The 57,671-nt window shown below is 58.0% G+C and carries 45 protein-coding genes, 1 tRNA gene and 1 pseudogene (2 of these 47 cut by a window edge); 15 read left to right on the forward strand and 32 right to left on the reverse strand.

All coding sequences use genetic code 11. The annotated features are described in order from the left end of the window. Positions 1-604: the 5' portion of a DNA polymerase III subunit gamma/tau gene (gene dnaX / locus AC1AWD_RS06100; protein ID WP_476564729.1), read on the reverse strand. Its footprint begins 2,084 nt before the window's first position; 604 of the gene's 2,688 nt are visible here — the first part of the coding sequence; the start codon lies at positions 602-604; its stop codon lies off the left edge, out of view. A 241-nt stretch (positions 605-845) separates the two neighbouring features. Here dnaX and AC1AWD_RS06105 point away from each other — a divergent pair, with 241 nt between their 5' ends. Further along, entirely contained in the window at positions 846-1,454 is a 609-nt protein-coding gene (locus tag AC1AWD_RS06105) for a TetR/AcrR family transcriptional regulator (protein WP_476564730.1), read from the forward strand. 296 nt (positions 1,455-1,750) lie between these two features. Here AC1AWD_RS06105 and AC1AWD_RS06110 read toward each other — a convergent pair whose 3' ends face one another. The 8 genes from AC1AWD_RS06110 to AC1AWD_RS06145 all read right to left on the reverse strand — a co-directional run bounded on the left by AC1AWD_RS06110 (position 1,751) and on the right by AC1AWD_RS06145 (position 7,751). Continuing rightward, positions 1,751-2,860, reverse strand: a complete 1,110-nt coding sequence (locus tag AC1AWD_RS06110; protein WP_476564732.1) for a diacylglycerol/lipid kinase family protein — start codon at positions 2,858-2,860, stop codon at positions 1,751-1,753. Between the two features lie 79 nt (positions 2,861-2,939). Beyond that, the gene (locus tag AC1AWD_RS06115) at positions 2,940-3,389 is read right to left on the reverse strand and encodes an Rv3654c family TadE-like protein (RefSeq protein ID WP_476564734.1); all 450 of its coding nucleotides are present in this window, start codon (positions 3,387-3,389) and stop codon (positions 2,940-2,942) included. Then, the gene (locus AC1AWD_RS06120; RefSeq protein WP_476564978.1) at positions 3,389-3,748 is read right to left on the reverse strand and encodes a TadE family type IV pilus minor pilin; all 360 of its coding nucleotides are present in this window, start codon (positions 3,746-3,748) and stop codon (positions 3,389-3,391) included. Before AC1AWD_RS06120 ends, AC1AWD_RS06115 begins: the two co-directional genes overlap by 1 nt. 6 nt (positions 3,749-3,754) lie before the next feature. Continuing rightward, positions 3,755-4,000: a DUF4244 domain-containing protein gene (locus AC1AWD_RS06125; protein ID WP_476564980.1), complete on the reverse strand. Its 246-nt coding sequence runs from the start codon at positions 3,998-4,000 to the stop codon at positions 3,755-3,757. Positions 4,001-4,204: 204 nt separating this feature from the next. Then, complete coding sequence (locus AC1AWD_RS06130; protein ID WP_476564736.1) at positions 4,205-4,843, reverse strand: hypothetical protein; 639 nt, start codon at positions 4,841-4,843, stop codon at positions 4,205-4,207. Further along, positions 4,836-5,597 (reverse strand): type II secretion system F family protein, encoded by a 762-nt coding sequence (locus AC1AWD_RS06135; RefSeq protein ID WP_476564738.1) that lies wholly within the window; start codon positions 5,595-5,597, stop codon positions 4,836-4,838. The genes AC1AWD_RS06130 and AC1AWD_RS06135 overlap by 8 nt, the downstream gene beginning before the upstream one ends. Next, on the reverse strand, positions 5,594-6,610 hold the full coding sequence (locus AC1AWD_RS06140; RefSeq protein WP_476564740.1) for a CpaF family protein: 1,017 nt from the start codon (positions 6,608-6,610) through the stop codon (positions 5,594-5,596). The genes AC1AWD_RS06135 and AC1AWD_RS06140 overlap by 4 nt, the downstream gene beginning before the upstream one ends. Positions 6,611-6,821: 211 nt before the next feature. Continuing rightward, positions 6,822-7,751: a P-loop NTPase gene (locus AC1AWD_RS06145; RefSeq protein ID WP_476564742.1), complete on the reverse strand. Its 930-nt coding sequence runs from the start codon at positions 7,749-7,751 to the stop codon at positions 6,822-6,824. Between the two features lie 572 nt (positions 7,752-8,323). Here AC1AWD_RS06145 and AC1AWD_RS06150 point away from each other — a divergent pair. From AC1AWD_RS06150 to upp, 4 genes are all read left to right on the forward strand, one after another. Beyond that, positions 8,324-10,561, forward strand: a complete 2,238-nt coding sequence (locus AC1AWD_RS06150) for an RNA degradosome polyphosphate kinase (RefSeq protein ID WP_476564744.1) — start codon at positions 8,324-8,326, stop codon at positions 10,559-10,561. Positions 10,562-10,686: 125 nt separating this feature from the next. Further along, positions 10,687-11,844: an NUDIX hydrolase gene (locus AC1AWD_RS06155; protein WP_476564746.1), complete on the forward strand. Its 1,158-nt coding sequence runs from the start codon at positions 10,687-10,689 to the stop codon at positions 11,842-11,844. Positions 11,845-11,848: 4 nt separating this feature from the next. Next, positions 11,849-12,592, forward strand: a complete 744-nt coding sequence (locus AC1AWD_RS06160; RefSeq protein WP_476564982.1) for a hypothetical protein — start codon at positions 11,849-11,851, stop codon at positions 12,590-12,592. A 194-nt stretch (positions 12,593-12,786) separates the two neighbouring features. Further along, on the forward strand, positions 12,787-13,428 hold the full coding sequence (upp, locus tag AC1AWD_RS06165) for a uracil phosphoribosyltransferase (RefSeq protein ID WP_476564748.1): 642 nt from the start codon (positions 12,787-12,789) through the stop codon (positions 13,426-13,428). 169 nt (positions 13,429-13,597) lie between these two features. On the opposite strand, the gene AC1AWD_RS06170 is transcribed toward upp, so the two are convergent. The 6 genes from AC1AWD_RS06170 to dnaB all read right to left on the reverse strand — a co-directional run bounded on the left by AC1AWD_RS06170 (position 13,598) and on the right by dnaB (position 21,057). Then, positions 13,598-14,647: a glycerophosphodiester phosphodiesterase family protein gene (locus AC1AWD_RS06170; protein WP_476564749.1), complete on the reverse strand. Its 1,050-nt coding sequence runs from the start codon at positions 14,645-14,647 to the stop codon at positions 13,598-13,600. A 297-nt stretch (positions 14,648-14,944) separates the two neighbouring features. Further along, positions 14,945-16,783 (reverse strand): ABC1 kinase family protein, encoded by a 1,839-nt coding sequence (locus tag AC1AWD_RS06175; protein WP_476564751.1) that lies wholly within the window; start codon positions 16,781-16,783, stop codon positions 14,945-14,947. Positions 16,784-16,917: 134 nt separating this feature from the next. Further along, positions 16,918-17,145: a phasin family protein gene (locus AC1AWD_RS06180; RefSeq protein WP_476564753.1), complete on the reverse strand. Its 228-nt coding sequence runs from the start codon at positions 17,143-17,145 to the stop codon at positions 16,918-16,920. A gap of 109 nt (positions 17,146-17,254) precedes the next feature. Then, positions 17,255-18,004 carry a type 1 glutamine amidotransferase gene (locus AC1AWD_RS06185; RefSeq protein WP_476564755.1) on the reverse strand — a complete coding sequence of 250 codons (750 nt, stop codon included), beginning with the start codon at positions 18,002-18,004 and terminating at the stop codon, positions 17,255-17,257. A 30-nt stretch (positions 18,005-18,034) separates the two neighbouring features. Then, a complete protein-coding gene (locus AC1AWD_RS06190; RefSeq protein ID WP_476564983.1) occupies positions 18,035-19,477 on the reverse strand; it encodes a DUF1727 domain-containing protein in 1,443 nt (480 codons plus the stop codon). A 155-nt stretch (positions 19,478-19,632) separates the two neighbouring features. After that, positions 19,633-21,057 (reverse strand): replicative DNA helicase, encoded by a 1,425-nt coding sequence (gene dnaB, locus AC1AWD_RS06195; RefSeq protein ID WP_476564757.1) that lies wholly within the window; start codon positions 21,055-21,057, stop codon positions 19,633-19,635. 157 nt (positions 21,058-21,214) lie between these two features. On the opposite strand from dnaB, the gene AC1AWD_RS06200 reads away from it, so the two are divergent. Both AC1AWD_RS06200 and AC1AWD_RS06205 read left to right on the forward strand, forming a co-directional pair. Next, positions 21,215-21,679 (forward strand): hypothetical protein, encoded by a 465-nt coding sequence (locus AC1AWD_RS06200; protein WP_476564758.1) that lies wholly within the window; start codon positions 21,215-21,217, stop codon positions 21,677-21,679. A gap of 222 nt (positions 21,680-21,901) precedes the next feature. Beyond that, positions 21,902-23,242 (forward strand): MATE family efflux transporter, encoded by a 1,341-nt coding sequence (locus tag AC1AWD_RS06205; protein WP_476564760.1) that lies wholly within the window; start codon positions 21,902-21,904, stop codon positions 23,240-23,242. Positions 23,243-23,305: 63 nt separating this feature from the next. Here AC1AWD_RS06205 and AC1AWD_RS06210 read toward each other — a convergent pair whose 3' ends face one another. The 4 genes from AC1AWD_RS06210 to ftsY all read right to left on the reverse strand — a co-directional run bounded on the left by AC1AWD_RS06210 (position 23,306) and on the right by ftsY (position 28,632). Then, entirely contained in the window at positions 23,306-25,180 is a 1,875-nt protein-coding gene (locus tag AC1AWD_RS06210) for a [protein-PII] uridylyltransferase family protein (protein WP_476564762.1), read from the reverse strand. Between the two features lie 213 nt (positions 25,181-25,393). Beyond that, a complete protein-coding gene (locus tag AC1AWD_RS06215; RefSeq protein ID WP_476564763.1) occupies positions 25,394-25,732 on the reverse strand; it encodes a P-II family nitrogen regulator in 339 nt (112 codons plus the stop codon). A gap of 1 nt (position 25,733) precedes the next feature. After that, complete coding sequence (locus AC1AWD_RS06220; RefSeq protein WP_476564765.1) at positions 25,734-27,029, reverse strand: ammonium transporter; 1,296 nt, start codon at positions 27,027-27,029, stop codon at positions 25,734-25,736. A gap of 295 nt (positions 27,030-27,324) precedes the next feature. Further along, positions 27,325-28,632: a signal recognition particle-docking protein FtsY gene (gene ftsY / locus AC1AWD_RS06225; protein WP_476564984.1), complete on the reverse strand. Its 1,308-nt coding sequence runs from the start codon at positions 28,630-28,632 to the stop codon at positions 27,325-27,327. 312 nt (positions 28,633-28,944) lie between these two features. Between ftsY and AC1AWD_RS06230 the strand changes: the two genes are divergently transcribed. Both AC1AWD_RS06230 and AC1AWD_RS06235 read left to right on the forward strand, forming a co-directional pair. Beyond that, on the forward strand, positions 28,945-29,736 hold the full coding sequence (locus AC1AWD_RS06230; protein ID WP_476564767.1) for a TetR/AcrR family transcriptional regulator: 792 nt from the start codon (positions 28,945-28,947) through the stop codon (positions 29,734-29,736). A gap of 113 nt (positions 29,737-29,849) precedes the next feature. Beyond that, the gene (locus tag AC1AWD_RS06235) at positions 29,850-30,881 is read left to right on the forward strand and encodes a glycosyltransferase family 2 protein (protein ID WP_476564769.1); all 1,032 of its coding nucleotides are present in this window, start codon (positions 29,850-29,852) and stop codon (positions 30,879-30,881) included. Between the two features lie 476 nt (positions 30,882-31,357). On the opposite strand, the gene AC1AWD_RS06240 is transcribed toward AC1AWD_RS06235, so the two are convergent. Next, complete coding sequence (locus AC1AWD_RS06240) at positions 31,358-32,995, reverse strand: C69 family dipeptidase (protein WP_476564771.1); 1,638 nt, start codon at positions 32,993-32,995, stop codon at positions 31,358-31,360. Positions 32,996-33,176: 181 nt separating this feature from the next. Here AC1AWD_RS06240 and AC1AWD_RS06245 point away from each other — a divergent pair. Continuing rightward, positions 33,177-33,252 (forward strand) — tRNA-Lys (locus AC1AWD_RS06245). 396 nt (positions 33,253-33,648) lie between these two features. Next, positions 33,649-33,885: a glutaredoxin family protein gene (locus AC1AWD_RS06250; protein ID WP_476564773.1), complete on the forward strand. Its 237-nt coding sequence runs from the start codon at positions 33,649-33,651 to the stop codon at positions 33,883-33,885. A 10-nt stretch (positions 33,886-33,895) separates the two neighbouring features. Here AC1AWD_RS06250 and AC1AWD_RS06255 read toward each other — a convergent pair whose 3' ends face one another. The 3 genes from AC1AWD_RS06255 to AC1AWD_RS06265 all read right to left on the reverse strand — a co-directional run bounded on the left by AC1AWD_RS06255 (position 33,896) and on the right by AC1AWD_RS06265 (position 36,411). Further along, on the reverse strand, positions 33,896-34,141 hold the full coding sequence (locus AC1AWD_RS06255) for a winged helix-turn-helix domain-containing protein (RefSeq protein ID WP_476564775.1): 246 nt from the start codon (positions 34,139-34,141) through the stop codon (positions 33,896-33,898). A 123-nt stretch (positions 34,142-34,264) separates the two neighbouring features. After that, the gene (locus AC1AWD_RS06260) at positions 34,265-34,693 is read right to left on the reverse strand and encodes a potassium-transporting ATPase subunit KdpA (protein WP_476564777.1); all 429 of its coding nucleotides are present in this window, start codon (positions 34,691-34,693) and stop codon (positions 34,265-34,267) included. Between the two features lie 533 nt (positions 34,694-35,226). After that, on the reverse strand, positions 35,227-36,411 hold the full coding sequence (locus tag AC1AWD_RS06265; protein ID WP_476564779.1) for a putative ABC transporter permease: 1,185 nt from the start codon (positions 36,409-36,411) through the stop codon (positions 35,227-35,229). A gap of 293 nt (positions 36,412-36,704) precedes the next feature. On the opposite strand from AC1AWD_RS06265, the gene AC1AWD_RS06270 reads away from it, so the two are divergent. Together AC1AWD_RS06270 and AC1AWD_RS06275 are read left to right on the forward strand one after the other, a co-directional pair. Next, complete coding sequence (locus AC1AWD_RS06270; RefSeq protein ID WP_476564781.1) at positions 36,705-39,428, forward strand: YhgE/Pip family protein; 2,724 nt, start codon at positions 36,705-36,707, stop codon at positions 39,426-39,428. After that, complete coding sequence (locus AC1AWD_RS06275; protein ID WP_476564783.1) at positions 39,425-41,593, forward strand: YhgE/Pip domain-containing protein; 2,169 nt, start codon at positions 39,425-39,427, stop codon at positions 41,591-41,593. The genes AC1AWD_RS06270 and AC1AWD_RS06275 overlap by 4 nt, the downstream gene beginning before the upstream one ends. Before the next feature lie 73 nt (positions 41,594-41,666). On the opposite strand, the gene AC1AWD_RS06280 is transcribed toward AC1AWD_RS06275, so the two are convergent. After that, positions 41,667-42,980: an ABC transporter substrate-binding protein gene (locus AC1AWD_RS06280; RefSeq protein WP_476564785.1), complete on the reverse strand. Its 1,314-nt coding sequence runs from the start codon at positions 42,978-42,980 to the stop codon at positions 41,667-41,669. A 180-nt stretch (positions 42,981-43,160) separates the two neighbouring features. On the opposite strand from AC1AWD_RS06280, the gene AC1AWD_RS06285 reads away from it, so the two are divergent. Then, entirely contained in the window at positions 43,161-44,204 is a 1,044-nt protein-coding gene (locus AC1AWD_RS06285; RefSeq protein ID WP_476564787.1) for a LacI family DNA-binding transcriptional regulator, read from the forward strand. A gap of 108 nt (positions 44,205-44,312) precedes the next feature. Here AC1AWD_RS06285 and AC1AWD_RS06290 read toward each other — a convergent pair. The 8 genes and pseudogenes from AC1AWD_RS06290 to AC1AWD_RS06325 form a co-directional block, all read right to left on the reverse strand. After that, positions 44,313-45,732 (reverse strand): annotated as a pseudogene (locus AC1AWD_RS06290) (MFS transporter). Positions 45,733-45,866: 134 nt separating this feature from the next. Beyond that, positions 45,867-47,714, reverse strand: coding sequence for an ABC transporter ATP-binding protein (locus AC1AWD_RS06295; protein WP_476564789.1), 1,848 nt, complete (start codon positions 47,712-47,714; stop codon positions 45,867-45,869). A gap of 24 nt (positions 47,715-47,738) precedes the next feature. Further along, positions 47,739-49,592 carry an ABC transporter ATP-binding protein gene (locus AC1AWD_RS06300; protein WP_476564791.1) on the reverse strand — a complete coding sequence of 618 codons (1,854 nt, stop codon included), beginning with the start codon at positions 49,590-49,592 and terminating at the stop codon, positions 47,739-47,741. Positions 49,593-49,709: 117 nt separating this feature from the next. Then, complete coding sequence (locus AC1AWD_RS06305; RefSeq protein ID WP_476564793.1) at positions 49,710-50,183, reverse strand: MarR family winged helix-turn-helix transcriptional regulator; 474 nt, start codon at positions 50,181-50,183, stop codon at positions 49,710-49,712. Between the two features lie 205 nt (positions 50,184-50,388). After that, complete coding sequence (locus tag AC1AWD_RS06310) at positions 50,389-51,504, reverse strand: glycoside hydrolase family 172 protein (RefSeq protein ID WP_476564986.1); 1,116 nt, start codon at positions 51,502-51,504, stop codon at positions 50,389-50,391. 172 nt (positions 51,505-51,676) lie between these two features. After that, the gene (locus tag AC1AWD_RS06315; protein ID WP_476564795.1) at positions 51,677-53,212 is read right to left on the reverse strand and encodes an amino acid permease; all 1,536 of its coding nucleotides are present in this window, start codon (positions 53,210-53,212) and stop codon (positions 51,677-51,679) included. A 283-nt stretch (positions 53,213-53,495) separates the two neighbouring features. Next, positions 53,496-56,345, reverse strand: a complete 2,850-nt coding sequence (locus AC1AWD_RS06320; RefSeq protein ID WP_476564988.1) for an FtsX-like permease family protein — start codon at positions 56,343-56,345, stop codon at positions 53,496-53,498. A 73-nt stretch (positions 56,346-56,418) separates the two neighbouring features. Next, a complete protein-coding gene (locus AC1AWD_RS06325) occupies positions 56,419-57,120 on the reverse strand; it encodes an ABC transporter ATP-binding protein (RefSeq protein WP_476564797.1) in 702 nt (233 codons plus the stop codon). 294 nt (positions 57,121-57,414) lie between these two features. Between AC1AWD_RS06325 and AC1AWD_RS06330 the strand changes: the two genes are divergently transcribed. Further along, a protein-coding gene (locus AC1AWD_RS06330) for an amino acid permease (RefSeq protein ID WP_476564799.1) crosses the window boundary here: on the forward strand, positions 57,415-57,671 show its beginning. The gene runs 1,207 nt beyond the window's last position; 257 of the gene's 1,464 nt are visible here — the first part of the coding sequence; the start codon lies at positions 57,415-57,417; its stop codon lies off the right edge, out of view.

The following is a 57,671-nucleotide window of genomic DNA, read 5'->3' on the forward strand; positions in this document are numbered from 1 at the left end:
CGGGCTCAGGGCGAATGCCTTCCTTTTCGCACACGCCTTCCAAATATGGGCCCATGATTTCCTGCGGAATCAGACGGAACGGGTAATGGTGGGTGCGCGAACGAATCGTACCGATCACCTTGTCGGGCTCGGTGGTCGCGAAAATGAACATCACATGTTCCGGCGGCTCTTCAACGATTTTAAGCAGCGCATTGAAACCCTGCTGGGTAACCATGTGGGCTTCGTCGAGAATAAAGATCTTGTAGTAATCGCGGGCCGGCGCAAAGCCTGCACGTTCGCGCAATTCACGGGCGTCATCCACACCGTTATGGCTTGCGGCATCGATTTCAACCACGTCGATGGAGCCGGGGCCGCCGACCGCGAGATCCTTGCAGCTTTCACATTCGCCACACGGATGCGAGGTGGGGCCTTTCACACAATTGATGCAGCGTGCGAGAATACGGGCCGAACTGGTTTTGCCGCAACCGCGCGGGCCGGAAAAGAGGTAGGCATGCGTAAGTTTGCCCTCGTCAAGGGCTCGCATCAGCGGAACCGTGACCTGGTCCTGGCCGATAACCCCGTCGAAGGTGTCGGGTCGATAGCGTCGATAGAGTGCAAGTGCCATACCCTCCAAAGTACCGCAAGGCGGCTACGCGCTCGGCCTGCCGGCGCGCACGATACGGCACGCCCGAAGAATGCCGAAGTGAAATCAAAAATGTTACAGAATTTGACATTTTGTCAATTATCGGCTACACTTAAGCTGCTTAAAAAGAACGAGACTCATCCTCATGACCTCGCATATTCCCAAACACGACATAACAATCGAACAACAGAGCAAGACAGACGACACACGATACGAGGAGGCCATGATGGACACCCACGACAAAGAGAACACGCCTCGACGCCGTCGCAGCGACGCTCGACGCGAACAGATTCTTCAGGCGACCCGAGAAGCATGCCTCGACACAGGCTTCTCAAACCTCACGATCAGCGACATCACCAAACGAGCCAATATGACCAGGTCGCTGTTCTACCACTATTTCAAGAGCAAGGACGACGTGGCCGATGCGCTGCTCGAGTCCGCAGTCAATTCCATTCTGGCCCGCCTGCAGCGCTGGAACGACGAACGGGAAGAGGGCGACATCAATCAGGCGCTCGAGGACCTGGTACAGGTGTTCCGCGACATCCTCGCAGACGAGGGCCCACTCAGCGCCCAGCTCATGCGAACAGGCAATGCCGAGCTATACCTTCGCTTCATCGATTCCACCGTCAGCCGCATCGCCGACTACATCTGCGAAACCGCGGTCAAGGACTTCGACCGCCTGCACGGAATGCCCATCAGCAATGTGCATGAATCGTTCTATATCCTGGTCGTCGGCATGATCTCGCTACTGCGCAAGCATCCTGAGACCAGCGACGAAGTCATCAAACAGGTGGCCGCGCAAACGCTGCACCTCAATGAATATGTGCAGTGACCAGTGACCGGAAAAACGCCGTAAGGCAATGCGGGGAAGATGCAAGTCCTCCCCGTTTTTGTTATTGGCTGTGCCGACTGCGACTGTTCGGCGACCATGCACGACCGGTCTTCTGATTGAGCAAAGCGACCGATCAGGCAATCAAGCACGCAATTCGTAATCTACGGTAGCCAATCATTTTCCACACTAAAAAATGAGGAATATGATCCACAATCCACTCTTAAAAAGCAAAGTTGTGGATTATATTCCGCAACTTTGAACCGCCAAGTGCCCTGCCGCACAGATGCAGCACTGGGTCAGCGCACGAATTCGCCGGTGAGGGGATCACGGCCATCGCGGCGGATGCGCATGGCGATGTGGTCGGATTCGCCGGCGCCATGGTCTAGAGCGACTGCTGGCGGCACCAGCACGCGCAGCGCACGGTCTTGGGCGGTGACCTTTACCGGCGGATGACCCACATATTCGCCATCGGCCATGAGAATCGGCAATTCCTCGCCGTCGGCGGCATGACTGATCTCAACTTCACGCACACGTTTCCAGCCGAACACTTTGCTGCCCAGCAGACCTCCCGTATATGCGCGGGATACCGCATCAACGATTTCGCCGATATTCGGCATGTGGTCGATCCAAATCAGATCCAGCAGGCCGTCATTGAATCGCGAATACGGAGAGACTTCCAAGCCGCCACCGATATGACGTGAATTCGCTACGGTCAGCATTGGTGAAATGATGTCTCTTTCTTCCACCGTACCGTCGGCCAGCGTGGCCTTGATGTGATACCCATACTTCTTCAGATGCAGCAGTTCGGCTACCACTCCGGCAAAATAGCGCAAGGAGCCTCCCGGCAGACGAGAATGGTTGGCGCGACGATTGACGCCGGCATCCAAACCACATGACAGCATGCCACCGTAGAAGCAGTCGATTTCGGTCGGTTCGGCGAGCTCATCACCTGTGGAATTGTCCACTGCCTGACCGCCAGGCAACGATACGATGCGTCCCATATCCACATCGATATGCGCATCTCGCACGATTGCGCCAACGATGCCGTCAACCGCAGTCTGCACACGATTAATCGGCAGTTTCACACCTCGGGCGAAATCATTACCGGACCCAACGGCGACAATGCCCAGCGGGGTTTTGCTGCAGCCGACCGCATTCGCGCCAAGCGCCACCATGGCATCGCCGCCGACCACAACAAGATAGTCGTACAAGCCACGCTGCGAGCGCGCATTGTGCAGGGAATCTTGAAAACTGTCACCGGTCAGGTCGATGACGCCGAAACCGTGCTTAACGCCCTCGCTGGAGAGCAGGTCGAATACCTGTTCCATGATTTTGGCGCCCTTGCCATTGTCAGAGGCCGGATTACCAATCATCGCCACGGTAGTATCTGCGTACAGTTCTCTCATATAGTTACGATAACCGCCTCCGTCCTCGGCACGCTAGCATCACACGTCCGTGTCGTACAAACCGCCGATGATTGTCAACTTATTCACATGGCACTGGTCCGGCGCGGGCGCTTCTCCGTATATTCGGAGCCAGCATGATTCCCGTTTCCGCAGTGACGGCGACCTGCACGTCTTCGCCATCCACGGTGCAGGATTCCAGGCTTATGCCGCTTGTGCCACCGGATTGCACTGAGCGACGAGCAACGTTGCATGATTCATCCGCTCCGGAACCGTCCATTAATGCGGTTGCCGCCGATATGGCCGCAAGGTCCGCCATCGACGACACCGCGCGATATCGAATCAGCAGACCGCCGGCAGTCGCCACGGTAATAATCAGAATGGCCGTCATGGCAATAAGCATTACGCCGACCACAGTGCCCGAACCGGAATCCGAGCCGCGCATGGCACGGCACACGACGTGTTTCACGTCGCATCTACGGCGCGAATTGCAAATATCACATGTATTGCGCTCATTATTCGCTTGTGACATCAGCGCACTCCTGTCGCTTTCCCGGTAACCATTTCCGGCAGGATGCCCAACGGATCAGGAATGACCGGGCAATGCACAATGACGTTCACCTGATCGCTTTGCTCGGCAACGGACACACAGGCTCCGTTCCCCGCAATCCGCTGAGCCAAAGCACCCGCATCGACGTCACCATTCACCACCAATTCTCGGGCGATTGTTGCCGCCGCATCCTGACAGCTCATTGATACGATGACGGCTCGGGCAAGATATAGCAAAAGTATGGCCATTACCATTACGGCGGGGAGCACCACCGCAAATTCCGCAGTGGCAGCTCCCTCATCCGTCATATTGGCCATGGCTCGTATCCGACGCATGACCATCATGAATCACCCTACGCTCAAGGCCTTTTCAACGATGTCCGTCAAAAGGGTTTTGATCGCATTGGATTTCAAAATACCAACGAGCAACGCGGCGAAACCGGTCGCCGCAACGAGCACGACTGCATATTCGGCTGTGGCTGCGCCTTCTTCCGGTTCCGACGTAAGCGTGCGCAACTTTGCGTCAAGCAGGATCGATTGACGTTTAGCTCGTTCGCACAGACTGCCCACGCCGATTTTGGCAGTACGCAGCATTCCGCTATGCCTGTCGACGATGACAGGTTCTCCGAAATTCATGGCATTCCTTTCATTGGTGGTTCCCGGCCGGGCGACCGGGTCGTTCCACTATGACAGGTTTTGCATTTTTAAGGTGGTGTTTTCGGTATATGTGGTCGAAGAGAAACGGTTATTCACACCCTCGGAGTGTCATCCACAACACTATGGATAACTTTCCCGGCGTTATCCCATAAACGATGCGATGGACGGAATCACACCAATACAGACGAATGCGGGCAGAAAACACAATCCCATCGGCATCAGCAATTTCACCGACAGCGCCGCGGCATTACGTTCGATTGTCGCACGCGAACGCTTATCCAACTGTTCAATCGTCGTGCGCAAACGCAACACTGGAGAGGTTCCATGATTCCACGAAGTTTCCAAAGCCGAACGGATCATCAGCAACGCTTCCATCGCGCTTTCCTCTTCCGGATAGGATGCCTCATCACTCTGCGCCATACACGATTGGTCACCGCAGCCAGCCGACGAATCATATGCAGTCATCGCGCACGCCCAGGCCTCATGCCATCCGCTACCGTGATGCAGCGACTCGCCAACAGCTGCCATGCCGCGTCCCAATACCGCACCGACGATATTGCCGACGGAAATCAGCGCATGAGGAATCGACGCCCCCTGCGAAATCGACACTGCAAGCATTTCCAAAATCAACGTCAATGATGCGATACCAGAGCCCAATTCATCACGGCCGGCAAACAGCCAACCGGAAAAACGCTTCTCCCCATCGCATCGCAACGACAACACGACAATAACGCCGATTGCCGCGCATAATGATCCGAATATGCTCCAAAAATCAGCCATCGCCGCCCCTTTCGTCGCGTATGGGATCCCCCTCATACACAGCATGCGACGTACGCCGTCTTGCATGCTTTTCACCGCGAGAGCTGTCGCCTGGCAGCATTTCCGAATCCATATTTCGTATCAATACGCGGACCCACAGCAGTCCCAGCCCATACCAAGCTCCGCCAATAATCAGACACAGCCATCCGCGTACGCCGGACAGCAGGAAGGCCACTGGCCGCGCGCCCAGAATCTCACCTAACACTAAGGTGATCAACGGCAGCACCGTCAGCATATTCACCGTCGCCTTGGGCATGGCGAACGCCGTTTTGCGCAGGTCTTCCAATAATTCCGCGCGCCTGAGCGACGCTGAAACCGCTTCCAAACAGCGCGCCGCCTCGCAGCCCAAGGACGCACTCAATTGACAGGCCGCTTCAAGCTCCATGGCCACATGCCTGATTTTGGCTTCGCTATCCGAGCGTTCGGCCTGGCTTGCCAATACTTCATACAATCGTTCCGCGGTCAATCTCGCAACGGCGAATCGCATGCCATGCTGCCGACCGAATGCGTCCAGCAATGTGCCACCGCTACGAACATATGCAATGGCCGACGCAATGGCCATGGCCAAGCCGATGCGCGATGCGGATGAACGTCGTTTTGCCACTGCGAGCGCTTCCAACCGACTCAACGCCGTATCGCCGGATTCCCAAACGGCCCATAATCCATAGCCGCAACAAACAGAGGCGAACAGTGCGATTATCGTACAATCATTCATGCGCGCCCCTTGCTTTTGCCGCCGACCTGCGACCATCGTTGCGCGAAAGCGCTCCAATGAGGCCCCGCAACCGCACAACGCCCATCCCAGGCGAGCAACGTATCGCCGCGCAATCCTTCCGGGCTCGCAACCAGCCGCCCAATCTGCGTTATGCGTCGAACACCTCGCAAACGTTCCACGTGAAACACTACGTCGAATGATCCTTCCGCCAGCATGGATAACGCCTGCGGGGCAAGCCCCGCCAGCAATCCAAGGGAAATCAATCGCGACGGCACACGTGGAACATCATCAGCATGCAATGTAGTCATACCGCCATGATGGCCGGAATTGAATGCACGCAACAAGTCAGCGATCTCTTCGCCTCGGCATTCACCCAGCACGACTCGATCAGGCCTCATGCGCAACGTCGCCTTCACGAGTTCGGGCAAGCCGATTGCGCCCGCACCTTCCACGTTGGCTTCACGCGTCACCAATGACACATGATTGGGATTGCTTAAACCACCAAGTTCGCGCACTTCCTCCACTGTGATAATGCGCTCCGCATCATTGCACTGCCCAAGCAACGCTTTCAGCAATGTGGTTTTACCGGCGCCCGTTCCACCTGTGATCAGGATCGTCGCGCGATTATGAATCAAACCGCGGAACAACGGCAGCCATACGGCGGGGAACAATCCGCCCATAGCCAACGTATCAAGCCTGGGCGCGACGCGGTCGGGGAAACGTATGGTAATCGCCGCCCCCTGCGGCACCAATGGTTCAATCACGGCATGCACACGCACACCTTGCGCATTGGATGCATCGCAAATCGGACAAGCATCATCCAGACGCCGTCCCAATTGCGAACACAATCGCACGGCGTATTCGCGCACAACGCGAGGACTGGAGAAAGGAGTATCCAACGGGTATTCACTCATGCCATCGCCTTGATCGACCCACACGCGGCCGTCACAGGTAACAGCCACATCGGTAACAGAAGGATCCTCACTCAATGCAGTGAGAGGGCCCAGCTCCATTGCTCTCCTTTCGCGATATTCGATATCTGCCGGCAGGAACACGCCGACCGGCACGCGCATGACAGTCGGCTATGACGGCCATCGCGCATATGTGCCAACCGGCACAAGGAAATCAGTGACGCACGTTATTTGCGCGGCTACCTCATCGCCGGCAAATCATTAACATCGCATACGCTGAAGCCAGCGCATTTTCACGTGTCTCTTTAATCGTCTATTCATGGTCCAATCCCAACGCTTGCTCAATCTGATCAGCCAATGCGAACACCGCCTTTCGATTGCGCCTGCCGATGTTCTGGATACCCAAACCATCAAGCAAATTGGCACATAATTTCGCGTCTTCACGAAAAACAGGAGACACATTGGTTCCGATATAACTCGATGCTTCATCCACGCTGACTCCACCGCTGCTTTTTGCGCCACCCCTCGGCTTCATCGCCGCATATTTTACGTTCGGGCATTGTGCATCCTTCAACATGGCCGCATGCGTTTTCGCCCGTGCCAAACCGAGTACGGACAGCTCTATCACGCTGATTTGCAACGCTTCGCTCAATGCTTGAACATGTTCTATTTCACGCCCCCTGCCAGCATCAACCACGACAACGTCGCCTATCAGGGACAATGCGCGCACCGCAGCCTGCAACTCCCAGCGATCCGGAATACGCCCGTTCCACGGATCGCACGATAACACTGCAATCTCTTCCCAATGCGGCAGCTCCTCATATAGGGCGCTGCCTTCGATGTGCCCCAGCGGCGCATCGATATCACTGAATCTCAGGCCAGGATTACCTTCAAGACCAAGCAGCACGTCCAAACCACCGGCAGCGAAATCGGCGTCGACCAGTGCCACTTTATAGTCGTGGCGCCGCAAAGCAAACGCCAGCATTGCGGATAATGTACTCAATCCGATGCCTCCGCTGGGCGCACTCAGCACCACAACGTTATGGCAGGTTGTTGCGGTTCCCATGTCAACGCTCACGCTTGTGGAAACCGGACCAAACCGACCGCCGCTACGCCGCATGGCCGACTGCGTCGCCGGGCGACGATGCTCGCCAACGGATTGGTTGCGCCGCCCATAATCCACCACCGCTTTCGGATAACTGCGCGGCGGTGAAGATTCCGCTGAATATGATTGCGTGTTCATAAACAGATTGAAACGTGAATCCGGCGTGCTGCGCAATCTCAATCAAGGTCTGTGGACGAAGAGACGAAGTTATTCACATCGCCGGAGTGTCGTCCACAAGCCTGTGGATAACCGAAAGGCATCAGAACAAACGAAAAGGCCCGCCGAAGCGGGCCTTTTCAACAAGAACACCAAGAGCAGAATCTCTGCACAACATCATCGTCGTAACGGTAAGTCTTTCCAATGCCCGTTCAACGTAACAGTCCTCATGACCATACACTCTTTGTGGGCTCTGCTCTGTTAAGTTGTCCTTGTACTTGTAAATATATTCGCAGCTCCCCCGATATGCAAGCCAAATCGACATTTTTCTATAAGCATTTTTAGACATTCCCATCATTGTTCATTTACAGCGCCATATCGTCAACAAAACGAACATCCTCGAAAAATCAGCGTCACTTTTCTGTTTGCATCTGCTCAATCGCACAGCCTGCACACATCCTTCTGCGGCGTGTCGTAGCGAAACATGAACAGCACTTGAATTTTTGAAACGACTACTGTGCTTTCCCCGCCCTTTGCACGTAAAGTATTGGAGTATGGCACAGATTTTTGACGCATCCTCAAAGGCTATTCTGCGCAGCCAGATAGCCGAGCATATCGCCGAAACCGACAAGTCGGATAAACGCGAGCAGATCGCCGGCGAAGAACCGCTGCCCAACGACCGCTTCTTCGACCGCGAACTGAGCTGGCTCAAGTTCAACAAGCGCGTTTTCGAGCTTGCGCAGGACGAAGATCTTCCGATCATCGAACGCGCCAGCTTCGAAGCGATTTTCGCGAACAACCTCGACGAGTTCTTCATGGTCCGCGTGGCAGGCCTGAAACGTCGCATCGACACCGGCATCGCCGTCACCGCAGCCTCCGGCCTGAGCCCGCGCCAGCAGCTGCGCGCAATCAGCGAACAGGCCCATCGTCTGCAGGACGAACACGCCCACTATCTGATCGAGCACATCCTCCCCGACCTGGCGAAGGAAAACATCGTGCTGCTCGGCTGGGACCGGCTGACCACCGCGGAGCAGGAGCGTCTGTCACGCTACTACCGCCAGCAGGTCTTCCCCGTCCTGACGCCGCTCGCCGTGGATCCCGCTCACCCGTTCCCATACATTTCCGGCGGTTCCATCAACCTCGCCGTGCTGGTGGAAAACCCGAACTCGGGCAAATCGCACTTCGCCCGTGTGAAGATCCCCGACAACCTCAACCGACTGGTGCCGGTCAGCGATTTGACCGAGGACGATGCCGAGAACGTACGATATGGCTTCATCACCATGGAGAACCTGATCATCGCGCATCTGGAATCCCTGTTCCCGGGCATGATCATCAAGGAAGCCCGGTCCTTCCGCGTCACTCGCAACGAGGACATCGACGTCGAAGAGGATGATGCAGAGAATCTGCTCAACGCCATGGAACGAGAGCTGTTGCGCCGTCGCTTCGGACCGCCGATTCGTTTGGAGATCTCCGACGAAACCAGCCCGTTCCTCTCCCAGCTGCTCGCTGACCAGCTGCGCGTCACCCCGGACGAGGTGTACCGTCTGCCAGCCCCGCTGGATGCCACCGTATTGTTCGAACTCGGCGCCATTGACCGCCCGGACCTGAAATACCGTCCGTTCGTGCCAACGACGAATCGTCAGATCGCCGAAGTCGAATCGAGCCGTGCGCAGGACATTTTCGCCGCCATTCGCGAGCGCGATATTCTGCTGCATCACCCGTATGATTCCTTCTCGACCTCCGTGCAGGCTTTCCTGGCTCAGGCTGCAGCCGATCCGAAGGTGTTGGCAATCAAGCAGACGCTGTATCGTACCAGCTCGAATTCCCCGATCATCGACGCGCTGATCGACGCCGCACATGCCGGTAAGCAGGTGCTGGCTCTGGTCGAGATCAAGGCGCGTTTCGACGAGGATGCCAATATCGCTTGGGCTCGTAAGCTCGAACGCGCCGGCGTGCACGTGGTGTATGGCATCGTCGGTCTGAAGACGCACTGCAAGCTGTCGCTGGTGGTCCGTCAGGAAGCCGACGGCCTGCGCCGTTACTGCCATGTGGGCACAGGCAACTACAATCCGAAGACCGCACGCAGCTACACCGATCTTGGTCTGCTGACCTGTGATCCGGTGGTCGGCCAGGATCTGACCCGTCTGTTCAACCAGTTGAGCGGCTACGCTCCGAAGTCGAGCTTCCACCGTCTGTTGGTTGCCCCGCGTACTGTGCGCACCGGCATCATTCAGCGCATCCGCCGTGAAGAGGATGCCGCCCGTGCCGGCAAGGAAGCGTGGATTAAAATCAAGGTCAATTCCATTGTTGATGAGAAAACGATTGACGCGCTGTACCGTGCAAGCCAGGCCGGCGTGAAGATCGACATCGTCGAACGTGGCATCTGCGCGCTGAAGCCGGGCATTCCAGGATTGAGCGAGAACATTCGCGTGCGCAGCATTCTTGGCCGTTTCCTCGAGCACAGCCGTATCTACGCGTTCGCGAATTCCGCGGGCCCGCAGATCGGCGAGGGCCCGGCAAGCGGGCCGGAAGTGTGGATCGGTTCGGCCGATCTGATGCACCGCAACCTTGACCGTCGAGTCGAAGCATTGGTGCGCGTCACCGCTCCGGAGCAGGTGGATGAGCTGATTCGCTATGTCGACCTGCAGATGGCCGATTCCACTGCTTCATGGCATATGGAGCCGGACGGCACGTACATTCGTCATTCGAAGGATGAAGAGGGACGCCCGTTGGTTGACAGCCAGGAGTATCTGATCAAGAAGCACACTCGCCGTCCGCGAGGCAATAATTAATACGGCGCATAACGCCGTATTACGGTAATGGTGATGGCCGGTTTTCCCTTGAGGAAAGCCGGCCATCACCATTGTTAGCCACAAACTACGTTGCGAAGCGACCGGCGCTACGCTGCGGGCATACAATGAAAGGCATGGCAAACGAAGTGAGAAAAATCGTAGAAACTGCCGGCGGCATCCTCTATCGCAAGCGCGACGCTTCGCTTCCAGGCAACGCCATCACCGCCAACAATGACGCCGCCGACCCCGATCCCGCTTCCCTGCCGATCACGCCGACCGATCCCAGCGAAAAGCAGCGTCGCAAACTACTCGACTCCATCGAAGTATGTATCGTCCATCGTCCGAAATATGACGACTGGAGCTGGCCAAAAGGAAAACTCGATCTCAACGAAACGCATCGCCACGCAGCAGTGCGTGAAATCAGCGAAGAAACCGGCCTTCCCGTCGCGCTCGGCCCGTATTTGGGCGACGCCGAATATCTGCTGGCCGACGAAGACAAAGCACATCGCCGACGCGCTTCCGCAGATACCACCGCCCCGGTCAAACATGTGCGTTTCTGGATGGCGCATCAAATCAGCGCCACCGACACCGAACATCTGCTTGACGCATTCGGCCCCGTACAGCGCGCCGACATCGGCGAAATCGACGATATCATTTGGGTTTCCATAGCGCAGGCGCGTAAAAAACTTACGCATTCCACCGATAAAGACATACTCGCCCTATTCGTCGACCGCATCGAAGAAGGCGCCGCCGACGTGCAAACCGTACTGCTGGTGCGCCACGCGAAAGCCGAGGCGCGCAAAACATGGAAAGGCTCCGACGCGGCACGCCCCATCACACCGCGCGGCGCTGCGGCGGCATACGCGCTGAATCGCGAATTGGCCTGTTTCAATCCGACGCGACTATCCACTTCGCCGTGGATGCGCTGCCAGCAGACGTTGCAGGTACTGTCATGGCAGACGAATCGTCCGATGATCCACATTGACGAGCTCACCGAAGACGCGTTCGCTGACGATCCCGACGCCGCATGGAACGCGTTCTACGGCGAGATCACACGCTCTCTTGCGGCCCGCCGTACTACGGCAATCTGTATGCATCGGCCTGTCATCGGCGGCATGTTCGAACATTTGCGTAACATGTGCGCATCTCACGCACTGGCAAAGCATCTGATTGCGAAATCGCCGTACATGCCGACGGGAACGGCCGTGGCCATGTTTATTATTAATACGCCAAAAGGCCCTCGCATTATTGACATTCAAAGGATTGGTTCACTTGTCTACTAGCGCCATGCATTACGGCACCGGATCCATCGTCGCCTCGCGTTCCGCCGGATTCACGCATACCGGCACGCCCCGCCCGTCGCGCCCGGGGCAGCTTGATGCAGGCTTGATGGACGGCCTTATGGGCGGCGCCGATCCGCAGGAAATCAATGAAATCAGCCATGCGACGGCTGCGGCGTTACTGTCGCGAGTGCATCATAGCGACGACCTCGAGCTGGTGGAGCGAGTCCTGACGCTGGTCGAACGTGAAGGCGTGGATGTGATTGCGGAATTGTGGAGTCACGCCGAACCTGATTCGCTGCCGGGCATTCTGTGGCGCCTGTATATGCTGCGCTCTTGGATGCGTCAGCGCCGTGATTCGATCGCCCGCCTGTGGCGCATCGGCGAGCCTGTTGCGACGTCGGCTTCCGCGATTGCAGGCATCGATCACATGCCGGCGGAAGATGACATCGCCGCTACCGCCGATTCGATTCTTGCAGGCGCTTTTACTGGCGATTTTGCGGTTGCGCTGGATCGCGCCGCCGCTTTTACCGATGTCGTCGCGCTGGGATTGCGTATTGAAACGCGCCGTATGACACAGCACGCGGAAGCGTTGGAAAGCAACGCCGATACGGATGATAATGCCGCTTTACAGGCCGCTTCGATTCGCGGCAAGGCCGCACGATTGCTGCACACTGCAGGCAATCTGATTGGCACGGCGAAGGATTTCCGCCACGGCGCCCACTTGTGGCGACGCGGCAAGTTGGATTAATTTTTACGGCGTGTACAGCACAGGAAATTTCGTACAATAATTACTCGCGTCGGGCCATGCATAGCCCCGGGCTCCATTTTTTGCCGCTGCGAGCGGCCTTTGCGCCGACAGGCGCTTTCATGGTTCGGCGCTTCCCTTTCAACCTTGCTCTGCACTATCGTGTTCTTCCATATTTTGAGATACGCTTGATAGCTATGGAAGTACATGTTTTGAACCACCCGCTGGTGGAACACAAGCTCACCGTTCTTCGCGACAAGAACACTCCCTCCTCCACGTTCCGTGAACTGGTCTCCGAACTGGTCATGCTGGAAGCCTATGAGGCGACCCGCGAACTCGAAGTCGTTGACAAGCCGATTGAAACCCCGGTCGCCCCGATGGTCGGCAAGTCCATCGCCAAGCCGCGTCCGCTGATCGTGCCGGTACTGCGCGCAGGCCTGGGCATGCTTGATGGCATGACCAAGATGATCCCCTCCGCCGAAGTCGGTTTCCTTGGCATGAAGCGCGACGAAGAGCATCCGACTCAGCAGATCACATACGCGAACCGCCTGCCCGACGACCTGACCGGCCGCCAGTGCTTCCTGATCGATCCGATGCTGGCCACCGGCGGCACACTGGTCGCAGCCACCCATTATCTGGCCGAACGCGGCGCCAAGGACGTCACCGCAGTCTGCATTCTCGCCGCTCCGGAAGGCATCGAATTCGTCGAGAAGAACATCGACCCGTCCATCGAATTCAAGGTCGTGGTGTGCGCCGTCGACGAAAAGCTCAACGACAAGTGCTACATCGTGCCAGGCTTGGGCGATGCAGGCGACCGTCTGTACGGCGTAATCGACTGATTTTTTCAGCACAAAAAATCGTCTCTGCAAGCGAAAACGGTGTTGCAACAGGAAAATCACCTATTGCAACACCGTTTTCGCAATATCGGCGCATACTACGTCGACGCACGCAATCAGCACGTCATCATGCTGTCATCCGGAACAATCATCACCTCAAATCAGCGCAATATCAACGCATATCAGGTACGAACGCCTCAAAAATATGATGGTCAAACCAAGTGCTGCAACGCGCCAACTCATCGCGACTGCGCACCGTCCATGACACCGGCACAGCACCCATGAAACGAGTCAAGCGGACCTGCGGACTGTTGCCGCCATGCCAATCATAAGCGACGAAATCCGGACGCGACATCCAATTGAACACCAGTACATCAGCCAAACGTTCCGGAATGCGCGCTTCCTCGCTCGTCCAACCTCCGGCGAGCTGGCCACGGCACACCTCCGGTCGATGGTCCTTATACCAACGCATCGCCATCGGACAGAACGACTCGACCACATACGAGCCGTCATACGCCTGCAACAGCGCATCGCCCTTTTCCATCAGCTCTTCGCAACGCTCATCCCACACCGCATTATCGTCGAACTTGTATTCAACAATCAACGGAACACGGCCCGCCACAACCTTCAGCACGTCGGCGAACAACGGAACATGCTGATAGTAGCCGGTCGGCGCCTTATCCGGCGTCACCACCAACGCCGGCTTCTCCAACGCGCCCGGCAGCGGCTCGGCGGCGGCGACACCCGGCACACAACCAGGAAACAGCGGAATGCGCGTCAACTCGTCATACGTCAGATCAGCGACGTGACGCTGATCCCCAGCGACGCGCATCAGATCGCTGTCATGCACGACGACGACTTCGCCGTCCATCGTCATCTGCAGGTCCAATTCAATGCCATATCCAGCCTCGCACGCGGCGGCGAACGCAGCCAACGAGTTCTCCGGCGCAATCGGGCCGGCGATATTCGGATTGCCATAGCCCGCCTTCATCGCCATACGACGCGCATAAGCCACGTATTCGCCGCTTTCAGCCGCGTATTCATGCGTCAGGCCGGAACCGGCATCGTGCAGGCCGCGATGCGCATACCACACGTCGGGAATGGCGGGAACGAAATTGCGGCGCTTATCACTGAACGTACGCGGAGCGATGGCCCAAGCCGCAGCGCCAGCGGCAAGAACTGCGCCGGCAACGAATTTCTTCAGGAACGAATTGGATGACATGGCATTCCTCCTTGGGGTCCCTTACGAGATTAGACCATGCACATGGCAACCGGCCGGATTTGTAGCGCGGGTGGCGTTTCCGGAGCTGACAGCGGTCACACATGCTGAACTTCACGTATGCCATCAGCACATGTGACCGAAAACACGCCTTAAAAACGGTCACATGTGCAGAAGGGAAGCGTCCACATCAGCAGATGTGACCGGAACCAGACCGATTTTCGGTCACATTTGCTGGGATGCGGCGACGGGGCCGGCACGGCCGGCAGGAAGGGTGGTCCGCAAGCGGGAACGGGCAGACTACCGCTTCTTCTTGCGGCCTTTGAAGTAGATGTCGAACACAATCCAGACCGATAGGATGAACGCGACAAGATACCCCAGGAATCCGACGATCGGAATGCCGAACACCACCGGCTTCATGCCTGCGTAATACACAATCGACGAGCCGACAAACAGACCGACCACAATCAACGCCATCGTCAGACGGTTGACCATGTCGCTCAGCAGCCTCATCGGCTCTTCTCCCCCGACCAGCTCCATGTTGACACGCAGTTGCCCACGCGTAAGCATGCGCGTGGCGACTTTCAGCTCATTTGCGGTGGCCAGCAGACTGTGCACGGCCTCGCGGCTTTCCAACGTCAACGTTTTTGCTTCATCCTTCGCGATCTGCGATGGCGTCTTCGACGTGGCGACGTGGTTGGAAATAATCTGAATCATATTCACATTGGGAATGAATTCATCCAGCAATCCTTCCAAGGTAACCAGTGCGCGACCAACAGTCGTCACCGTGCTTGGCACTTCAATGCCGTGACGCTGCGCCATTTGCGTCAACGCCGTCAAAAATGCGGCGATATCAAGCTCCGCAATATCGACTGTGCCAAATTCCTTGACGATAACATCCAGATCGGCAAGCAACGACGGGTAATCTTCCGGATTGGCCTCCGCACCGGCGAATCGCAGCAGGCCATCCGCCAGCCCCGGCGAATCCTGTTTGGCGACGGCAAACAGCATTTCGCGCAGCACAGTGCGGGTTTTCGCGTTCAATCGGCCGGTCATGCCAAGATCGAGCAATACAATGCGACCGTCGACGATCATAATGTTGCCCGGATGCGGATCGGCGTGGAAAAAGCCCTCGTCCAACACCTGCGTCGCATAATTGTCGACCAGTTTCGTGCCGATTTCCTGCAAATCGTAGCCCGCCGCAACCAGCTTGCCCGGATTGGACACGGAAATGCCGTCCACATAATCCATAACGACCACATGCTGCGTGCACAGATCCATGTACGGCGTCGGGCAATCCATATAACGGAAACGCTTGCAGTATCGTTTGAATTCGCTCAAATTGCGCGCTTCGATAAGAAAATCCGTTTCCGATTCGAAGGTTTCCCACAGTTCTTCGACGACGCCTTGCAAATCGACGACCTGCATGCTGCTCATCACTTGGGAGGCGGCTTTTGCAATCGATCTCATAATGGACACATCTTGCGCCATGGTTTCGCGCACGCCCGGACGCTGCACTTTAACGGCGACATCCTCGCCTGTTTTCAACGTTGCGCGATGCACTTGCGCCAGCGACGCCGAGCCGAGTGGAGTGGCGTCGATATGGTCGAAAATTTCGTCGAGCGGTCGGCTATATTCGTGTTCCAACGTTTCCAGCACGATGTCGTATGGCATGGGGTCGGCATCAGCGCGCAGTTTTGATAGCTCGTCGCAGAATGGTTGGGGCAGAATTTCGGAGCGCATGGACAGAATTTGACCGACTTTGACGAAGGTCGGGCCGAGCGCTTCCAGCATCAGTCGCATTTTGACAGGCGTCAGGCCGTGGACGATATCAAATTTATTGACGATGCGCGTAATTTGTGCGAGACGCTTTATTTTGCCGATTCGCGTCAGATGATAGCGCTGCGAAAACGAGTGTCGATGCGTGCCGAAAAGGCCGATAATTTCCTCATCGTCGCCGATATTCAGGCGTGCAGAATCATCGTCTGCTGTGTGCGACGCAGACGATTGCGATGCCGGGGTTGGCGTGGACGCTTCGAGCGCCATTTCAGGCGCGTCCTTTTCGGGCGTATCTTTTTCAGGCGTATCCGCTGCTGGCGGTTTGGTTGAAGCGCGATCCGGCTGGTCGGAATTAGTCATATGACGTCGAAATCATTTCTTGTGATTGCTGCGCCGCCATGTATGAGCGCAGCATACGATAACGTGTGGGCCGGCGCATATTCGGCCGGCCCCACACACGAATAACAGTCAACACATGATTGTGCGATTGATGGTTATTCCTCCGTCTGTTCGGCTGCGGCCTTCGCCTCGGATTCCTCCTTGACTTCCTGCGCCTTACGCTTGAGCTCGGTATTCAACGCCTTACCCTGTTCAACGGTCAGCTCGCCCTTCTTGACGAGATCGTCGACGATCTCCTGCCCCTTTTCAACGGTGGTCGCGAGCGCGCCCACTCCGGCGAGGAACACCTTGCGCAAGCCCTCTCCAAAATCGAAATCAGCCATGATACGCCTCCTTAGCGTCGGTGGACGTTTCCAGATTACCCCACCACGCCAGGCTTTACGCGTATTTGCTCTGACGGTATTGCCTGAAGGAAAAACGTTGCGCGCGCTTTTAGCGCGGACGGGCTGCGGCTACACGACGGGCGTGGGCTGCGATGTCGTCGATGCGGGCGAGTTCGGTGCGCTGCTCGTCGGTTTGCTGCGGCGTGAAAGTGCCATAGCGGCGTTCAATGGCAGTGCGGATGAGGAAGTCGGATATGGCGGGGTTTTTCGGCAAGAGGGACCCGTGCATGTAGGTGCCGATGACATTGCCGACGCGGGCGCCTTCGGTATGGTCGCTACCGTTGTTGCCGGTGCCGTCGTTTTCGACGTGGCCGAGCGGCTGGACGCCTTCGCGTAGGAATGTTTGGCCGGAATGGTTTTCATAGCCGATGATGTCGCCGAAATCGGCGGAATGCTCGACGAGATTGCCGATCATGCGCCTGTCGCGTCCGACGGTGTAGGCGCCGATGACGCCGATGCCGTCGAGACGATCGCCGTCAACGGTTTCGAAGTATTCGCCGAACAATTGGTAGAGTCCGCAGATCATCAGCATGGGTACGCCGTCGGCGGCGAGTTCATGCAGCAGATCGGCGCGTTGGAAGAAGTCGCTGATGATTTTCTTCTGACCGGTGTCCTGCCCGCCGCCGCCCAGGATCATGTCGACGTGGTCGGGCCATGCGTCGCCTTGATTGTAGGCGTGGATTCGAGGTTCGTAGCCGTACAATGCCAAGCGTCGGGCGACGGTGAGCACGTTGCCGGAGTCGCCGTAGATGTTCATGTCCTTCGGGTAGAGGGACATGATGTCGATGATGTTGCCCATATTCGCGCTCCTTGCTGCTTGTCCGCTCATTCACTTGCCTACGCCGGCGTCGGCGACGTCGGTGATGCCGCCCAGAATCGAGCGGACTTTCAGCATGGCCGTATACGTGCAGTAGATGTGTTTCGGCGTACCGGGGTTCGCGTTGACGAACGTGGTGACGGCCTGTTCCAGATCCGTGTTCGTTTCGCCGATCGCGACCTGATCGTATCCCAAACGCAATGCCATATCCCAAGCGCGTACGCCGGATACCATGTCGACACCGGTTCCGCGCAGGCTGGAGAAGTCCACATCCCACAGCCAGCTCATATCGCGACCGTCCGCATATTCGTCGTTAATGCAGATCATCGTGTCGTGGCCTTGCGGCGGGAATGATGCCAATGACAGACGGAATCCCATCGGATTTTTGACCAGCAGCAGTTCCACCGGGGAGCCGTGCACGTCGATGACTTCGCCGCGGCCGAAGGCGGGCGTCGCCTGTGCGACGGCGTCAATCAAAGCGGCTGCACCAGCGTCGGCAAAACGTTGCAGACGCCGCCTCGTATCAGCCGCGACGCCGGCAGCGCCGATTTCGCGATCATCGTCGGCCGCAATCATATTGCGTACGTCATCGCGTACAGCGTGCACAATCGCAAGCGCGGCAGCGGCATTGAACAGATTGTAGATGCCTTCCAATTGGACGGTCGTATTGTAGGCAGCGCCATCCATCTGGAACTGCGCGGCATGGTCGGCGACGCTGAGCAGCGTCACGTCGGCGACAGGCATCGCGTCAGGCTGCGCAGTATTGGCGGGATCGACAGCGGCAACGACGGCATCAATATCATCATCATCCGCATCTGCACTATCATCTACGGCATGGCCGGCAGCTGCATCCAAATCAACCGTCGTCTGCATCTCATCGTCTGACGGGAAGAACGATTTCAAAGACGCGTCAAGCCCGAAATATGCGACGCGCTGCGCCGACTGCGCAAGCGCGGCAAGGCTGGCAATACGCGGATCCTCACGATTCAGCATCACCGTGCCTGTCGTCGCTTCGGCCACGTGACCCAGCAGGCGGGCCGTATTGTCGATTTCTCCGAAACGGTCCAGCTGGTCGCGCATCACATTCAGCAGCAAGCAGTATCGCGGCTTCACCTGCCGCACGAAATGCACGGCGTACGCCTCATCCAATTCCAATACGGCGATATCCGCGTTCAAGTGTCCGCGCAAATCCACTTCCGTCAGCAGCGCGGACACCACGCCGCGTGTGAAATTCGAGCCGGTCGGATTCGTGAACACCTTCAAACCAAGCCGTTCCAACATGGTCGCCACCATGCGTGTCGTCGTGGTTTTGCCATTTGTGCCGGACACCAGAATCACGCCCAACGGCAGGCGGCCTAATGTGCGGGCGAGGAATCCGGGATCGATGCTTTCCACGATTTTGCCAGGGAACGCGCTGCCGCCATGACGCGTGACACGGGCAGCGATGCGCACCATTTTGCCGATCGCGGGCGTGGCGAAAGCGTTCCATGGCGTGACTGCGACTGCAGGCTGAACGACGCCTGCTCGCGCCGTGTTTCCGACGCCCGACGTATTCGGCTGCTGCGACGACGCGCCCATCGGCGTATTCGTGGACGAATTGCGCTGCATCATCACACTCCCTGCTGATAATCCTGCTGCATATCCTTGAATTTCGACGTGCCGCCAAGGAATGCCAAATGGAAGGTCTCGGTCGGACCGTTACGATGCTTCGCCATAATGATGTCAGCCTCGCCCGGACGGTCTTCCTTATCGTAAAAATCAGGCCTGTGCACCAGGAACACCACGTCGGCGTCCTGTTCGATGGAACCGGATTCACGCAAGTCGGAAAGCTGCGGCTTCTTGTCGTTACGCATTTCCGGGCCACGATTCAGCTGCGACAATGCCACAACCGGCACTTCCAATTCCTTGGCCAGCAGCTTCAGCGCACGCGAAAACTCGGAAACCTCCTGCTGGCGGCTTTCAATTTGCTTGCCGGACGACATCAGCTGCAGGTAGTCGATAACGACCAGCTTCAAATCATTGGTCTGCTTCAGGCGACGGCATTTCGCGCGGATTTCCATCAGGCTCATATTCGGACTGTCGTCGATGAACAACGGAGCTTCACGCATTTTCGTCCAGAACGTGTTGAGGATATTCCACCGTTCCGGCGTAATATCGTCAGCACGGCGCAATGCGACCAACGGAATGTTTGTTTCGGCGGAAATAATACGCTGAGCCAATTCCACCTTGCTCATTTCCAAGCTGAAAATAATCGTGGTCAAACCGTGATGCAGAGCCGCCGCACGCGCGAAATCGACACCCAACGTGGATTTGCCCATTGCTGGGCGGCCTGCGACGACGATCATCTGGCCGGGCTGCAGACCTTGCGTAACGTCGTCGATATCACGGAAACCGGTCGGCACGCCACGTTCCATTTCGCCGCTTTGCAGCTTGTCGAGCTGTTCGAGCGTATCCTGCACGACAGGGCCGATCGCGGCGTAATCCTGCCGTACTTTGCCCACCGACATTTCATAGACTTCGGACTGCGCCAGGTTGACGACGTCTTCAGCCTGTGAGCCTTCCGCTGTGTAGCCAAGCTGGGCGATTTTCGTGCCGGTTGCGATCACATTGCGCAGGATTGCACGCTGATGCACGATTTCGGCGTAATAGGTGGCGTTTGCGGCGGTCGGCACGGACGCGACGAGGCTGTGCAGATAGTCGCTGCCGCCCGCTTTTTCCAGGTCGCCGGCTTTGAGCAATTCGTTGGCGAGGATGACGGCGTCAACCGGCAGGGATGCGGAAAACAGTCGGATGATGGCTTCGTAGACGATTTGATGCTTCGGCTGGTAGAAGTCGGTGGCGTCAATCATTTGGCTGACTTCGCCGATGGCGTCCTTGCTCATGATCATGCCGCCGAGCACTGCCATTTCGGCGTCGTCATCATGCGGCGGAACACGGTCGAACAGCGCATCCTTCACCGGCGTGCCGGTATTGCCGGAAACATACGACGTACCGCCGGTAAAGCCTGATTCATCCCAAGTATTGTCCTCTGCCATAGCAACGAGTATATCGAGGATGACGATTCAAGCGAAGATGATGTTGCGCACGGGAGCCGACGCCTTATTCAAAAAAGGATTCTTATTTATGGGATGTAGCTAGAGCGTACGCACAAAAGTTATACACAAAGTTATACACACACCGAAAATGCTTTACTTGACGCTCATTCAATCGTCGCCAAATGTTATTTACTCGATGCACATTGTGGATAACTCTATCCCCAAATCCCCGACTTATGCACAGTGTGGGGATATCTATGTGGAAAACTCTCTCAGTAATCCACAATCTGGGGATAGCGATGTGGATAGCATGGGGATAATCCCCCAAGTAATCCACCGTCAACCCTTTCTGCCACGCCTCACAAAACCAGTGCCGTTCATGTTTGCCGACCGCCGCGAGTTTCCTTTGCTATTTCGCAAGACAGGGAGTAAATCTGCTCACGAAGTTCCTCAAGAGCAGATTCGTGTGGCTGAATCTTCTTATCGGAAAACAAAGCCACTTGATATCCCCTCAGTTGCGGAAGCGGCCATCTCTGCCACCCCCAATTCCGCAATACCTTTTAGCACATTGCCGACGCTTTCGCTCGGATTCAATTTATCAGCGCAACATCAGCAAGTCTGACCGTTTTCAGACTCCAAAACGGTCACATTTGCTGATGTGAATGCATACCTTCAACAAACTTGACCGTTTCAGGCTTACTTTTCGGTCACATCTGCTGACGAATTTCGTTCTCATCAGCAAGTCTGACCGTTTCAGGCCGACATTTCGGTCACATCTGCTGATGGGATGCGTTCTGGTCAGCAGATGTGACCGTACAAATCCAGTCGCATATAGTGGTGAAGCATGGGACGGCGTTCAGCAGCGACAGCAACAGATACCTCGAAGATATTCACACTGGCATTGCCGACATTCGGGCAGCTTATCGCCGAACCGACATTCATACTGATCGATACGGCCATCGTCGGACATGTCGGAGATGACGCGCTGGCCGGCCTCTCCATCGGCTCGACCATCATCCTGACCACCGTCGGCCTATGCGTATTCCTCGCCTACAACACCACCTCACAAGTGGCGAAGCTGCTCGGCGCAGGACGCCGATGCGAAGGCCTTGAAGCGGGAATCGACGGACTGTGGCTGGCCGCAATCATTGGCAGCGTCATATCAGTCGCAATGTTCCTCTGCTCGACCCCGCTGTGTATGGCCATGGGCGCACGTGGCGACGTACTCGACGCCGCAACGCAATACGTGCGCGCCGTCATCTTCGGACTTCCCGGCATGCTGCTGGTCTATGCGGCGAACGGCATTTTCCGTGGGCTACAAAAAGCGCGCATCACCCTAATCGCAGCCGTTACAGGAGCAATCGCTAACATCATCCTCGATCTGCTCTTCGTCGTCGGCTTCAAGTGGGGCATCGCCGGCTCCGGCATCGCAACGCTCATCGCTCAGTGGCTGATGGCGGCAATGCTGATCACGCCCGCAATGCTGTGGTGCCGTGCAGACGGCGCCGACTGGCGACCGCGGTTCAAAGGCATCCTCGACAGCGCGGGCGGCGGCTCGATCCTGTTCATCCGAACGTTGGCGTTGCGCGCCTGCATGGTCGGCACCGTCATTCTGGCCACGCATATGGGCACGCATGTGCTGGCAGCATATCAGGCGGTGAATTCAAGCTGGAATTTCGTGATCAATATATTGGACGCGATCGGCATTGCAGGCCAAACGCTGGTTGCCGCCGAAATCGGAGCAGGCAAGCGCGATGAAGCCATGAGGATGACACGCACCGCCGGGCGGGCGGGTCTGATGGGCGGCATCATTATTGGCGTTGCGCTGATTGTCGTCGGATTTGCTGCGGCGCCGCTATTTTCACCGAACCCTGAAGTGCAGCAGCTAATCGGCATCGGCATGATGATTTTGGGTGTTTTTCTGCCGCTGGGCGGTTGGATGTGGGCTTTGGACGGCATTCTGATCGGCGCCGGCGATTACCGCTATCTTGCCGTCGGATGCGTGACGACGGCGGCATTGTATCTGCCGATTCTATCCGGCATCGGCTGGATTGATGAGACGATGACGATGCCGGATACGCTGCGCACGGCGGCGTTGTGGGCGGTGTTGAATCTGCTGTTCATCGGCGTACGCGCGATATTCAACGGATTACGTGTGCGTACGGATAAGTGGATTCGCATGTGACGTCCGCCTGTGGCGGAGGCGTAATTATGCGCTGCCTCCACACGACCGAATCACACGCCGTAATCACACATCCTGCACAACCGTCATATTGCGGCGGGCCGCGTCAGCCATCATGCCAACCAATCGTTCACGCCATGCGCTCCAGCCGTATCGTTTGGTAATGGTCTCCCCCGCGGTCGCGCCAAGCGACGAGCCATCAGCGCGCGTCAGGTCATACAGCATGTCCAGCAGAATCGGATCGTTCTCCAAACGCATCGCTACTTCCAAGCCAACTGCGGGATCGTCCGGATCGCAGCTTGTCGCATAATCCGACAATGTCAAATGCTCGCGCACCAACAGTGCCACCCACTGCACGACATCCGCATCAAATCCCATACGCGCCACCACAGCCTTCGCATGGCGCGCGCCTTCCGCCGCATGGTCGGCGACGGCCGGACGCTTACCGATGTCATGCAGCAGGCCGGCCAGCAGCAATGCCGTACAACGATGCGCATCGTAATGGCGGGCGCGCTCCCCCAATCGCGACGTCACTTCGACGCTATGCCGGTCGACCGTGTAACGATGCGCGGCGGAGGCGCTGGGGCGGTTGCGGATCGCAGCCCATTCCGGCATCCATTTTTCCGGGATTCCTACGGAATCCAATGCCTCCCACACGTGAATCAGCTCGGGGCCACAGGCCAGCAGGCGTATGAATTGTTCGCGCATGGTTTCATTCCAAACGTAGGCACTGGTCGCGTAATGCGACAGATTGCGCAGCGTGCCGGTATTGATAGGCAGTTTCAATTCCGTCGCGGCGACTGCGGCGCGCAAGGCCAGCGAACAGTCTTCCTGCGGATTCGCATTCGGCGCGAGCACGATTTCACCGTCATGGCGGGCGATTCCGGGTGCGACGACGTCGAATGATGGCGCTTCTCGGCGCAGCGGCCGACCCGAGGCCGCCGACGGCGCGGCAGCCGGCGAAATAATGCGCGTCGCCAACTGGAAGAAGGCGAAACGTGGGCGCACATGTATCAACGAACGACTGGCGCGCGAGGCGGTGTCGTCCAACGCGAAGGCGACGCATCGTCCGAGCTTGGCGATTCGTGTTTGCAGGTCGTCAATGGCGCGGGCTTCCCGTTCGTCTTGGGGCAGCGTCGGATCGGCAAGGCCGAGCATTGCGGCGACGCGCGGCTGATATACGGACAGCAGCAGATTCGTGTCTTTGCCAGCGACCACATGCAGGCAGTCGCGTACGTCGAGCATGGCTTCGACGGCGTCATCGTAAAGGCCATGCGGGCGATCAGCCAACCAGGATGCAGCGATGGCGGCCACCAGCGTCGCGTCACGCAAGCCTCCGCGCGCTTCCTTGATGTCGGGCTGATTCAGGTAGGGCAGTCGACCGAAGCGGTCCAGCCGCGTTTCAGCGGATTGCGTCAGTTCCGACAGGCGCCGCCTCGCGGCTTTGCGCCAACGTTCCAGAATGGAGGTGGAAGTGGATTCGATGAGATCGGCATCACCGGCAATCGGACACACGTCAAGCCAACCCACCGCCGCAGGCAGGTCGCCGTCGGTGACGGATTCGCATTGGGCACGCGTACGCACCGAATGGTCGAGACCGATGCCGCTGTCCCAAATCGGATACCACAAGCGGTTCGCCAATTCGTTCAAACACTGCTCGTTCAAGGTGCGGCCGTCGTGAATCAACACCAAATCCAGATCGGAGGAAGGGCCGAATTGGCCGCGCGCCAGCGACCCGACGGCGGCCAGGCCGACGCCCTGTTCAGGCACATCGAATGATACCTGTTCGCAGGCCTGCCTCCACAAATCACGCAACGTCTGCATGGCCAGTTCGACGCGCGCCGCGCGCTTTTCCGCGCCATTGCGGTAGATACCGTCGCTATCGGGCGCGCTGACTGCGAGGAGCCGTTGTTTCAACTCGCCTATGGTGCAATCCGTCATTGCCGTTCTTTCAGAATGTGATTGACGCGATTGCGACGATCGCCGCAATCGCAGTGATCGCTGCGTGCGATACGCGTGCCTCATATGACCCGCAGCGCACGATGCGCATGTTTCACGTGAAACGGGCGGTTCCCGCGTCTTCAATTGTTCAGACGCGGGAACCGCCATTGCTCCGCCTATGCATTCAAGACGGCCCTATATCGGATAGGCCTATCAGATGGCGGCGGAACCGGTTTCGCCTGTACGGACGCGGGTGACGGAATCCAGCGGGGTGACCCACACCTTGCCGTCACCGATGGTGCCGGAGGCGGCGGCCTTGACGATGACGCCGACCAACGTTTCGGCATCGGCGTCGTCGGACAGCACTTCCACGCGGATCTTCGGAATCAGGTCGACGGTATATTCGGCGCCGCGATAGACCTCAGTGTGGCCACGCTGACGGCCATAGCCGTTCGCCTCCGATACGGTCAGGCCGTGCACGCCCGCAGCGGCAAGGGCTTCCTTGACTGCGTCAAGCTTATGGGGCTGAATGATTGCGGTGATCAGCTTCATTTCACTTCATCTCCTTAAGCACAGAGCTGGCGGTACCAGCGAAATCGTATGCGCGTTCGCCCTGATCGGCCAAGTCGATGCCGCCAATCTCCTGGGCTTCGGTGACACGCCAGCCGATCGTCTTCTCAAGAACGAAGGCGATGACGCCGGTGACGACGGCGGACCAGATGATCGCGACCAGCGCGACGATGACCTGCACGGCCAGCTGACGCCAGTCGCCGCCAGCCAGCAGGCCTGTGCCGGCGCCGAAGAAGCCGATCAGGATGGTGCCAATCACACCGCCGACGCCGTGCACGCCGACCACGTCAAGCGAGTCGTCATAGCCGAACTTGAACTTCAAGCCGCAGGCCAGGCAGGTGACGACACCAGCAATGGCGCCGATGACGATGGCCCACAGCGGGGACACCACATCAGCGGAAGGAGTGATGGCGACCAAGCCGGCGACCATACCGGAGGCTGCGCCGATTGCGGTGTAGTGACCGGAGCGGATCTTTTCAGTGAAACCCCAGGACAGCATTGCGGCCGCAGCGGAAAGCGAGGTGGACACCCAGGCGTAGCCGGCAGTACCGTTGGCGGCGAATGCGGAACCGGCGTTGAAGCCGAACCAGCCGAACCACAGCAGGAAGGCGCCAAGCATGACGAACGGGACGTTGTGCGGACGGATCGGCTGGGTGCCGAAACCCTTACGCCTGCCGATAATCAGCACGATAACCAGCGCGGCGACCGCGGCGTTGATGTGCACGACGGTACCGCCCGCGAAATCGTGAACGGATGCGCCAAGAGCCTGAGAGATCGCGCCGTCAGGAGACAGCAGGCCGCCGTTCCACACCATGTGGGCGAGCGGGGCGTAGCACAGCGTAATCCACAGAGCCACGAAAATCATCCACGTGCTGTACTTCACGCGTTCGGCGATAGCGCCGCAAATCAGACCTACTGTGATCATGGCGAATGCGGCCTGGAATGCAACGTCAAGGCTGACCGGATAGTTATTGGCATTCAGTTCGGTTGCGGTGAAGGTGCCACCGTCGGAAACCATCGTGTCCTTCAGCAGGAATCCGGTAATCGGATCGCCGAAAATACCTCCGATGGATTCCCCGCCATAAGCAATGGACCAACCCCACAGCGCCCAAACAATCATCGTGACCGCAAGTGCGCCGGCTTCAAGCATCAACATATTCAATACGGCCTTGGCGCGAACCATACCGCCATAGAAGAACGCCACACCAGGCGTCATCAAGAACACCAAAGCAGCGGATGTCAGGATCCATGCGGCGTTTCCGGAATCAAGCGCTCCCATGTCCACCTTCCTCTCATTGTCGTACATCAATACCCGACCGTGTTGCAGCGGAAATATTCACGCGGCAACTGTGCGGGATGGCTGCTATACAACGCCTCAATAATTTTCTTCACGTTACAAGCGGTTACGTCAATGTAAAACCGGATGAACATGTAATCCGCAGGCAACATAACGGACATGAATCCTGCGAAAATCATCTGCACTACTGCAACGGTAAAGGCCTGCACACAATCGCATGGATCCTATGCAGGCCCGAACATTAATACAACGATTCACCAATCAGGCGAAACGTGCATCAGGCGAGGATACCGTCAACAAAACCTTCCGGATCGAACGGCGCCAAATCATCCGGGCCCTCACCCAAGCCAACCAGCTTGACAGGAACGCCCAGCTCCTTCTGCACCGAAATCACAATGCCGCCCTTGGCGGAACCGTCCAGCTTCGTCAGTACAACACCGGTGATGCCAATCGCCTCAGCGAAGACCTTCGCCTGCGTCATACCGTTCTGGCCGGTTGTGGCGTCCAACACCAACAGCACTTCGCCGACCGGCAGATTCTTCTCGGCCACACGACGGATCTTGCCCAGCTCATCCATCAGATTGGACTTGTTCTGCAAACGGCCGGCCGTATCGATAATCAGCACGTCAACATCGTCATCCTTGGCCTTGGCGGTCGCCTCGAATGCGACGGACGCCGGATCTGCGCCATCCTTGTCAGAGCGTACAACGTCGACACCGACCTTGGCACCCCACGTCTGCAGCTGATCGGCAGCCGCGGCACGGAAAGTGTCGGCGGCACCCAGCAGCACGCTCTTATGATCGGCGACGAACAGGCGGGCCAACTTGCCGGCCGTCGTGGTCTTGCCAGTGCCGTTGACGCCAACCATAATAATGACACTCGGCTTGGCAGCGCCTTCCTTGGAGGCGTTCAAACGGCGGTCCATATCAGTACCGACAAGGTCAAGCAGCTTCGCACGCAGAGCTTCGCGGACTTCGTTGGCGTCGGCCTTGCCAGTGATACGGGCGTCCTTACGCAGCCCGTCGACCAGCTGTTCAGCGGCTTCCGCACCGACATCGGCGAGCAGCAGCGTATCTTCAACATCCTCCCAGTCAGCCTCGGACAGATTGTCTTTGGTCAAAATACTGAACAGAGCCTTGCCGAACGGGTTAGAAGAATTCGCCAGCTTGGCCTTCAGACGCTGGATGCGGGAAAGGGCGGGTTCCGGAGCTTCGACCGTCGGAGCGGCTGGAGCTGCAGGTATTGCCGGGGCGGGAACCGGCTCGGGTTCCGGCTCGGTCTCAGGTTCAGAAACTGAAGCCGGTTCAGGAGCGGGCTCGGACTCGGATTCGACTGCGAGCTCCGGTTCAGATTCAGGTGCTGGTTCAGACTCGTTTTCCAGTACTGTCACAATCTCATCGGCCGGGGCCTGCCCCGACACAGATTCAGACTCGACCCCGGATTCCTGAGCAGGTTCTTCTGCCGCCTCCACAGCAGGAACCTGCTCAGGCCCAGTTTCGGACTCTTCTTCAGATTCCTCTTCAGACTTTGAGGCAGCAGACGCGTTAACACTTTCAATCGACGTCTCGGCAACAGCAGACGTCATTGGCGTCGACTTAGCCTGTGTCAACTCAGCCCGCGCTGAGTTCGCAGCCAGCGCCGACTCAGCAATCGCAGCATCATTCTTCTTATTTTTTGAAGCACGGACAGCCAACGCGATCGCCACAATCGCCACAATCACGACAACGGCCACAATGCCAATAATCAAATTCGGATCCATAATTTTAAAGACTATGGTTTTCAAAGGACAGACGGTGCGATCAATCCTGCAATTCCGCCACAACTCCCCCACTATAAAACGACGGCGCCGCTCATCCGGAGGGCATGAAACACTGAATATATGGCCAACACCTCCAGAATGACTTCATATCAACGCCGCGAACAACTCATCCACGTCGGCCGATCCCTGTTCGCCACCAAAGGCTTTGAAGCCGTCAGCGTCGAAGAAATCGCCGCAACCGCCAAAGTCTCCAAGCCAATCGTCTACGAACATTTCGGCGGCAAAGAAGGCCTGTATGCAGTCATCGTCGATCGCGAAATGCAGGCGCTTACCGGCGTGCTCACCGAAGCATTGTCCGATCCGCAAGCGCATCCGCGTCAAATCGTGGAACGCACCGCACTCGCACTGCTCACTTATATTGAAGAGAACGCCGAAGGATTCCAAGTCCTCGTACGCGACTCCCCCAGCACCGACCCGTCCGGATCATTCAGTTCACTGCTCGGCGACGTCAGCATTCGCGTTGAGGAAATCCTCGCCGAATCCTTCAAACGCCAGCACCTGCCATCAAAAGGCGTACCGTATTACGCGCAAATGCTGGTCGGCATGACCGTATTCACCGGCCAATATTGGGCCGATCAACGCAAAATCAGCAAAGAACAGCTCGCCGCGCATATCGTCAATCTCGCGTGGCACGGGCTTTCAAGGCTTGAATCCAAACCGGCATTGCGTTTCGAAAGCGCGAAAGCAAAACGTGAAGCCGCTCGCAATGACGCCGCCGACAACAGTGACAACAATCACATCGACAACGACGGCAATGGCAATGCCTCAGACGAACACCTCGCCAACGGCAGCGAAAACAGCGCCAAAGTAAACGAGCAGAAAGGCGGTCTCTCAGCACCCCTAAGGGATAAGTCAGGGCGCAAATCATGATTTCAGGCGAACGAATCATGTCACCGCTCTCGATTGCGTGCCGCCAAAGTGCTACGTTTGGTATCAGAAAGAACGAGACAGCAAGGGCCAAAGGCCGCTAACCAAGGAAGATTATGGCGCAAAACAAAACGCTCACCTTCGTGGTGCCCGCATACAACATGGAAACATACCTAGAGCGCTGCGTCACATCGCTGGTTTCCGCGCGCAGAATCGACGATATTGAAGTGCTGATCGTCGACGACGGCTCCTCTGACAGCACACTCGCTTTGGCTCAGTCTTTCGAACGGCGATGGCCGGGCGTCGTCAAGGCCATTCATCAAGAAAACAAGGGCCACGGCGGCGCGGTAAACACCGGTGTCGCAACGGCTTCCGGCATGTACGTCAAAGTCGTTGACGCCGACGACTGGGTCGGACCGGCCGCATTGGAGCAGGTGCTTGCCACGCTGCGTCCGCAAATGAATGAGGACGAGCCGCTGGATCTACTTGTCACCGATTACGTATACGACAAAGTCGGCAAGCGCCGCAAGCATATCGTCAATTTCAAGAATGTAATCAAGCCGGATTGCGTGCTCGGCTGGGATGATTTGGGACATTTCAGCGTGGCACAATACATGATCATGCATGCGCTGACCTTCCGCACTGAAGTGGTGCGCGTTTCCGGCATGCAACTGCCCGAGCACACATTCTATGTTGATTTCATTTACTCGTATCACCCGTTCCCATGGGTGAAGACTATTAAATATTTGAACGTGCCGTTCTACCACTATTTCATCGGTCGCGATGGGCAAAGCGTGCAGACCGACGTGATGATTCGCCGCGTAGATCAGCTGCGACTCGTGAACCGCCGCATGGTGGAAGCCACGCCGGAACACGGCACCGTGCCAGACGGACTCTACCGTTATATGATCCACTTCCTGGCCATTGAAAGCTCCGTGACATCAGTGTTCCTGATTCTTTCGGGCAAGCCCGAAAATTACAAGATCAAGGATCAGCTGTGGCGCGACATTGCCGCTTATTCGCCGGCCATCGGGCGCGATGTACGCCGCAAGCTGATTTCGCGCGCGCTGAATCTGCGCGGTTCGGCTGGGCGCGCCATCATCCGCTGGGGCTACCGCGTCGCCGAACACGTAGTGGGATTCAACTAAAGCCTGACGTCTTAAGCATTTCAGGCGTGTTCGGAGTATTCCGGAAGCGTTCCACAAGTTCGACGACGCCGCATCGTACGGACATGGGTGCATTCCGAAGTGCTGCGTAAGCATTCCGGAATGCGCCGTTCCCGCAAGCGCCGTTTCCGGGCTCATTTGGAATCATATTCCCGACGTGGTTTGAATTCGGTGGGTGCTTTTTCTCTTCAGTGGGTGCTCAAAAACGCTATTTTGGCCGAATAAACCCTCAAATACGTCAGTTTGGGCACCCACTGAAGAGAAAAAGCACCCACCGAAAATAAAGTCGGCACGGTTAGAACCACATGCTTGACACATTCGGCAATTGGCGCCAACCATGCACCCTTTGTTCATCCGCTGTCCAATAGCCCGACCAGAGACCTGCGCCATTCGGTTTGCGACTTCGGCCCATGCCCCGATGCCGCACTTCGACACAGCACTGCGGCACAACCTTCAGCTCACACCCAACGATCGGACATGGCAAAGGAGTTGTGCATGAGATTACTGGTGGTGTACAGCACATCCCCGAGCAGCTTCGTAGTGCGCTTGCGCAGAAATTCGCCCATTTCCTGATTAGCGGTTTCGAGGACCGCGCAGACCGCAGCGGCATCTGCGGCGACGAGCTCAGCGACGGACTCTTCGGCAGAAACCTCAGGGGCCTCCGCCTCTCCATCCGTGTGCGCGGCCGAACGATCACGATGATCCGCATCATTTACCGCGCCATGATCCAGTTCTTCGTCCGTACGCGCAACCAAACGGTGGCCGTACACGCGCACTTCCTCCGCATACTGTTCGATGATGTTCGTCGTCTCATACCAGTGCGAGTCAGCGAGTGCGGCAATCAAACGGTTCGTCCAATACAGCGAATCCGTGGAGACTTCCGGCGTAGTGTCGCGCAGATAGGGCGGCGTATCGGTAACGTTCGCGTAGAACGGAGCGACCGAGGTGAACGGGCCGGAACCGAATGATACCCACATGATGGCGCTATGGCTGGCCGGCATGTACGGGCGAATCTGCATGGCGATCATGTGGCCGGTGCGGTTGATGCCGATCGGACGGTAACGGTGGCGGCTTTCCGGCGTTCCGAGCGTGCCGTACGGGTCGTACGGGGTGCCTTCGAAATGCGAGGCCATTAGGAAGTCGACGTCTTCGATGGTGATTTTGTTTTCCGGGCGGCGACACCACGGAATATCGTCGGAGGTCGGCGTGTAACGAGCGTCCGGCGAATCCCAGTCTTCGCTGGGGTTCAGATAGCGCTGCATATACCATGCGCGAGGCGTGTTGTAGATATGGTCTTTGGTCGTGCTGGTGCCGAAGATGATACGCGGATTGATGATGGACGTATCGAAGTCGCCGCCTTCGGCTGCCGGCATGGTACGGTCCAGATGATGTTTGTCGATAAATTCGCGTAGATCGGCGCTGCACATGTATTCGTGCTGTTCACCGAACGCGTCGGCAAAATCGAAACGGTCGATGCCGAGCTGATTCGGAATGGTTGCATAGCAGTCGTCCGGCACACGGCGGGCCATCCAATGGTGGCCGCCAAGCGTTTCGACATACCAGATTTCGTCGGAGTCGGAGAAGATGACGCCGTTCGCCTCATACGTGCCGTATTCTTCCAGCAGTTCGCCGAATCGGACAACGCCTTCGCGTGCGGTGACGACGTACGGCAGCACGAGGGTGATGATGTCTTCCTCACCGATGCCGCCAGCCTGTCCTTCTGTGTACTCTGCGCTTCCCGGCTCGCCTTGCGCCGGCTTGTATTCAACGAAGGGGTCCGCGGCAAGCACGCGCTCGTTGACTGCGATGGTTTCGGTGGCGCTCATGGCGACGTTGTGCTCGTTGACGCCCGCTTCGGCGAGAACGCCGCGGTTGTCGAGCACATTCGGCGCGATGGTGTAGCGGTAGGGATCGTCGGGGAGTTCGATTTCGACGTGGCTCAAAACGCTGCGATAGTGACGCGGCTGGTCTTCCGGCTTGACGGTGATAAATCGCTTCGGATCATAACGGCCGGAACCGGAATCATCGTCACGGGCGATGATGGTGGAGCCGTCATAACTGGCTGATTTTCCTACAAGAATTGTGGTGCATGACATGATGCCCCACTGTAGAACAAGGATTGTTCGGGTTCAATACGACGAGGCGATTCGGCGGGCAAACGATACGATACTGGCACTCCACGGAGTCGATTCAGCTTGTCTTCGGCGACACGCCGTTCATCACTTGGTCTTTCGGCTTGCCAATCATTTGCTTTCGGTTGTATAGTATGCATTTGTTGCCCCTCTAGCTCAACGGTTAGAGCAGCGTCCTTTTAAGTCGTGGGTTGTGGGTTCGAATCCCACGGGGGGCACCAATAATAAAGGGTCGAGGCCTCTGGGATTCCGCAATTCCAGAGGCCTCTATTCTTTTCCAAAGCAGGATCGAAACATATGGACAGACACAATCAGACGCAGCGGCCACGCAACAACGATGTTTGGCACGCAACGATCTGCTACGGTTCTTCTGCACATAACACGCCAAAATGTGATCTACATCACAAAATACACATACAACAAGATGATACAATAGTCGAACATGCGTTCGAATCACCTGTATTTTCAGGCGTGTTGAACACTATATCTAGTGAATTCGCCCACAACACACCACTATAGGCAGTGGGTACACTAGAGGAAGCGTCCGGCTTCGCCGGCGCACGCCACTGGCGGTTTGACAACGGCATATTGACTACGCGCTTTAAGGAGGATGCCCGATGACGGTCACGGTCTTCACAAATCCCAACAACCCGCAGTGCGAAGCCACCGAACAGGAGCTCACCCGCCTAGGCGTGCGATACGTCGCCATCGATCTGACCCAGAACCCGTCCACGTTCGAGCAGATCAGGGACGCTGGCTTCACACAGATTCCGGTCGTCATCTCCCCGAACTCGTCGTGGAGCGGACACCGACCGGACAAGATCCGCCAGCTGGCGCAGAATCTCGCGGCCTGAACGGCCTTGCCTATTTGCCGGCCGACGGCAAATCCAAACGGCATCCCATCCCCTGCTCGGTCTTCAGGTACTTTGGACGCGACGGATCGTCCTCTATCTTCTTGCGCAGCTGCGATATGTACAGGCGAAGATAACCGGAATCGTTCACATGCTCAGATTCCCAGATGCCGGTCAACAGATCCTTCCTGGTCACCAACCTGCCGGCATTACACACCAGTATTTCCAGGATCTTCCATTCCGTCGACGTCGGACGCACACGCGCCTTGCGCGGAGATGGACTCCACGCGGTCCTGCAGGGCGTCGTGCACCTCAACGCTCATTGTGCTGCCCTCATGCTCAATCCAGGCCTCCACCGCTGCGGAGGCCCCTGCGAATACGGTCACCGTTGGGCAAATCCAAGCCGGACATGCGCGTTTCTGCGGTGAATTTCGCTGTTTCGACCAGTGCGGTCCGATGCGAATACGCCCTGCCAGTTCGTGTTGGTGACGAAGGAGGCCGCCGTGTTGAACGCCAATGAAGCAGGCACATCGTCGAATCCCAACGAGTACGGCAGCCGGGACTGCACGCGCTGCAACAGGTACAGCACCAGCAGGCTCATCAGGGAGAACCCGAGCACGCCTCGGAAATACGCCTTCCACGACTGTCCCTTTGCGGAGTCCACGCCGATGATGCGGTACATCCACCGTTCGGCCTTCGTGTCCTTGTCGGATGCGCACACATCGTACATGTAGTCTCCCAGCGGCCTGTAGATGGCGGCCAGGATCAGGGCGATCAGCACGAACGCCAAAATCGCATAGCAAAATACCATTTCGAATCCTTACGATTCCAGTCTCAGAACCGCTCCGGCCGACAGAGCGCAAATCCCATGTATACGGCCCCGGCGATGCCCAATAAAACGCCGATCACATAAAAAACGGTCATCATAGCCGATCCACCGCTTTGGCGATCAGATCGAAGACGACGAACAGCACCACGACACCTACGACGTAGGCGACATCAGCCCACCAAGGCATGTTGCTCTTCTCCAAACATCAGATGCATGGCCCCGCTCCGGCTGCGGTTGCGCCGTCACGCATGCAACGCGTGCAAGTCACGCAAGGCTTGCCTCTTAACAGGCGGCGGCTTTGCGTAGTCTACGCAGGACCGATTCCAATAAGCATCTTGATGATATGGCGCGGAGCCGTGGCGGGTCGGCGGTTTAACGAAACACATACGTCCGCAGACGAATTCCTAACGGTTTCCTAACATTCGCCTCCACTGCCAGCCTCTCAAACCGTTAAAACCATGGGGGTTTTTAACGGTTTTGGGCGGGGAGAAAGGTGGAATGCGGCAAAACGAAAGCTATATACGTCCGGCTTTGCCTGGGTCCAGAGACATCGTCTGGAAACGGTTCGCCATGTAGTCGTCGCCGAAATGCGCACTGAAGAATTGCACGGCCGGCGAATCCGTATCAATGCCGGCCATACGCGCATACCAAGCGTCCAACGCCATCAGCGTCATCGCGACATCGATCACCATCAGAACCAAGCACACCGCGGTCAACGAATAGCGAATCTTCCAAGGAATGCACTGAATCAGACGCAGCAGCCACGGCAGCAGCACTTTAATCCACACCAAGCCGAGCAGCCCCCAGAAGAACATGTATTTTCCGGAAGTACGCCCGTCGATGGACAGCCATTGGCCGGTGTAATCCCATGCGGTGATGCCAAACGCGACCTCCATGAACCAGCTGGTGAAATATTCGAAAGAACCGCCGATCACCGCGCTGGCGCAGAAAATCAGCAGCCAATGCGAGCGCCACAGACGGTTCAGGCATGCGGTCAGAATAACCGCGCCGCAACCGTAGATCGGCGAGAACGGCCCCCACAGCAGGCCTGCGCGATCCTGATATTCTCCGTACACAATGAAGTGATAGATGGTTTCGATAACGAGGCCGAATACGCAGCCGACCACGAACAGCCAGAACACGTTGAAAAAGTCCAGTTGAATATAGCCTTTGCCGCTCATATCACGACCGGCCATGCCTTTGGACAGCGCGGCTTCGTAATCGTCGCGGGCATCCATGCGTTGCAGCGAGCGATGTAACGCGCGCTCCTGCGCCAACGCCGGATCCGCAGTGATGGACAGTGCGATGACGATTGCCAGCTGAATCAGCGGTTCGAGCAGATTCACACCCAACCCGCTCAATGCGAGCGACAGCATACCGGCCGCAACGGTGAGCGGAATCAGACGATACGCCCATCGTGCGGCGTCACGGCGCTGGCTACGAATCAGCGCCACACCGAACACGATCAGATATGCCGCGTTCAGGAAATACACGACGGCCTGCAACGCGACGAGCACGGCGGTCAGCCCGAACGTGCCGCCACCCAAACGTCCTTCCGTGAATGCCAGGAATCCCTGTATGCCACTCCATGCCGACGTCGCCAACGTCACGACGCCGTCGATCAGAATCAAAGCGCCATAGATTCGCGCAATCAGAGGGAATCTGCGCTGATTCGGAATGCTGTCGACTGATTCGGCCATAGCGGCCCCCCTTCGTCCCGGTCATGAATGCGCGCATCGCATCATGCTGGTTCCACAGTATCAGTAACGTGCAGGGCACATGCGCGGCGTCTGCGCCCTCCGCGCAATATTGACAACGTGACAAAAACTTGTCCGCGCGGCGGTATTACGCTGGAGGATACACGACGCCGACGGGGCAAACGGATATCGACGCCGTGCCGGCATCTCGCCGCCGCACGCCCCGTCGAACACCGTCCCGCCCCCCATAACCGAGACAAAACACACCGACACTGCCGAACGCAATCGAGGAACCAATGGGCAATGTGCGAAAAGTTCTACGCCGAGACATTCTGCGACTACTGAAAGTCCCCGTTTCCTGGGTCATCATCATCGCATTGATGATCCTGCCCTCGTTCTACGCGTGGGTGAACATCCTCGGCTTTTGGAACCCGTACGGCAACACTGCAAACGTACGCGTATCAGTCGCCAACGCCGACCAAGGCGTTGAAGACGGGCCGATGGGCGCCATGAACCTCGGCGACCAAATCGAAGACCAGCTGCACGACAATCACGACATCGGCTGGACGTTCTCCACCGAAGACCAGGCCATGGAGGACGTACGCTCCGGCAAGAGCTATGCGGCGATCATCATCCCGGAACACTTCAGCGCCGACCTGTGCGCCATGCTTGCCGGCGACGGCGAACGGCCGACGCTGGAATACTACGTGAATGAGAAGATCAGCCCGATCGCGCCAAAGGTCACCGATACCGCGGCATCCACCGTCGACCGCGAGGTGAACTCCACCTTCGTCTCCACCGTCAGCGAAGCGGTATCGGAAGCGCTCAACCAAGCTGACGCCGACATCGACGCGAGTGCGTCCAAAAAGCAGCACCAAACGTTGTCCGCCGTCAGGCAGGCCACCGATGACATCGATGACGTCATCGCCCTTATCGACGACCTAGACGATGATTTGGATGGCGTGCCCTCAGCCACGCAAAAGGTCCGGCAAACGCTGCAGAACGTTCGCGGGCTCGGCACGGATGCGTCAAATGGGCTGTCCGGAGCGGCCGGCCTTATCGATTCAGCCCAAACCGGATTGAACGCCTTCGTCCTGTCCGCATCGGCATCGCTGGATGCAGGCTCGTCATTGGCATCGCAGTCGATCGCAAAAGCGTCCTCCGGCATCGGCACCGCAAGCGGCGCTATAATCACCGCCAACGGACATGTCTCCGGCGCATTGGCCGATCTGCAGAGTATCAACGACACCGCCGGCGACATCATCGGCCAGCTGCACGACCTGGCCGCAAGATACCCCGGCGTCACCGATGCCATCGACGGCGCCATCGACGACATGCAGACGGCGAACGACGTCATGGGAAACGTCATCGACGACCTGACGCAGCTCAACGGCGGGCTCACGCAAACCGCCGAAGACACCGCCGCGCTGGCCGACGAGATCGCCGCCGCAACGCAACAATCATTGGCATCCATCGATTCCGCCCGCCACGGCATCAACGAACAGGCATCGCCGCAGTTCGACACCGCATTGAACGGGCTTTCATCGACCACGAGCACGATGTCCGCCATGATCGCATCGCAGGGCACCTTGGCGGATCAGGCCGACACCGTGCTCGACCAGCTTGACGGCGCCGCAAAAACCGCAAAAACAGCATTGTCAGGCACCGCGACGTCATTATCCGGCACACGAGACCGGCTCGACACAGTCGCCACCGATCTGAGCGCGCTGTCCGTATCGAACCAGCTATCGACGTTGTTCGGAGTCGACGGCACGCTCGATGCCAACCGAATCGCCGATTTCATGCTTTCCCCCACCGTCATCGACACGCAAACCATGTATCCGGTCAATTCGTACGGTTCCGGCATGGCGCCGCTGTTCACCAATCTTTCATTGTGGGTGGGAGCATTCATGCTTATGGTGCTCATCAAATTGGAGACCGACGACGAAGGCGTCGAAGGCCTGACCATCACGCAGGGATATCTCGGCCGTTGGGCGCTGCTGGCGATCATCGCCGCCGCACAGGGCGCCGTCGCGACCATCGGCGATCTGGCCATCGGCGTACAGACCGTCAGCGCCCCCATGCTCGTTCTGACCGGAATCCTGACATCCCTGTCATACCTGAGCATCGCATACGCGCTGTCGACCACGTTCCTGCATATCGGCAAGGCGCTCTGCCTGGTGTTGATCATGGTGCAGATTCCAGGCGCGACCGGCATGTACCCGATCGAGATGATGCCGTCGTTCTTCCGCGACATGTCTCCGTTCTTCCCGTTCACCTACGGCATCAATGCGATGCGAGAGACCATCGGCGGCTTTTACGGCAACACGTGGCTGCATGAGATGACGTATCTGGCCGGCTTCACCATATCGTCATTCGCACTGGGACTGTTGATTCGCCCATTGATGGCGAACACGCATCGTCTGTTCGCACGAGAGATCGAGCAAGGCGATCTGCTGACGGGTGAACCGTCACGACTGCCTTCGCGCGAATATTCGATCGCACAGGCGCTGCAGGCGCTGGCGGACCGCGATGAATACCGTTCGCTGATCGAGGAACGCGCAGCCGGATTCACACGACTGTACCCGAGCATGCGCCGTGGAGCGTTGATTGTGGGATTCCTGATACCCGCCGTTATGGCGATTGTTTTCTCACTGACCAACAGCGAAAAAATATTCGTACTGGGAGCCTGGACCGTGTGGGTGCTGCTGATCATCGCGTTCCTGATGGCGCTTGAGCTGATCCGGGACCGCATTGCGCGGCAGATCCGCCTCGGCAATCTGGATGATGAAACCGTACGTGCGTTCCTGGCGCTCAACGAAGTGGACAAACTGCGAGCAAAGGCCGCGAAAAGACGGCACGCCAAACGTCACAGGCGCGGCGTGCCTTGGGAACGCACAGCGGACAAGGAAAACGCCGCACACAGCGCACATGCTCCGCACACGGCCCAGGATCTGGCCGACATCGTAGCCAATGCAACCGCCACGCCCACCGTGCACGACGAAAGGAATGCGGCATGACAGCGATTCGTCGCATATTCATCGATGATCTGCATCGCATCACCGGCAACATCGTCTCCATCATCATCCTGATCGGCCTCGTCGCCATCCCAAGCCTGTTCGCATGGTTCAATATCGCGGCCAACTGGGATCCGTTTGGCAATATGGGAAATCTCAAATTCGCCGTGGCCAATGTGGACGAAGGCTACGAATCCGACCTGATTCCATTAAGAGTGACCATCGGCGACCAGGTCGTCAACGAACTGCGAGCCAATAGCGAACTCGATTGGACGATCACCACCGAAGAGGACGCCATTGAAGGCACAAAATCCGGCGAATATTACGCCGCGATCGTCATCCCCAAAAGTTTCAGCGCCGATATGATGACCTTCTTTTCCGCCGACGCCCAGCATGCAAGCGTCACCTATTACCGCAATGAAAAGAAAAACGCCATATCGCCGAATCTGACCAACGAAGGCGCGGACGAAGTGGCGGCGCAGGTCAACGAGGAATTCGCCTCCACCATGATGAACGTGGCTCTCAGCATCGTCTCGTCGCTCTCGGAACGAATCTCCGACCCGCAGTCGCAACAGATGCTTGCATCATTCAATGCGAACATCGCCGATTTCGCCGGACGGCTGACCGATGCCGCGGATTCGCTCGACACATACGGCACGCTGACCGATTCGACGGCGGCCCTATTGGACGGATCGACGGCGCTGTTGACGCAGACGGCGCAGGCGTCGAAGGACGCCGCCACGCAGCTCGACGATGCGCATGGCGATGCCACGGATGCGGCCGACGCGCTCGACGACGCGATGTCGACGCTGAAAACGGCGTTGGAGGACAGTCGACGTAGTTTCGAATCCCTCGATACAACCATCGACGACATGTTCAAGGACGCGCAGACCAACGTCGACGATGCCGCACAATCGTTGCGGTCGCAGGCGGATGCCGTCGGCATGCAGGCCGACGCTTACGCGAAAATCCGTGACGCGCTGCTGGCGCTTCCCGGCATCGACCAGGATTCCCTTGCCATCACGTCGCTGCAACGTGCCATCGATCGTCTGAACACCTTGGAGAACACGCTGGACCAAGCCGCCGATACCGTACAGGATGCCGGCGCCGACGCCGCGGAACAACGGGTCCAGGCGCAGCAGCTTGCGCAACAGGCGTCGCAGAGCATCGCCGCCGTTCGCACCGACTTCAACGAGACGATACGACCGCAAGCCTCACAGCTGGAAGATTCCATACGCGATATCGCGTCAACGTTGAGCTCCGGCATCAACACGCTTGACGATGCGGTCGACGATGTGAATGCAACATCGACCGATATGAAAACACGGCTCGAGCAGATTCAAAGGACGCTTGGCGACACGGCCTCGCAACTGGCCGCCGCCGGGCAAAACCTGGATGATTTCAATACGAAGCTGGCCTCGGCGCTGAATGACGGCGACCTTGGCGCGCTGCATGATCTGCTGGATGGCGACATCACCTCGCTAGCGGCATCATTGGCCGCACCCATCGCATTGGAACGCAAGGCCGTATTCCCCGTGGAGAATTTCGGCTCGTCGATGGCGCCATATTACACGTTCATCCCGTTATGGACGGCATCGCTGCTGATCGGCATGACGATTCGGACGTCCATGTCCCGCCGACGTCTTGCCGCGTTGAACAAGCCGAAGCCTCATCAGGTTTTTCTCGGGCACTTCGGCATCTTCGCCGTGGTTTCGCTGCTGCAGACTACAGTGAGCTGCGGCGGCAGCCTGTTGTTCCTAGGCGTGCAGGCCGTGCATCCGCTCCTGTTCATGCTTTCAGGGTGGATCAGCGGCTTGGTGTATGTGCTGTTCGCCTACACGCTGGTAGTGAGCTTCGGTAACGTGGGCAAGGCCATAGGCATGCTGCTGCTGGTGTTCCAGGTGTCCGGTTCGGCCGGCTCGTATCCGGCCCAGACGCTGCCCGATTTCATGCAGGCGCTGAGTCCGTGGCTGCCGATCACGCATTCGATCAATGCGATGCGCGCGGCGATCGCCGGCGTCTATGACAACGATTATTGGCGCGAGCTCGGCGTTCTGCTGGCCTTTGTGCCGCCTTTGCTGCTACTTGGCCTGCTGCTTCGCAAGCCTCTGGTCGGATTCAACCGATGGCTGGACAAGAAGCTGGAAAGCACCAAGCTGATCGGATGACATTTCGACTTCAGACACGGAAAAGGGGCATGGCCCATGCCATGCCCCCGCACATCATCAGACAGACCGGACGTCACTGATTGACGGTGAAGCCCTGTCCCTCGCCGTATTCGACGAGCTTCTCCTGCCACGCCTTGAAACCGTCCATTACGGAGATGCTACCGTCAAAGGCCTCGCCGACGGTATCAGCGTAAATGGAGTTGGCATACACCTGATACGGCAGGAAGGTGAAGGCGTCCTTCACGTTCGAAGCGCCTTCGGCCAACACGGCGTTCACCTGCTGGCCACCGAAGTAGTCGCTGGTCGCATCGGTGAAGTCGGAGCTTTCGATGGTCGCCACATCCGCCGGGAAGCTGCCACCCGCGGTGAAGGTCTTGTTGCCACCGCCGACGCTGACATACTCTGCAAACTTGTATGCGGCCTCAGCGTTCTTCGAGCCCTTGACAACGCACAGCGCGCCGCCGCCATTCTCGGAATTGACGGCTTCACCGGTCGGGGTCGGCGTGTTGGCAACGCGATAATTGCCAGCGGCGTCGGTGACGCTGTTCTCCAGCGTGATCGGCATCCATGCACCCGTCATCAGCGAAGCGATATGGCCGTCGTTCAACGCGCGATACCATTCATCGGACCAGCCTGCGGTCTTGGTGTCGATCAGATCCTCATCGATCAGCTTCTGCCAGAATTCCGCAAACGTCTTCACGCCCCCGTCGCCGGTCAGGTCGATGGTCACGTTGTCGCCGTCGACCGAGAACGGCGCGCCGCCGGCCAGCCAAATCATCGACAGCGCGAATCCGGCGTCGCCGGAATCGGAAGTGATGTAGTAGTCGTCGCCAAGAGCATGAATCTTCTTGGCGGCCTCATAGTATTCATCCCACGTGGTGGGGGCCTCCGTAACACCGGCCTGGTCGAAGATCGCCTTGTTGTAGAACAGTGCCATCGGACCGGTGCCCATCGGCATGCCGTACATCGTGCCGTCCACGGTCACACCGGCCTGTGCGCCGGTGGTGAACTGGTCCAGCAGCTTATCGCCGCCGAACTGGCTGAGATCCTCAAGACCATCGGAATATGCGAACTGCGGCACGGCGTTATAGTCGAGCTGGACCAGATCAGGCGCACCGGAGCCTGCGGCCAAAGCGTTCGACAGTGCTGTGTATTCGTCATTATTGGTACCCGCGTTGACGACCTCGACATCAATGTCCGGATTCTCCGCTTCGAAGCCTTCGACGACGTCAGACACCAGCGGCTCCCAAGCCCATACCGTCAAGGTGGTCTTGCCGCCATCGCTCTGCGCGGTATTCGCGGTGGAGTCGTCGGATCCGCACGCCGCCATCGAAATCATCATGGCCGCAGCCAGACCGGCCGCGGCAACCTTCTTGCCCTTAACCATTGGGGATGTGCTCCTTTGCTGCCGTCCGTACGGGATTCCCAAACGCCACGGCATCGTAACCCTCTATGCTTTACCGGTAAACTTACCGATGTCAACACATTATACCGGTATACTAAGCTTGTCAAACCACTATGCCGGTTCCATGTCGACGAAAAATGACAGCGGATATGGGAGAGGATCATGGCGACCTTATCTGACATAGCACGAGCCACAGGCGTCTCGAAAATGACCGTGTCCAATGCTCTGCGAGGAAAAAGCAATGTCAGCGAAGAGACCCGCAGAAGAATACTGGAGGCCGCGCGACAGCTCAATTATCAGGCCAATCTGGCGGCCCGCGCGCTCAGTTCCGGCCGGAACGGCATCCTCGAACTCATCGTGCAGGACCTGGATTCGCCGTTCTACGGACGCCTCGCCAAAGAGCTCTCCCTGGCCACCGAGCAGACAGGCATGCAAATGCTCGTACGCCAGACCTACTATTCGGAGACCACGGAAAAGAACGCCCTCAGCTTCGACCAAAGCCTGCTCTGCGACGGCCTCATCCTCGCCACTCCGCGAATCAGCAGCGAGGAGGCCAAACAGCTGGCGCAGCATCGTCCGCTGATACTCATTGACGACTGCACCACGCAGCGGCTGGTTTCGACCGTGAATACGCCAAATTACGAAGGTGCACGGCAGGCCATGCTGCATCTCATCGAGACAGGGGCGACATCGCCGCTGATACTTGGCGCCTCACCGGACGAGTGGTCCGTCGTCGCCGAAGGAGGCCACATCGGCACAGCCGGCGGCCTGCGTCTCGCCGGCGCGTACCAGGCGGCGCAAGAATCAGGATTGGCCATCGCCCCTTCAGCCTGCATCCCGTTGGAATGGACGGTGGACACCGCCCGTAAAGCGATCCACGACATCGCCGCGTCATCGCGTCACTTCGATGCATTGTTCTGCATGTCGGACAACGTGGCGATCGGGGCGATGCGGGGGCTTGCCGACTGCGGCGCGTTCCGCATACCTCAGGACGTCAGCATCATCGGATTCGACGGATCGGCATGGAGTGCGGCGTCTACGCCGTCCCTGTCCACCATCGCGATTGACATGCCCGGCATGGCGCAAACCATCATCCGCCGACTATGCGAACAGCTCACTGTCCCGGACGGCGGCGTCATCACCACGGACATCGCGGGATTCACCCTTCAGGCCCGAGAATCAACCTCGAGGCGCACCTCGGCATAATCGCCGCACATTCCCGCCGCGCTCCCCGATGCGCGGCCACGACACGACCGCGAAGCGCGCATCGAAGACAGCGCGGCGACGCCACCGCCGTAAGGCATCGAATACCGCTCAGCCTTCCAGCACGCCCAGCACTTTCCTCTCGTCATAGAAGGCGAAGACGATGCCGCCGATGCCGCATAGCACCGCGGCGCAGAACGCGGCCATGCGATACCCCGTACCAGTGCCGGCACCGATCGTGCTCAGCCCTGTGAACAGCAGCATCGACAGGCTCTGTCCCATTTTCATCGCAAACGTACGCGCCGCATAGAACATGCCCTGACGGTCTTCGCCCGTGCTCCTCGAGCTGGCCCCCGCGATGTTGGCGACCACCGCCTGAGGCAGAATGCCGAACACCGCCATCGGGACCGCGCACGCCACCGACAATATGCCGCCTTGCACCGTCGCAGGCATCACGGCGAGCACGCCGGATCCCAGCAGTCCGGCGAATACATACGCCACGGTGAAGATCACGAATCCAGCCAGAATCAGCGTCTTCTTCCCGACCTTGCCGGCCAGTACGTTCACCGGCACGTAGAACAATACGGAGATCGCCGTCATCAGCACGAAATAGACCGTGGCCGACGTCTCCGGCAACTTCAGCAGGCTGGTCACGAAGAACGGCAAGCCTGTCTGGAACATCGTGATGGCGATCCAGTACACGATGTCGGAACCAACGAATTTCACGAATTCGCGATCGCGAAACGTCTCCTTCAACGACGTCATCGTATCCTCGCCGGTCGGTTTGGAATCGACGTATTCCCTCTCGTCAATCACCAGCGCGGGGATCAGCGCATACGCATGCCAAGGCGGCGAGAATCGTGAACGTCGCCCGGATCGCGTTCACGCGGCCCAAAGCAGGGTCGAACATGCCCCATACCACCGGCGCGGCGTAGGCCAGCGCCGTACCGACGATGAAGGTGAACGAAATGGCGGTGGATATGGTGAGCTGTTGTTTGGAGTCATGCCCCAGTTCTGCGATCAGCGCGTTATACGGCGTGCAATAGAACGTCAGCACCACATAATAGCCGACCACCGCCACGAACAGAAAAACAGCGTTCACCCAGCTGACGCCGCCGACCGGGCTCCAAAACACCAGCACCGTCATCACGGATAACGGCAACGCCGCAAAACGGAGGAACGGGATACGCCGCCCCGCCTTGGCACGGCACCGATCGGAAAGCCCGGCCACTGCGGGATCGACGAATGCGTCGAAGAATCTGGCGAAGGCGGTGATGCCGCCCACCACCGTCACCAATCCCAGAATCGCCAATCCCTGGGGCACGAATACCGTCTGTCCCTGTTCGACGATCTTCTGATCCGGCTGATAGAAATACACCAGCCAATTCGAAATGATGCCGGACAGCAGGGCCCAACCGAACTGGCCGACGGAGAAAGCCCATACCTTGGATATGGGCAGATCCTTGATTTGTCGCCGCAACCCCGGCCGCACAACATTCGACGACGTCACGCCCTTGGAACTCGTACCCATATCGCAGGCCTCCTCGCCGCTCGGCCCAGTCTTGTTCGGCAGGACGCCATATGCGTCCTGCCGAACAAGTGTAGTCGGCGAGACGGCGACAAGCCGGCCACACCGGCCGGATTCCTCGCCGCCGGCCGCCGGCATCAGTCGGTCAGCGTGAACTGCGAGTTGTAGATATCGGCGTAGAAGCCGCCTTGCGCAAGCAGTTCGTCGTGCGTGCCCTTTTCGACGATGTCGCCATGGTTCATCACGAGAATCATATCGGCGTCACGAATCGTGGACAGTCGATGCGCGATCACGAACGAAGTGCGCCCCACGGTCAGCGCGTCCATAGCCTTCTGAATCAGCTCTTCGGTACGCGTATCAACCGACGAGGTGGCTTCGTCGAGAATCAGGATCGGCGCATCCTGCACCATGGCGCGGGCAATGGTCAGCAGCTGCTTCTGGCCTTGCGAGAGCGACGACTTGTCGTCCAGCACGGTGTCGTAGCCGTTCGGCAGCGAGTTGATGAAGCGATGCAGACCGACCGCCTTGCATGCGTTGATGATCTGCTCATCGGTGACGCCCAGCTTGGAGTAGGCGATGTTCTCGCGCACGGTTCCGCGGAATACCCACGTATCCTGCAGCACCATGGAGAACTGGTCGTGTACGTTCCAGCGTGGCACGGATTTGGTGTCGACACCGTCGATGGAGATGGAACCGCCGGAGATCTCGTAGAAGCGCATCAGCAGGTTCACCATGGTGGTTTTGCCCGCACCGGTCGGGCCGACGATGGCAATTTTCTGCCCGGCCTTCACCGAGGCGGAGAAGTCGTGAATAATCGTCTTGTCCGCATCGTAGCCGAAGCGCACGTGATCGAATTCCACGTCGCCACGCACAGCCACGGCCTTGCCGGAGGCGTCGTGCCCGAGCATCGCCTGCTTGGCGGTTTCGTCTTCCAATTCCGGCTCGTTGAGGAATCCGAATACGCGCTCGGATGCGGCGGCGCAGCGCTGCAGGTTCTGGAATGCCTGCGCGAACTGGCTCAACGGCTGCGTGAACAGGCGGATGTACATCATGAACGCCACGATCACGCCGAACTCGATCTGCCCGTCCATGGCGAGCGCCGCGCCGACGACGCAGACGACCACATAGCCGAAGTTGCCGACGAAGTTCATCAGCGGCATCATCAGGCCGGACAGGAACTGGCTCTTCCACCCGGAATCGTACAGATCGTTGTTGTAACGCTCGAATCGACGGATCGAATCGGCTTCGCCGTTGTATGCCTTGACGACGATATGGCCGGCGTACATTTCTTCGACATGGCCGTTGACATCGCCCAGGGCAATCTGCTGGCGGGTGAAGTATTTCTGCGAGGCGCCCATGATGACCATCATCACGACCAGGCCGACCAGGCTGGCTCCGATGGCGCACAGCGTCATGATGACGTTGTTGTAGAACATCATGACCAGCGCTCCGACGAACAGCGTGAACGAGGTGATCAGCGAGCCGACGGACTGGCCGAGCGTCTGGCCGATGGCGTCCACGTCGTTGGTGATGCGGCTGAGCACGTCACCGTAGCTGACCTTGTCGAAGTATTTGAGCGGCAGCTTGTTGATCTTGACGCTGATCGCCTCACGCAGCTCCTGCGCGGTACGCTGGGTGACGGTGGCCATCAGCCAGCTTTGCACGTAATTGAGCACCGCGTAGCCGACATACAGCGCCACGAGCGTCCAGGCGATGCGGCCGACGGCGTCGAAGTCGATGGCGCCAAGCATCGGCTTGCCGTTCACCAGGGCCGGCAGACCTTTGGTGATTTCATTGGTCATGGTTTTCAGCTGGTCCGGTCCGATGATCTGGCAGATTGTGCCGGCGGCGCCCAAAATCAGCGCAATGATGACGGCGGGCAGCCATTTGCGGCAGAATCGTACGAGTTCGCCCATGACTTTGCCGAAGTTTTCGGGCTTTTCGATTGCCCCGCGGGCTCCATGCCCCATTGGTCCTCTTGGCATTGTATTTCCTTACGTCCTATAGCCTTACGCGTTCAATTCGTCTTCGCTCAGCTGCGACTGCGCGATCTGTCGGTAGACTTCGCAGGTTTCGAGCAGTTCGCGGTGTGTGCCTTGGCCGACGACTTTGCCGTCGTCGAGTACGACGATGAGGTCGGCGTTCATGATGGTGCCGATGCGCTGTGCGACGATCAGCTTCGTCGAGTCCTTTGCTTCTTCGGCGAGCGCGTCGCGTACGGTGCGGTCGGTTTTGAAGTCGAGGGCGGAGAAGGAGTCGTCGAAGATCAGGATTTCCGGATGACGGTAGACGGCGCGGGCGATGGACAGGCGCTGCTTTTGGCCGCCGGACACGTTGGAGCCGCCTTGTGCGATGGCTGCTTCGTAGGTGTGTTCCATGTTCTTGACGAATTCGGATGCCTGCGCCACGTCGCATGCGGTTTTGACGGCGTCCATCTGGTCTGCGGTCAGCGTGTGGCCGCTTTCCTTTGCGAGCAGCGCGGCTTCGCGTTTGCGACCTGCCGCCGTGGAGGTGTCGGCCATTTCGACTTCGCCGTTTTCGCCCGGCTTGTCGCCGTAGGAGACGTTGGATGCGACGGTGCCTTTGAACATGACAGACTGCTGCGGCACGTAGCCGATTTTGTCGCGCAACGCCTTCAGGTCATAATCACGCACGTCGACGCCGTCGACCAGAACCTGGCCTTCGGTGACGTCGTAGAAGCGTGGTACCAGATTGATGAGTGAGGATTTGCCGGAACCGGTCGAGCCGATGAAGGCGACGGTCTGGCCATGGGCGGCTTTGAAGCTGATACCTTCAAGCATGGCGTCACGCGAATCCGGGTAGGCAAAGCTGACATTACGGAATTCGATGTCGCCGCTTTTGCCGGTCTCCCCGGTTTCACGACTGCCGCTGGTGACGAGCGGATCGGTATCGAGCACCTCCATCACGCGCTGTGCGGAGACGTCGGCACGCGGCCATAGCACGAAGACCATGCTCATCAGGAGGAAGCTCATGATGACCTGGATGGAGTAGCTGGAGAAGACCACCATATTGGAGAAGACGGTGAGTTTGTCCGTCGCTTCGGCAGCGTCGATCAGATAGGCGCCGATCCAATAGACGGCGAGCATCAGACCGTTCATGACGGTGTTCATCAGCGGCATCATGATGGACATGGTGCGGTTGGTGAACAGCTGGGTGTCGGTCAGGTCCTTGTTGGCCTGGGTGAATTTGCGTTCCTGATAGTCTTCGGCGTTGTACGCGCGTACGACGCGCAGGCCTGTCAGGTTTTCGCGCGCGACGAGGTTGATGTTGTCGGTCAATGCCTGCATGGCACGGAATTTCGGCATGACGAGCGCCATGAGGATCGCGATGGTCGCCAGCAGGATGACGACGGCGATGCCGGTCGCCAGCGTCCACTCGAAGCCCTTGTCGGCGATCTTGACGACGGCCCATACCGCCATGATCGGGGATTTGACGATGAGCTGCAGGCCCATGGTGATGAACATCTGGACCTGCGTGATGTCGTTGGTGGAACGTGTGATGAGGCTGGCCGTGGAGAAGCGATTCATTTCGGCGGGACCAAAGGATTCGACCTTACGGAATTCCAGCGAGCGCAGACGCTGGCCGAAAGATGCCGCAATACGTGCGGAGAAGTATCCGGTGATGATGGCGCAGACGACGGATCCGAGTGAGATGAGCAGCATCTTGCCGCCCGTGATCCAGATATCGTGCATTTCGCTGCCGGGGGTTTCCACCAGTGTGGTGATTTCGGACATGTAGTCCGGCAACCTCAGGTCGAACCAGACCTGGCCGACGATGGCCACCAGGGCGATGAGCATCTGCCCTATCTCCGCTTTGGAGAGGTATTTCAAGATGCGTAGCATTGATTCCCCTTGCTAATCGATGTCATTAACTTTTACTGTTGATTATTTACAGTATAAGATATTATGCACATTGCTGGGTAAAACCTGAAAAACCTTCAATTTACCCAGCAGCGAACATCAACGGTCGAAAGCATCCCGGATCTGCTCCGGCGTAGGCACGGGACCGCCCGGCTCACGCAATGCCATATACGTCATGAATTCATCGACCAAATCGACGAATTCGCGCGTACGCCGCTCCCCCATCTGCGAGAAAATCCAACAGACGGATTCCTTCATCGCCTCATGGTCCCGCTCAGCGCGAGCCTTGCCCTCAGGCGTAATCGTAACGATGACGTTACGGCGATCGTCGGGGTCGACATCCCTGGAAATCAGCCCTTTTTTCTCCAACGCTCCAAGCACGGTGGACACACGCCCCGAACTCACCCGCAACGCCGCAGCAAGCCGTGTCGGCGACATGGAACCCCGCTCGCACAGCTGGCGCAGCGCAAACTGTTCGCCTCTCGAAGAGCGGACCATCCACTGCTCCATCTGCGAACGGTGAGACTGCACGGCCTGTATCAGCTCCCGCAACGCCTCCTGCTCAAATCCCATAATCCAGCCTTTCCAACAAACCGGCCGCCCCGATCCGACAAATCGACCCTGCGGCATCAAACCGGCAACCCACCCCATAATATCTCACAGCATAAACTATTTATCCTGTAAAACATAACGCGCAAAAAATGCGGCACCGCTAATCGCGATGCCGCATTTCCTGCGAATCCGCAGAATTACAGAATCATAAAATTACGATTTCACATCAGCGAGGACGCCGCCAAGCACGGTCGCCAATCGGTATGAACGGCGTATGCGGCTCACCCTGATACCAGTATGCAACAGTTGCGACGTCATCGGCGCGCTCGAACAAGCCGTTCTCATCGACGCCAATCTGCTGCAACTCCACGCGCAAATCATGCTGAAAATAAATCGGATCAAGAATATGCCACCGATACAGGCCGCGCGTCACCGGCGTCGCCACATCCCAGTAAGCGCTTTCCCGTCCCCGCAGACACTGCGAATACTGCGGAAAGCCCGCGTACGGCCCACAGAACGTCCGTTCAAACATGCGGCCGTTTTCGTCGAAATCAGCGAAGCTCCAAGCGCCCCCGAAGTAGTCCTCAGTGCCCGTGCTGCACCAGGTCGGATACTCGCCGTCTCCATCGATGTACATCTTGACTTCGCCTTCGCCCCACCAGCGACTTTCCAAGGCCGTCAACGCCAAATACGTGCCCACATATGCACCCCGCCCGCAAACGCCGTCAAGCACCACATAATCCTGGGCCGGCGTCGTAATGCGGGCACGCCGCCACTGTGCATGAAAACGCATCGTTTCAGGAGGCAACGCGTCATATTCCGTATAGTCAATCTGGTAGAAGAACGCGGGAACATCCTCGTTGTGATCGTTGCGCAGCACGATGCGCGCATGCAGGAACGGCATCTGCCAGTAGCAATTGAAGCCACGATTGGGATTGACGGCGATCGGAATGGAATTCACCAAGCAACTTTGCGCATGCCCACAGCAGAAAAAGTCGCCGATGGGGCATACTACCGAGGGTTCATCCTCGCCATCCCAATAGCATTCCACAATCAGATTGCGCAACACATCCGGGCCAGTCGGCGACGTTTTGTCGGTAACCGTCATCCAAATATGGCGAATCACGCCGGGACCAGCTACATCCATCAATGTCACCGATTCTCCAGCTCTGATCGTCTGAATGCAGGGGCTGCCTTTGCGGGACGGCCCAAGCGGGCTCGCGGCCATGCCCGCACGCCCTGCGCCGCCCGTCGGATTCTCGGCATTGATGCATCTAGAACGGCCGGCGGAAGGAATCGTCAGTGCCGCCAATGAATTATCCGGCCTATAATCACACGCCATCGTGTCGCCCATAAAAGGCTCCTTATCAAGTCATTAAAACGAATGGAATAACCGAAAATCTGAACCGCACTCCAAAAGTTGGATTGGAAATATTCTGATCCGGCTTTTGGAGGTGCGGTTCAATCGCGATGCCACTTTTCCACGTCATCGAAAGCGTCGCCGCACCGCCGCGCTATTGGGCGTTCCGCCGCAGCGACGCCTTCAGATCACGGTTCTGCCAGCGCTCATGCAACAGGCAGTACCCGCCGAACACGACCAGCCAAGCCAGGCCTGCGATGGCCGAGCCGCGCGTATCCGCGCTAATGAACAGCGTGCAGTACACGAATACGAAGAACACGATCGCCAACGTATTCGTGAACGTCCAGGCCGGCATCACGAAGCCGTCCGCAATGAAATCAGCGGAACGGCGATACCTGCGATGCGCGATCATCGTCAACACGTAGATGAAAATGATGACCGCACTCGACGCCGACGAAAACAGCACGAAGGCATCCGACATGCCCGGAGTCGCATTGATGATCGGAGAGAGCAGAATCAACGCCGCGGAAGCGACGATCGCCCTCGCCGGCACCTTGCGCTTCGACACTTCACCCAGTTTCGAGAACGTCGGCGAATCCGACTCCGAAGCCAGCTGGTACAGGTGACGGCCCGCCGAATACAGCAGCGAATTCAACGCGGACGACGCGGCCGTAATCACCACAAAGAACACCAGCGCGGCAGCCCAATCAAGGCCCGCATACTTGAATACCATGATGAATGGCGAAGCGAAGGAGCCATCCGAATTCGGCTGGAAATTACGCCACGGCACGATCACCATGATCGCGGCCAGCGCGCCGACGTAGAAGATCAGCACGCGCACGATGATCTCATTGATGGCCTTCGGCAAAACCTTACGCGGGTTCTCCGTCTCGGAAACGGTGACACCGACGAATTCGATCATCTCGTAGGCAAAGAACACCATCTGAAAGCTCATCAGGAAGCTCAGCCAGCCGTTCGGTGCCAGCGAAAACCCTTCAGTGATGTTGTCAAGACCGGCGTGGCCCGCCGGCGAAATCGCATCCTGCCCCGTAATCTGCACGGCGTCATAGCGATAGCCGATCACCACCATCACCACGGCAGTAGCAATCATCGCGCAGATCAGCGTGATTTTGATCATCGAAAACCAGAATTCCGCCTCGCCGAACGCTTTGACGGCAATCAGGTTGATTATGGCCAGCGCAATGAGGAAGCACAGTTCAATCAGCCATTTCCATCCCGACAAATCAATGCCGAATGTGTCGAAGAACGTGATGAAATACGTGCTGACCGCGGTGATTTCGCTCATGCCGATCAGAATCAGCACGATCCAATACGACCAGCCGGCGAATTTGCCCCATCCGTTGCCCAGATAGCGGGTGATGAAATTGATGAACGTGTGCTGGCTTGGATCGCGGTACATGAGTTCGCCGATGCCTCGCATCAGCAGGAACATGATCAGGCCGACACCGATGTAGACGAACATGATGCTCGGGCCGGTCAGCGCGATCGACTTGCCGGAGCCAAGGAACAGGCCGGTGCCGATGGTGCCGCCGATGGCGATGAACTGCACGTGGCGGTTGTTCAGGCCGCGGGCCATATCGTTGTTATGATCCAACGATTCGACAGAGGCGAGGCCGGTTTGCAAGCCCGCGTCCGCCTTGGTGGAAGAAGGTTCAAAACTATTACTCATAATGTTGCCTTAGCCTACCCGCACCCCCGGCACGCCAATGTTACAAACCCCAAAACTTGGAACGCCGGCAGCCCGCCGCACACCCATTTCGCCATATCAGTACTGTTATGACGAAATTCGGCACGGTCCCAAACATCCAAACCGTTAAGACCCTGTGGTTTTTACGATTTCGGCCTCTCGTGTGTCCCAAAACCGTTAAAACCACGTGGTTTTAACGGTTTCAAGACCCGCAGAAACCCAAAACCGTAATTCCCTTAGGGAAGTTACGGTTTTTGGGCGCAGGCTATTCCACACTTTTCAGGGAGCTGACGGGATCGATGCGGTCAAGCACGGGATTGGTGAGCAAATGCACGATGACGGCGAAGGCCGTGGTGACAGCCGCGGCGATCAGATAGCTCCACGGTTTGACCTCTACTTCGAAATACAGCGACGGCATATTGAGCGCCGCAGTGAGCAGTCCGCCGACCCACCGGCCGAGCGGCAGCCCGATCAGCGTGCCAAGACCGGTCAGAATCATCATTTCCTTGTTCACATACGTATGCACTTCGCGGTCATAGAAGCCGAGCACTTTCAGCGTCGCCATTTCGCGCACGCGCTCCGACACGTTCGTATTCGACAGCGTGAACAGCACGACCAGCGCAAGGCCTCCGGCCAACCCCACAATCAGAACCACCACGGCGCTCATCAGATCGAAGCCGAAGCTTTCGCGCATGTCGTCGGTGCTGATGGCGCTCAATATGCTCGGATCGTCGCCCAGACCTTGCACGTACTCGATCTTCTCCGCGTCCGTACCGTCCAGCGTTGCCAGCATCGCATTCCATACCAACGGCTCGGACACGTCGAATATGCTACGATACAGGGATTCGCTGATATAGACGTCCGAACCGATGAGGTTGCGCGAAATCGCAGCGACCTTCACATCGGCATGCCGCATTGCGCCGTCACGCAACGTGATGGTGTCGCCGGCTTCGACGCCGAGTACATTCGACGCGGACTGCGCCACGATCACGCCGGAATCGTCCAGCGGCAGCACGCCATGCCCGCCGTTCACATCATTGAGCGCAACCATCGTGTTCAAATCGTCGTTCCGCCCGTCGGGAACGACGGTCAACTGCACGATTTCGCCGGAGTTGCCATATGTCATCTCACCGCTGTCGATGCGCAGATCCATGGTCTGCTCGGTCTTGCCGTCCGCAGCGATCACGTCGCGCATCATATCCGCATCTGCATCCCCACTGACCACCATCATGTCGTAGCGATAGATGTCGCCGTACTGTTTGACGCCCAACGTGTCGACGCTGTCGTTGATGGCGAAACCGCATACGATCAGTGCGGTGCAGCCCGCGACTCCGCCCACCGTCATGATCAGGCGGCTTTTGAAGCGCACGATATTGCGCACGGTCACCTTATTGAGGAAGCTCAAACGATTCCAAATCGCCGGAATACGTTCCAACAGCACGCGCGCGCCCGCTTTCGGCGCTTTCGGCCGCATCAGCGCGGCCGGGGTCTGCCGCGCCTCGCCGACGACGGCGACAATCGTGGCCGCGACGACACCGACGACAAACAGCGCGATGCCGCCTGATCCGATCAGCCAATCATATTCCAGCGTCACATTCGGAATCACATACAAGCCGGACACTACAGTCAGCAGGAAGGCCGGAATTCCAAGGAAACCGGCCAGTAGGCCAAGGCCTCCGCCAATCAGACAGGCGAGCATGGCGAACAGCACATAGCGCAGCGCGATGGCGACATGCCCATAGCCAAGGCCGGTATATGTGCCGACCAGGCTGCGTTCCTCTTCGACCATGCGCGTCATGGTGGTCAGACTCATCAGCACGGCGACGATGAGGAACACGACGGGGAATGCGCGGCCGATCGCCTCGATGGAGGTCATGTCGGATTCGAAGGAGCTGAAACCGCTGATGGACGACCGCGCCTGCACGTACCAGGTCGCATCGGTGACGTTGTCGATTGATTGCTGTTGTTCGGCGAACGCTTCGTCGGCCTGCTGCCGCTGCGCATCCAATTGCGATTGCGCGTCGGTGATCTGCTGGCGCGCAGCGTCCAGTTGGGCGTTGGCGCCCGCAGGTACTGATGACATTGCGTCAATATTGGCCTGCTGGTCATTGATTTGCGTTTGGGCAGCATCCAATTGCTGATAGGTCTCCGTTTTGGCCGCGTCCAATTGCCGCTGCGCATTGTCGGCGATCTGATCGCGCCGAGCCCGCTGCCTTTCGGCCTGCACGTCGTCGCCGATTCGGTCGGCGACCTCTCGGATAAGGCGATCGTATTCGTCGGAGAAGGAGTCTTCGCCGGCGGCGCCTTCGACGGTGAGGTTGATGGCGGTGTAGATATCGCCGATGACGCCGTCAGACGGGGCAAAGAACGTGTAGTCGGAGGCGACGGTTTTACGGAAGGCGGCCGTGCTGTAGCCTTCCGGATTGTTCAGGTCCTTGGGATCGAGCACTTGGCCGACGATGGTCAGTTCCGTCGGAAATTCAGGAGAGGCTTCTTCGGTATCCGAAGGGGTTGTGTCGCAGGAAGACGCGCCGTCAACGGATGCGGCGTCGCCGGAATCATCCTGCAATCCGGTGACGTCATCCGATTCAACCGGCGTCACCGTCAAATCGTCGCCGATCTCATAGCCGCTTTCCACCAGGAATTTCGCCGTCACCGCAATCTCGCCGGCACGCGTCGGCATACGGCCTTTCTGCAAGTACGGCCTGTCCATGCCATCATCGGTGATTTCAGTAATCGTCACCGTCTTATCGGTGCCGTTCACCGGCGTTTCCACGCTTTGGCTGCGTTCGGGCTGCACGTCGGCGACGCCGTCGACATTGCGCAGCGCGGCAACATCATCATCCGTCAAACCGTATGTCGACAACACTTGAATGTCATGCAGCGACTGCGCGTCATACAGACGGTCCGCTGCAAGCAACGCGTCGCGGCAGCCCGCGTAGATGCCCGTCAATACGGCGACGCCGAGCAGTGAAATCGCCGCGATTGACACGAAACGTTTCCACGCGTGCACCCACGAGCGCAGCGTGTCTTTGGCGAACGCCGCAGAGAGACCAGGCGCATACGAGCGTCCACGAACAGCGCCACGCCTATGTTTGCCCTTGTCGCCAATCATCGTCACTCACCCACCATCATTGCTTACCGTTCATCGCCGTCACTCATTACTTGCCATTCATCGCCGCCGCCGCTCACCATTCGATGTCGGCAATCGGCGTCGGCGACGGATTGATTTCTTCCTCCGTGACTTTGCCGGAACGGAAATGCACGACCTTGTGTGCCATCGGAGCGAGCGCGGAATTATGGGTGATGATCATCACCGTCATGTCCTCGGAACGGCAGATATCCTGCAATAATTGCAGCACTTCCTTGCCTGTCTCATAATCGAGCGCGCCGGTTGGCTCGTCGCACAACAGCAGTTTCGGCTTCTTCGCGATGGCGCGGGCGATGGACACGCGCTGCTGCTCGCCGCCGGAAAGCTGCGCGGGGAAATTCTTCAGACGGTCGCCCAAACCGACCTTGCGCAGGGTCTCCGCGGGATCGAAATGGTCGATGCAGATCTGGGACGCCAATTCGACGTTTTCCAATGCGGTCAGATTCGGCACGAGATTGTAGAACTGGAATACGAAACCGATATCCGTACGGCGATATCCGATCAGGTCCTTCTTGCGCAGGCCCGTGATGTCACGGCCTCCCACGACCACGCGGCCGGAAGTGGCCGTATCCATACCGCCCAAAATATTCAAGGCCGTGGTTTTGCCTGCACCGGACTGGCCCAGAATCACCGTAAGTCGCCCCTGATCGGCAGTAAAACTCGCCTCGTCAAGCGCGCGGATCACTCCGTCGCCGGACGGATATTCCTTGACCACATGGTCGAATTCGATATACGCCATTGCACACCTCCTCGGCCCGTGCCGCTCGTACTCAAGGCCCATGAGCACACAGCGGCCGTCGTATTTCCCATGGTAAATCAGCAGTCTTGGAATAAACCTGAACGCGCCCTCGTTTCCCGCGCTTTCCCCAAACCGTTACAACAACGGTGATATGACGTTTCATATAGTGGCGCGATATCTGAGACTTAAAATGCGGGCCATACAATACGGGATACCACGCAGTAAACGTGGCAGGATGTGTTATGCGCATTCGGCAACGCTTGCGTGTCTGTATTCAAAGAGGAAGGGACTCTGTTGACTACTACGAAACAACAGGACGCACAGCCTACACAGGGCAGCGCGGAAACCGTTGAACTGCGCAGGTCACTGAAAAACCGCCACATCCAGCTCATCGCGCTCGGCGGCGCCATCGGCACCGGCCTGTTCTACGGTTCCAGCGAATCGATCCAGCTTGCAGGCCCCGCCATCCTGCTCGCCTATCTCATCGGCGGTCTCGCCATCTTCCTGATTGTGCGGGCGCTGTCCGAAATGAGCGTGGAAGAGCCGCGCGC

Source organism: Bifidobacterium sp. LH_512, from assembly GCF_056356435.1.

Excerpts from the sequence above, each read along its gene's own strand:
- AC1AWD_RS06110 (WP_476564732.1), bottom strand. The coding sequence starts at position 2,860 with ATGAGAGAACTGTACGCAGATACTACCGTGGCGATGATTGGTAATCCG.
- AC1AWD_RS06140 (WP_476564740.1), bottom strand. The coding sequence starts at position 6,610 with ATGGAGCTGGGCCCTCTCACTGCATTGAGTGAGGATCCTTCTGTTACC.
- AC1AWD_RS06260 (WP_476564777.1), bottom strand. The coding sequence starts at position 34,693 with ATGGTATTTTGCTATGCGATTTTGGCGTTCGTGCTGATCGCCCTGATC.
- AC1AWD_RS06320 (WP_476564988.1), bottom strand. The coding sequence starts at position 56,345 with ATGATTGGCGACAAGGGCAAACATAGGCGTGGCGCTGTTCGTGGACGC.
- AC1AWD_RS06210 (WP_476564762.1), bottom strand. The coding sequence starts at position 25,180 with ATGACGGATTGCACCATAGGCGAGTTGAAACAACGGCTCCTCGCAGTC.
- AC1AWD_RS06240 (WP_476564771.1), bottom strand. The coding sequence starts at position 32,995 with ATGTCATGCACCACAATTCTTGTAGGAAAATCAGCCAGTTATGACGGC.
- AC1AWD_RS06125 (WP_476564980.1), bottom strand. The coding sequence starts at position 4,000 with ATGCTGCGTACTGCCAAAATCGGCGTGGGCAGTCTGTGCGAACGAGCT.
- AC1AWD_RS06205 (WP_476564760.1), top strand. The coding sequence starts at position 21,902 with ATGGGACGGCGTTCAGCAGCGACAGCAACAGATACCTCGAAGATATTC.
- AC1AWD_RS06270 (WP_476564781.1), top strand. The coding sequence starts at position 36,705 with ATGGGCAATGTGCGAAAAGTTCTACGCCGAGACATTCTGCGACTACTG.
- AC1AWD_RS06275 (WP_476564783.1), top strand. The coding sequence starts at position 39,425 with ATGACAGCGATTCGTCGCATATTCATCGATGATCTGCATCGCATCACC.
- AC1AWD_RS06235 (WP_476564769.1), top strand. The coding sequence starts at position 29,850 with ATGGCGCAAAACAAAACGCTCACCTTCGTGGTGCCCGCATACAACATG.
- upp (WP_476564748.1), top strand. The coding sequence starts at position 12,787 with ATGGAAGTACATGTTTTGAACCACCCGCTGGTGGAACACAAGCTCACC.
- AC1AWD_RS06215 (WP_476564763.1), bottom strand. The coding sequence starts at position 25,732 with ATGAAGCTGATCACCGCAATCATTCAGCCCCATAAGCTTGACGCAGTC.
- AC1AWD_RS06265 (WP_476564779.1), bottom strand. The coding sequence starts at position 36,411 with ATGGCCGAATCAGTCGACAGCATTCCGAATCAGCGCAGATTCCCTCTG.
- ftsY (WP_476564984.1), bottom strand. The coding sequence starts at position 28,632 with ATGACGTCTGCTGTTGCCGAGACGTCGATTGAAAGTGTTAACGCGTCT.
- AC1AWD_RS06145 (WP_476564742.1), bottom strand. The coding sequence starts at position 7,751 with ATGAACACGCAATCATATTCAGCGGAATCTTCACCGCCGCGCAGTTAT.
- AC1AWD_RS06130 (WP_476564736.1), bottom strand. The coding sequence starts at position 4,843 with ATGGCTGATTTTTGGAGCATATTCGGATCATTATGCGCGGCAATCGGC.
- AC1AWD_RS06285 (WP_476564787.1), top strand. The coding sequence starts at position 43,161 with ATGGCGACCTTATCTGACATAGCACGAGCCACAGGCGTCTCGAAAATG.
- AC1AWD_RS06220 (WP_476564765.1), bottom strand. The coding sequence starts at position 27,029 with ATGGGAGCGCTTGATTCCGGAAACGCCGCATGGATCCTGACATCCGCT.
- AC1AWD_RS06115 (WP_476564734.1), bottom strand. The coding sequence starts at position 3,389 with ATGTCACAAGCGAATAATGAGCGCAATACATGTGATATTTGCAATTCG.
- AC1AWD_RS06325 (WP_476564797.1), bottom strand. The coding sequence starts at position 57,120 with ATGGCGTATATCGAATTCGACCATGTGGTCAAGGAATATCCGTCCGGC.
- AC1AWD_RS06180 (WP_476564753.1), bottom strand. The coding sequence starts at position 17,145 with ATGGCTGATTTCGATTTTGGAGAGGGCTTGCGCAAGGTGTTCCTCGCC.
- AC1AWD_RS06250 (WP_476564773.1), top strand. The coding sequence starts at position 33,649 with ATGACGGTCACGGTCTTCACAAATCCCAACAACCCGCAGTGCGAAGCC.
- AC1AWD_RS06175 (WP_476564751.1), bottom strand. The coding sequence starts at position 16,783 with ATGACTAATTCCGACCAGCCGGATCGCGCTTCAACCAAACCGCCAGCA.
- AC1AWD_RS06300 (WP_476564791.1), bottom strand. The coding sequence starts at position 49,592 with ATGCTACGCATCTTGAAATACCTCTCCAAAGCGGAGATAGGGCAGATG.
- AC1AWD_RS06315 (WP_476564795.1), bottom strand. The coding sequence starts at position 53,212 with ATGAGTAATAGTTTTGAACCTTCTTCCACCAAGGCGGACGCGGGCTTG.
- AC1AWD_RS06150 (WP_476564744.1), top strand. The coding sequence starts at position 8,324 with ATGGCACAGATTTTTGACGCATCCTCAAAGGCTATTCTGCGCAGCCAG.
- AC1AWD_RS06305 (WP_476564793.1), bottom strand. The coding sequence starts at position 50,183 with ATGGGATTTGAGCAGGAGGCGTTGCGGGAGCTGATACAGGCCGTGCAG.
- AC1AWD_RS06160 (WP_476564982.1), top strand. The coding sequence starts at position 11,849 with ATGCATTACGGCACCGGATCCATCGTCGCCTCGCGTTCCGCCGGATTC.
- AC1AWD_RS06120 (WP_476564978.1), bottom strand. The coding sequence starts at position 3,748 with ATGGTCATGCGTCGGATACGAGCCATGGCCAATATGACGGATGAGGGA.
- AC1AWD_RS06310 (WP_476564986.1), bottom strand. The coding sequence starts at position 51,504 with ATGGCGTGTGATTATAGGCCGGATAATTCATTGGCGGCACTGACGATT.
- AC1AWD_RS06135 (WP_476564738.1), bottom strand. The coding sequence starts at position 5,597 with ATGAATGATTGTACGATAATCGCACTGTTCGCCTCTGTTTGTTGCGGC.
- AC1AWD_RS06105 (WP_476564730.1), top strand. The coding sequence starts at position 846 with ATGATGGACACCCACGACAAAGAGAACACGCCTCGACGCCGTCGCAGC.
- AC1AWD_RS06230 (WP_476564767.1), top strand. The coding sequence starts at position 28,945 with ATGACTTCATATCAACGCCGCGAACAACTCATCCACGTCGGCCGATCC.
- AC1AWD_RS06280 (WP_476564785.1), bottom strand. The coding sequence starts at position 42,980 with ATGGTTAAGGGCAAGAAGGTTGCCGCGGCCGGTCTGGCTGCGGCCATG.
- AC1AWD_RS06295 (WP_476564789.1), bottom strand. The coding sequence starts at position 47,714 with ATGCCAAGAGGACCAATGGGGCATGGAGCCCGCGGGGCAATCGAAAAG.
- AC1AWD_RS06190 (WP_476564983.1), bottom strand. The coding sequence starts at position 19,477 with ATGGTGCGCATCGCTGCCCGTGTCACGCGTCATGGCGGCAGCGCGTTC.
- AC1AWD_RS06185 (WP_476564755.1), bottom strand. The coding sequence starts at position 18,004 with ATGGGCAACATCATCGACATCATGTCCCTCTACCCGAAGGACATGAAC.
- AC1AWD_RS06170 (WP_476564749.1), bottom strand. The coding sequence starts at position 14,647 with ATGTCATCCAATTCGTTCCTGAAGAAATTCGTTGCCGGCGCAGTTCTT.
- dnaB (WP_476564757.1), bottom strand. The coding sequence starts at position 21,057 with ATGGCAGAGGACAATACTTGGGATGAATCAGGCTTTACCGGCGGTACG.
- AC1AWD_RS06155 (WP_476564746.1), top strand. The coding sequence starts at position 10,687 with ATGAAAGGCATGGCAAACGAAGTGAGAAAAATCGTAGAAACTGCCGGC.